Below are 57,671 nucleotides of genomic sequence, written 5' to 3'. Positions count from 1 at the left end.
AGAGTTGTTCTCCCATATCAGGGTTTTCTTTAATTTCTGCAATTTTTTCTTCTAAAATAAGTCGGTCGCCATAAACCTTTTTGCACAAAAATCGTATCTCTTCTTGATATGCTACGAGCAATAGCTCTCTTTCCATTGTATTAATAGATGGTTTTTGTTCGTGAGACGGTTTTGGTTGTTCAATTGCTGTGTGTGGAGAGGCAGGCTTTTGGACGACAGTATCGCTTTGTTTTCTGTTTTCCATACGGTGCGATTTTCTTGAAGGCGGGATGGCATATGTTCCACTGTCTTGTGATGATGAACTGCTTTGCTGCCTGACTTTCATATGTGATGGTGTTTTGGGTCTAACACTTGGTTCGTGTGTTTCAGGATTTTGGATTTTTGTGCCGTTTTGCACTCTGTCTCTCATGCGTGGGGGTGTTTGCGGAGCAGGCGTTGCATAGAGATGTTCTCCCTCTTGAGCTGTTGTTTTGTTTTGTTGCTTATCTTTTGCGCGTGGAGGTCTTTGTGGAGCTGCTTTTGTGTGCGGAGAGGAATGTTCTTGGATTTGTGAGCTGGTGATTTTTGTGCCGATTTGTGCTCTTTCTCTCATGCGTGGAGGAGGGGGCGGAGCCACTTTTGTTTGTAGGGAGGGGGACTCTTGAACTGTTGGTTTATGTTGTTGCCTCTCTTTTGCACGTGGGGGTCTTTGTGGAGCTGCTTTTGTGTGTGTGGAGGAGCTTTCTTGGTTTTTTGAGTGGGAGATTGTTGTGCCGGTTTGTGCTTTTTCTCTCATGCGTGGAGGAGGGGGCGGAGCCACTTTTGTCTGTAGGGAGGGGGACTCTTGAACTGTTTGTTTATGTTGTTGTCTCTCTTTTACACGCGGAGGTTTTGGTGGAGCTGCTTTTTTTTGTGGGGGAGGCGTCTCTTGGTTTTTGGCGTTAAGAGGCATTGTGTTGGTTTGCATTGGGCTTTTCATACGAGGGGGTGGTGGTGGAGCAACTTTTGGGTGGTGTGATAAATTTTCTGGGCGTTTTTGTACAGTTGGTTTTGGCAAACTTTGAGAAACTTGGGAAGGAGGGGTTCTGGTGGGGGATTGTTCAGCCGGTTGTTGAAATTTTTCCATCATTTCGGTGATAAAAGGGGAGGGATTTCTTTTTTTCATGCATGTTCCTTTCAAACTCTTCCAATATTGTTTTTAAATACTATTTAAAAATGTACGTTGGTTTTTATTCTGTTTTATGCTTTTTCATTTGCTTTTATGAGAGAGGATATGAAACTGAGAAGTTTCACAAGATTTGACTCTCTTAGTGCAGATCATGATCACTCTCTAAATATTGTTTGATCAATAGCTGAGATTAAGTAGTGGAGGAATGAATTTCTCCATTTCTTGGCGCAAATCACCTCTGCTATGGTTGCGCCAAGACGTTGGATTCAACGTGAAAACTTATGTCTGTTTAGCTGGCAAAAGCCATCGCTTTTGGGGCGGCAGTTTTGCGAGGACGAATATCTGTTTCTCTTTGTTGAGTAGAGGTTGTTGCTCCTTCATGCGTTACTGTTGAAAGCTCAACGCGTTGAGCAGACTGTGAGACGCTTTGTTGTTGATGCAAGATTTTCGCTCTCTCAGAAGATGCTTCATTGTGTCCTTGTTTTGTCTGCTGAGTTTTTGAAAGGCTCTCTCTTACTTGTGTTACAGCTGTTGCATAATTGTCAGCGGCGTCAATGAGGTGAGAAAGACCCGCTTCAGCATGTCTGCGTGCTTGATTTTTAAAGCCACAAAAGTTATGACCAGCGTACTTGTGAAAAGATTGAGGATTTCCGACAAGTTGCTGTGCGAGTGCTTCTATTGTTTCAGGGTTTTGGAAAAGCTCTTCTGTTTGTGATTGCAAAATGTTTTCGTTCCCAAAAACAACTTTACACCAATATTGGATTTGGGCGCGGTGTCTTTTGACTTTTGAATGTTGTTGAATTTGGGTAGAAATTTCTGTCTCTGAAAGAGTTTCTTTTTCACGATGATCTGGTTTTTGCAGAAGTTTAGCGACGGCTTCCTTCCCCATTAAGCGTTCATAGTTTTTGAGTTCTTGCTCTGGAGATTGTACGAGGCTCTCTCTTGCCTGTTTTACAGCTTCTGTATAACAATCAATAGCAATGCATAGAGCGGAAAAACTTTCTTCTGCTTGTCTACGCGTTCGATTTTTAAAGCCCAACATGTTGGTGCCGAAAAGTTTAGTGATGCTTTCAGGATGAGCTGCCATGCGCCATGAGAGCTCCTCTCCTGCAGCAGGATTTTTTTGAATTTCCTGCATTTTTTCTTGCAAAATATTTGGATTGCCATAGGCTTTTGCGGATAAATGTTGGATTTCTTCTTGATAGGTTCGAACCAATGAATGGTGTGGAAGCAATAGAATGATTTCTTCCTCTGAGAGAACTCTTGTTGCTCTTTGGGTAATTTGTGAAGTAACTGTTGAGTGTGTCGTTTCAGGTTTTTGCTGCCTTTTGGTAGAGCTGCCTCTTGTTAACGAAGCTGTTGGGTTTGTTGATGCATGTACAGTTTCTTCGCTTAAAAGAGATTGTCTTTCCTCATCTTCTTCCGGTATGGATGACAGTCTTTTGCTTTTTGAAGGTGTTTCTTTAGGAAAGGGGGCTGCGCCTGAGACTTCTGCCGCCGCTTGTTCATAGAGCTTTATAAGTTCTTGTATTGAAGAGGATGGAAAAGGATGAGGGTGTTTTTTTTTCATGCATGTTTCCTTTCAAAAATTGTTTTAGAAAACCTCTTTGGTGCATTCTTGCCTTTTATGCTTGGATCGCTTTGAGACAAAAGAAATATCGAGCTGAATGAGCTTCCAAAGATCTGCGCTATTTGCAATCAGCTTAATGGACATTTGTGTCTTTTATACAGTTTTTTTGTGAAATATTATCAATAAGTTATCAATAGTTATCGTGAATTACAGGCGCCATTTTTAGGACTATTTTTTGTAACATTCTAAAACAATTCTTGGCGCAATCGCGATGAAACGATTTGCGCCAAGAAACTCACTGAAAAAAAGATTACATGAAAAACAAAAACTATCTGTTTTTATGTTTATGCCCCTTACATGGCATAAGAAAATCCTTTTTCTCCATGTCTTTGTCGTTGAGGGCTGTGCTCTGGACTATTTTGTTCTTGTCCTCTTGCGTGATGATGACGATGATGATGGTGTCTCTCAACTTGCTGAGAATTTTCTTGACGACGTCTTTGTTCTGCCATAGGGGTTTGCGATAGTCTTGTTGTTGCGTCTTGTACAGCTTTTGTATAACCATCAATGGCATCAATGAGCGGTTTAAAACCGTCTTCAGCTGCTTTGCGTGCTTGACTTTTTATGCCAAGTGCGGAATGGCCAGCGAGCTTATGCATAGATTCAGGATTTTCAGCAAGTCGATCTGAAAGCTCTTTTCCTTTACTGGGATCTGTAAGTATTCCTTGCAAGTGTTCTTGGAAAAGCTTGTCATTGCCATAAACAATCTTACCCCAATGCATGATCTCTTCTGCATGTGCTTGGACGTGTGGATTTTTTAAAAGCATGACACTTATTTGTTCCGTTGTGAGGGAAGATGAAGATCTTCCTCTTTGTTGTGGAGAAGCAACCGTTGTATAGTCAGTTTCAGGATCTTCTGTCCTTTGATGTTTACCTCTTGAAGAAGGGGTAACGCTGCTAACTGATGCGTATAGAACATCAGTTTCGTGTCTTGGAGAAGCAACCGTTGTATAGTCGGTTTCAGGATCTTCTGTCCTTTGATGTTTACCTCTTGAAGAAGGGGTAACGCTGCTAACTGATGCGTATAGAACATCAGTTTCATGTCTTGGAGAAGCAACCGTTGTATAGTCGGTTTCAGGATCTTCACTCCTTTGAGCATGATGTCTGTCTCTTGAAGGAGGGGAAGAGGTGCTAACTGATGCGTATAGAACTTCCTCTTCTGGGGTTGGACCGCGCTGGTTTCCTCTGGTTGGTTTATTAACTTTTGCATAGAGGGCTTCTGGATTTGCAGAAGGGCTTGGATGATGTTTTTTCATACATGTTTCCTTTCAATATTTTTAGAAAACCTCTTTGGTGCATTCCCCACTTTTAGTTTTGATAACTTTTATATAAGGAAGATATCCAACCGAATGACCTCCAAAGATTTCGCGCTATTCAATATTGATATGTAATGAACATTTATGTCTTTTATACAGTTTTTTTATGAAATTTTATCAATAAGTTATGATAAATTATAGGATTCTTTTTTAGAACTATTTTTTGTAATATTTTAAAACAACTCTTGGTGCAATCACGATAAAATGATTTGCACCAAGAAACTCACTGAAAAAAAGATTACATGAAAAACAAAAACTATCTGTTTTTATGTTTATGCTCCCCTTACATGGCAAAAGCCATTCCTTTTTCTCCATGTCTTTGTTGTTGTGGGCTGTGCTCTGGACTATTTTGTTCTTGTCCTCTTGCGTGACGATGATGATGGTGGTGATGTCTGTGTTCTGTATCTCTTTCTGGACTTTCGTGTCTTTGACCTCTTTCTCTTTCATGCTCCCGTGTAAACTTTTTATGGAGCTTTTGTGTATTATGTATATGTCTCTCAAGAGCTGAGCAAAGAGGACGAAAACCATCTTCAGCTTCTCTGCGGCTTAGAGATTTTACACCAAGTATTTTGTGACCTGCAAGCTTACCAGCGCTTTCAGGATTTTCTGCAAGGCTCCATAAGACTTTTTCTGCATTTTGAGGGTCGTCAAGAATCTTAGCCAGTTGTTGATTCAAAGCATGTTCGTTACCATAAACAACTCTGCACCATTCTTGCGTTTCTCTTACACCATATTGAAAGTCTACGCTTGTTAAAAGCTTTGTTGTAACCACATCTTTTGGGGTTCTGGGAGGGGAGATTCTGCCTCCGCCAACGCCTTGATAGATGGGATTTTCTAGTTGTTCAGATTCTTGCCCGCCTTCAGCTCCCATGCCAACCGTTGCATAGACGGATTCGAGTGGTCTTTGGGGAGAGTGCCTACCATTTTCACCAACTTCAAGCTCTGCATAGAAATGTTTTGGTTCTTGGGGATGTCGTCCACCCTGTGCACCTTCACCAACTGTGTCGTAGGGTGTTTGCCAACCTTGCGCCGCCAGATCCGTTATTGAATAGGGGTTTACGAGTCCGTCGGTGCGTCGCCCATCACTTGGTCTTTCACCAAGTCTGTCATAGGGATTTCCTAGTGGCTTTTGGGGAGCATAGGCCGTTTCTGATGGTTGTTGAAGTGTATATTGAGGTGAGGTGCGCTGTTCTTTGGGTGGCTTATTAACCCTTGCGTAGAGGTCTTCTACATTAGAAGCTCCTAGGTTTTGTTGGTCAAGTGGCTTTTTGGGAGCATAAACCGTTTCTGGTGGTTGTTGAAGTGTATATTGAGGTGAGGTGCGCTGTTCTTTAGGTGGTTTATTAACCTTTGCGTAGAGGTCTTCTACATTAGAAGCTTCTAGGTTTTGTTGGTCAATTTGTTGTCTTAGTTCCTCTACATTGGTAGAAGGGCTTGGGTGACTTTTTTTCATGGCTGTTTCCTTTCAATATTTTTAGAAAACCTCTTTGGCGCATTTCCCACTTTTTGATATTTTTTAAGACAAAAGAAGAATATCAAACTGAATGGTCTCCAAAGACTTCGCGCTATTCATATTGATATGTAATGGACATTTATGTCTTTTATACAGTTTTTTTATGAAATATTATCAATAAGTTATAGTAGATTACAGGATTCATTTTTAGGACTATCTTTTGTAACATTTTAAAACAATTGGTGGGCGTAATGGAGATAAAATGATTGGTATAAAGAGTTCTGTTGGAAGGCAAAAGTTCACGCGTTTTTAGCCGGTAAGAGCCAGCGATGAGGAACGACTAACTTTCAAGCTGCGAGCTTGGCATTGTGCTTCTTGGGTGTTCTTTACAGTATTCGCAATTTCTTTTGCTTTGCTTTCCGATGTCCCAAGGAGGCAAGCTAGTCTGGTATAATCTTTTTCTTGTATGGCTTTACGATCTTCTGAGGATAGACGATTGTGTAGTTGTCGTGAAAAGGTATGGAGTTCTTGTCGCAGTGAACGAGAATGCAATAAAGCTTCCCTTTGTTGTTCTTCTGGTAAGACAAAAAGGTTTTGTAAATTTTTTCCAGGTTTTTCGACAGTGTGGTTCAGGCGATTTTGTTCTCTTTGGTGTTGCTCTAGAATTGCATCTTTTGTTTGTTGTGTTATTGCGCCATAATTTTTAAGGGCTTGGCTGAGTTGTGGAACAGCTTGTTCGGCTTGTCTGCGATTTGAACTTTTCATGCCAAGTATTTTACTCCCAGCAAATTTAGAAATTGATTGAGGGTTTTGTAGAGTTTCATCGGCAAACTGATTTCCTAAGTTTGGAGCTGCCGTTATGATATCCAATTTTGTCTTTAAGGACTGGGTTTTACCATAAACAGTCTTTGATAAATTTTCGATTTCTTTTCGGCATGCTTCAACATAAGCGTCATTTGAAATCCTTTCAAATAACTCTTCATGGGTAAGAGGGGCTAAAGTTTCTTTTGGGATCAGTGTTTCTTTTAAGCTTTGAACGTTGGTTTTTTGAAAGCAGAGGCGGGCACCGTTTTGTAATGTTTTGACGAGTTCTGGGGTGAGATCATCTTTGTGTCCGACGACGAAAGCCCCTTCTATTTCCATGACAAAACCTTCTGCTGAAAAACCTCTAAAGACGCCTTCATAGGTTACATCTTCCTTTGCTGCAACAACAACACGATCGTTAATTTCATCCAGTCCAGCGTTTCTCATTTGGGAGACGAATTCTTTTAAAACAAGGGATTTTTGCGGATGGGTGATATCTTCAAAAAGATCTTTCATCGGTTGGGAATTGCCATATTGCATGGCTTCAATACAAGCTGTTGTCATGCGTCCTTTTGTGATGAAAGAAAAGTCAATGGTATGTCCTGCGGCTTGTCCAAGTTTTTCCATAAACATTCGATTGACGCGCCCATTGCCTTTTCTAAAAGGATGTGCGTGCTCGAGCGCCATAAAAACATCAGCGGCACTTTCAGCAAATTCTTGGCGCGATAAACCTTTTAAATTGTTCTTTTCATTAAGTGTTTTTTCGAGTTGTGTGAGTTCTTTTTGAATCTGCGGTCCAATAGCAAAAGGAATTTCATAACCTTTGGGACGCATCGCCGGCATATGGGCAGAGGTGCCGTCTTCAAATGTAAAGGATGTATCACGGGTGTGGCCCGCCCATTCAAAAGTTTCGTGGAAGAGGCTCCAATGGATTAATTTTAAATAAGTGAAATCAAATTTTCGTGGGGGTGGTTCATGGCGAAAATTGACGGCTGCTTTAGTGACGTCATGGGTACTGCGTTGATACAGTTTTTTAGGGTCTTTGATGCCATATTTATTTTTGAGTGTTTTGGTTCCTTTATATAGATAATTTTGCTCTAACATGTAATCTCTCCTAAGTAGGTAGGGTGATGGTTGATGAGCGTCTTAAACGCTGCATGTGAAAAATTCCCCTTCGCGTATTCTTTTGAGATTTTGGTTGTTATGAGAGGGAGCACTTTTCCCTCCAGTGTATGGGATGTATCAATCGTTTTGTGATGCTTTTGAAAAGCTTTTCTGATGTTTCCTTTGTTTATTATCTTGTACTGTAAAATGCTGGTATTTAGGATGCTGATATGAAGCCCATGAGTGGTCAGAAAATGGATTTTCTATAAAATTGACTCTGGGTAAAATCTTCGTTTTTTGAGGTGTAAGGAAGAGGTCAAAAAGAAAAATGTTGCTTAAAATTGTTGTTTTTTCCTTTAACAAAGTTGTTTGCAAGAGCGCTTTGATGAGGAGCGTGGATATAGCGGGTGTAATCGCTCTTGGTTAGCGGATGGTGCTGGTACTTTTCATACACAGCTCTCAGATTGGTGAATCTATGGGCAAAAGCAGTCATCAAAAATTTTTCTCCATTATGTTTTTCTTATTGTTCCATATGAATATCTTGCCATACGAACATCTCTTTTGTGTATTTTTGCAACAAAATGTTTTTTATTTTTGTATTGTTGCTCTTATTATATTGCGCTGCTTTAAGATCCATAAGAGAGGAAACCCTTTCTTGGGTTGGGGAGAAAAGCCTTTTTCAGCGCTTTATCATTAAAATAGAACACTTTATGATATCGTAAAGGGGGAAAAGCTTGTATAAGAATGATTTATTCATTTTGATGTATATCTTAAATATTTTTTGGGAAAAAATCGATGTTCTTGAGTGTAGGTGTTTTGAGAGTTGTTGTCTCAAAGATCAACCGTTTTTTTTAAGTCTTGATATTGGTGATTAGCGTTGTGAAATGTTTTTGCTTGTTTGTAGGGGATAAATTATAAACAAAAAGCTTTGTAGGAATGTATTTGCAGGACGTTCTCAAGTGGAAATGTTGGTTTGGTTATAGGTGATTTGAGGGGGGTGGACTTTCTTGTAAAGACGATGGTACTGGTAAAACGATACACAAAATACAAAAAGGAAAACACACGGATTTTTTATCATGTTTTCCTTATGTGTGAAGAAGCGGTCAAAAACTTTTTGTTAACGGGTTTTTAAAAAATAGAAATGTATGTTGTTTTTGTGGTTGGTCTTTTCATAGTCAAGATCTCATAATAGGAAGTTAGTTTTTCTTTTGTGGAGCAAAGCGGTTTTTTGCAGCTGCGGCTAACATTTCTTTCCTTCTGAAATAGATGGCGCAACCACATCGCGAAGGGGAGCCTTGCATCAGAATAATTTGTTCATCTTGACGCATTTCTCGGATAACTTCGTGGGGTAAAATGAGTGCTCTTTTTAAAATATTCATATAACCACGAAAATCGACTCCATCTAAGACAAATAAAATAGGCTTTTGTAGCTTTCGTCGGTAGTAATCATGACGTTTAAAAGGAATTAACAATTATCCTGTCCAATTGCTTTGGATATGGTGTATATGCTATGTGCAAAATTGGTGGTAGGGCGCCTAAGTAGTCTGTTTTTTGCATGTATGATAAGAATATTAAAATATCTCTTTCACATAGGTGTTTAAATCAAAAAAACAAAGTTTCATATTTTTTAGTTGGCCATAGCAAGTGTATTTGAACGATTTTGTGTGCGTGTGTAGAATTGGCTATGAGTGTTCCTTGCTTTTTGAACAATGTCGGTAATTTCTCGTGCTTTCTGTTCTGATATACCAATACTTTGTGCAAGTGTTTCATAATCTTTGTTTGTGATCGCACTACATTCGTTTGATGAGAGACGATGTTCTAAACTGTTTATAAAAGTACGGAGCTCTTGGTATAATTGAGGAGATTGAGACAAGATTTCTCTTTGTTTTTCCGGTGATAAAGCAAAAATATTTTGCAAGTTTTGACTGGGATTCTCTACCGCTTTTCCAAGGCGTTCTTGTTTAATTTTATGGTCTCGAGTGACTATATTATAGGTAGCTTCTACAGTATACACATAATTCTCAATTGCAAGAGAGAGCACATCAAGATAATTTCGAGCGTGTACACGTGCCGGATTTTGTAGACCGCATATACTAAAACCTGCAAGAGGAGAAACAGAGTGCGGTGCCTGTTTAATCTGATTAGCAAACTGTCTGCCTAATTCTGGATTTTTAATAATCTCTTCTATCTGTTCGTTTAATACGTTTGCGTCACCATAAACAGTTTTTGCGTAAGCTCGGACTTGCTTTTGAGCTTTGAGAACGTAACTATCTAGCGCAACTGTTTTGGCACATTCACTTTTTGTGAGAGGCGCTAATGTTTCTTTTGGAATAAGCGTGTTTTCAAGCTCTTTGCTGTTGGGGGCGGTAAAGGTAATGATATCACCAGGTTTTAATGTTTTTAATCGTTCTGGTGTGAGATCATCTTTGCTACCAATGATGTAAGTTCCTTGCATATCGAGTATAAAACTTTCTGAATAACAACCTTTATAAGTTCCTATATAGGTTTCTCCTGCCTTTGTTGCTATAACAAGGCGATCATCCACGTTGCGTCCCGTATTGTTTACGTGGTCCATAAATTCTTTTAAAAGACGTATTTTGGGGGGATTGGAGATATCCTCAAAAAGATCTTTCAACAGTTGTGTATTGCTATATTGCATTGCTTCGCTACAGGCAGCCATCATACGTTTTTGTGTGACAAGCGAAAAGTCAAGCTGATGTCCTGCAGCTTTGGCAAGATTTTCAAAAAAGACTTGTTCTGTGTGCTCATTGCCATCTATGAATGGGTGGATTTTGTGAAGAGAATAAAATAGACTCGTTGCTTCCTTGACAAATTCTTCGCGTGTTAAGCCTTGCAAATTGTCTTTTTCGGCAAGCGTTTGATCTAATTTTTGTAAGAGTTCAGGGATTTCTTCACCGGTTGCAAAATTATTGCCCCATTCCATTCTTTTCATTTCTGGCATGGCGGCAATGCTATCGTCTGTAAATGCGAAGGGGATATGGCGCAGATGTCCAGCCCATACAAAGGTATTTTTAAACAATTGTTGGTGGATATGGCATAGATAAGTTGAATTAAAATATTCTGGCAGGGGTTCTGCACGCAGATTGATCATGGCTTTTTGCCTATCATGTGAGCATTTTTCCAGAAAACGTTTTAAATCTGTTTCTCCATATCTATTTTTGAGAATTTGGGTACCAAGATAGATATAATTATGGGGTGAGGGAATTCCTTTTGTTTTTTCTTTTGCTTTGGGCATTGTTACATTCCTTATAATGTTACATTGTCTATGAGAGTGTGTTAAACTTTTTGTTTGAAAATCCCCCACGCATATTGTTTTGAGATGTTGAGACTTGGGTGAGGAAAAAATCCCTCAAATTCGTAGGTGTTTTTGAGTGTATCAATCTTTATCTTGGCACTTTTTTCTTTTACTGAGAGAGAATGGTTCATTTGGGTTGTTTTCATGCATATTGTCTTTTAATTTTTTTGTAGAAAAATTTCCCTATGAAAGCGGTGCCTTCAAAAGTTTCCTGATAGGATTCTCAAGGCATAGATATGATTGGTATTTATTATTTGGAGATGAGGAGAGTGCTTTATAAAGAAAATTGGCATTGGTAAGCACAGGCATAATACCATCATTTAAAGACTTTTCCCCATATTTTTCTTGTTGTATCAAGCGGGAATTCCTTCTTTATAGGCTTTTATGAGATAGAATCTCTGCTTTTATCCTTTGATGTTTTTGTTTTGATGCATTGCCTCCATTAGAGGGTGTTTTTTAGTTTTTCTTTTGTGGAGCAAAGCGGTTTTTTGCAGCTGCGGCTAACATTTCTTTTCTTCTAAAATAGATCGCTCGACCACAACGTAAAGGGGGTTGTCCTTGCATCAGAATAATTTGTTCATCTTGACGCATTTCTTGAATAACTTCGTGGGGTAAAATCAGGGCTCTTTGTTGGTAATTGACGTTGTATGAACTCTTTCCTAAAGATAAACCTCTTGATTTGTTTGTTCCGGTTACTTCAACGGTCATTTGGCCACAGCGTTCTGAAATGTCTTTGGCAGTTTGGAGATCTTTAATGGCAGCATAGCTGACAAAGGAACAACTTTCAAACCATGAACGTGCTCCTGCTTCTCCAAAGTGGTTGACCAACTGGCCAGAGGATTGATAGAAGAGCATCAAGGATGTACCGTATTTACGTCCACGGTCGCGGGCTTCTTCTAAAATATTCATATAGCCTAAAAGATCAACTTCATCTAAGACAAATAAAACACGCTTTTTATAGTTACCGTCTGCTGTAACCATGGCATTGAGAAAGGCGCCAATAATCACACGTCCAATAGCAGGATAACTGTTTAAAATGCTTGCGGGGAGATTGAGAAAAACATCTGTATTGCCATTGGTAATATCTGAGGAAAAAAAATCATCTCCGCAGACAAGATCTGCATAATTGGATAAAGAAAGCCATTGGGTGTCTTTTGAGGCGGTGGTATAAACCCCTGAAAAGGTTTGCTCTGCCATTTCTGTAAAAATACCAACCATTTCACGAATAAAAGGAGAAGGTGTTGTTTCTTGAATCATGCGTAATTGATTAACAACAGCTGTTTCTGATTGAGAGAGAATACCACGCAATGTTTTTAAATTGCGCTCGCTGTCTTCATATTCATCAGAAAATACAACATGAGCAAGAAGAGCTGTTAATAGATTATGGGCTTGTGTTGAGAAATATTCCGCTGAAGAATTATCTGATTTTTTATCTGTAAGAAGCAACTTTGAAAAGCTTACAATATTTGCTTCGCGTTGTGTGCGTGGTACGCTGTCGTCTAAAAGCCAATCGATGACATTAAAGTTTTTTGTTAACAATGAGTTGGGATCGAGAACAATGACATTTCTATTTCCCATTTTTTGACGCGCAAATTTGACCATTGGGGCAACTTCTGTTGAAGGATCAAGACAAATAATAGACCCTGGATAGGTTAAACACGTGGGAACTACTGTACTTGTTGTTTTATAGCCACCAGAACCAGCAAAAAAGATCATATGAGTTGAACCAAAATCAAGATTAAAGGTTAGCAAAGGGGCTGTTCCACCCTTTCCCCATGTTGTTTTATTGCCAGGTGCAAAGGGAATGTTGCACACATTATCTTGATCGACACGGTATCTTTCACCCACAACAATTTGCCCATTGGCAGGAAAGATTTTTGCTGCCTCTCTTAAATTCATCCAAGCGGCCTCACCAAAAATACCTTTTTTTGCACGCTTGACCTTACTTTTAGGGGGAAGGGTTGTTACGAATTGAATGATGGAAAAAAAAACACCAATGATGATGCCAAAAACAACCATGGGGTCCATGAATTGAAGAGCATAGCCCCATGTTATTCCTTGTTGGCCAACATAGGGACTTAAACGTTTTATTTCACCACTAATATAGTAAAGAGCGGTTGTTCCAAAAAAGACAACGGAGACAAAAGTGATCATTTTACGCAGGTGCAGTTTTTGCGAGAGACTATACAACAATGAAACAGCAGCCGTTAGTGCTAAGACTAATAAAGGCTCAGAACGAAGTGTCCAATAAATTTGATCGCTTTTTAGTCCATTTGTTATAAACAATAAAAAATGAGGGACAAGGAATATCGTTAAAGCACCTAAAGCGATCGGTGTTAAAATGAGTACCATTTGTGTTTTGGTATATTTCATTGTATTTTACTTTCAATTCTGTCAGAATATGTTGCGAAGTGCTCTTTTCCCGTTGTGTGATATGAACTCTCATCTCTTTTTGCAAAGGTGCAGATAACGCCAAACAGTTTTCGCTTATGAGCCTTTCTCATTAAGGAGGAAGGTTTTGTCTATTCTTAGCAGGCCATAGCGAATGCTTTGGAACGGTGCATTGTGCATACTTGTGCTTGCTGGTGTACTTCTTTGGTTTGCTTAATAATTTGTGTAATTTGTTTGGCTTTATTTTCTGATACACCAATGCTTTGAGCCAATGTTTCATAATCATTATTTTGAACTGCTTTATGTTCATTTGGTGAGAGACGGGTGTTGATCTTTTTTACAAAGTTGCTGAGCTCTTTTTGACATAAAGGATTTTTTGTTAAAGCTTCTTGTTGTAATTCTTTTGGCAAGGCGAAGAGGTCTTGCAAGCTTTGACTTGGCATTTCTACCGTTTTTGCACGACGACTTTGTTCTGTTGCATGTTCTTGCGTAATTTCCTTTTCAGCATGTTTTACAGCATACGCGAAATTTGCAACGGCAGTACAGAGCATCTCAAGATGATTTTTAGCGTTTGCACGTGTCTGGTTTTGTAGTCCACATAAACTGAAACCGGCAAGATGAGAAATAGAGTGCGGTGCTCTTTCAATCTGGTTAGCGAGCTGTTGGCCTAAGCTTGGATTTTTGATGATTTCTACCATCTGTTTGTTTAATGTTTTTTCGTTACCATAAACAATTTTTGACAATTGCTGAACCTGTTTTAGGCTTGCGTGGACACAAGAATCTTCTGCAACCATTTGGGCCGTTTCATTTTCTGTCAAAGGGGCTAATCTTTCTTCTGGAATGAGAATGCTTTCAAGCTTTTTTGTTTTGGGAACGGTAAAGGTAAATCTATCACCAGGTTTTAATGTTTTGAGTTGTTCTGGCGTGAGCTGTTCTTTATTGCCGATGATGTAAGCGCCTTTCACATTGAAAGCAAAGCTATCATAACCAGCACCCCTATAGGTACCTGTGTAGGTTTCACCTTCTTTTGCAACCATAACAGGACGATCATTAACATTGCGCCCAAGTTCTTTCATGTTGCTCATGAATTCCTTTAAAAGAAGTATTTTATTGGGATTAGAGATATCTTCAAACAGATGTTGCATTGGTTCTAGATCACCATTTTCTGCTACAGCAACACTGGCGAGCATCATGCGTTCTTTTGTAACAAGTGAAAAATCAAGCTGATGCCCTGCGGCTTTGGCAAGATTTTCAAAAAAGACCCGTTGTGTACGTCCATTGCCTTCTCTAAAAGGATGAAGTTGGTTAAGGGCGTTAAATAAGCTTATTGCTTCAGCGTTAAATTTCTCACGCGTTAAGCCTTGCAAATTATCTTTTTCGGCAAGCGTTTGATCTAATTTTTGTAAACCGTCTTGGATTTCATCGCCGAGTGCAAAAGGATTTTCCCATCCTGTTCTTTTCATTTCGGGCATAGCGGCTATGGTGCCATCTTCAAATGTAAAGGGGAGATGGCGCAGATATCCAGCCCATTCAAAGGTATTTTTAAATAAGTGGTGATGTATAGAGCATAGATAGGAGCTATCAAACTTTTCTGGTACGGGGGATTCACGCAGATTAACCATTGCTTCTGCTGTATCATGTGAGCATTTCTCCAGAAAGGATTTTAAGTCTTTTATTCCATATTTATTTTTGAGTGTTGTGGTGTTTGGGTAGACATAATGATGGGGAGAAACTGTCTGTATATTTTTTGTCTTTGCTTTTGCTTTTGGCATCGCAGCTTCCTTATAATTTTACGTTGTCCATAAGAGTGTTAAATTCCTCGAGTGAAATATTCCCCTTTGCGTATTCTTCTAAAATTTTGAGTGTTGTAGGATGAAGCGCTATTCCCTCTATCGTATGGGTGCTGATGGCTGCTTCAACGGCTTCACGGCGTTTTTTTAATTCTTCCTCTGTCATCGATAAAAGATTTTCTCTATTTCTGTTTCGTTGGTTTTCATGCATTTTTTCTCTTATTTGCAATTGTTGCTTTAAAAGAGCCTTTGGCAGCCGGTGTGATCTTCTTTTAGTCACCTCCAAAGATGTTTCGTTGTTTGAAGGGATCGTAATAAATTTCTGTGACCTTAAATTTTCCTTCAATCCGTTTGCATTGGATGATGATATCAATCATTGAAATCAACAGGCCTCGAATATCATCACGCTCTAAATCACCACCGCCTTCACTTTCTTTGACCAAAAGGGTCATCTGCTCAAAGGCTGCAAGTGCTGTTGATGCGTGAACCGTCGTAATGGAACCTGGATGGCCTGAATTGACATTGCGGATATAATAAAAGGCTGTACCATCTCGAAGTTCTTGCAAAAGAATACGATCAGGACGCATCCGTAAAGATGATTCAAGTAACTCTTTGGGCCCAACGGAGGCTAAGCCTTGTCCATCTTTTGAATAGAACATTGAGACATGGTTAGGGTGTGGTATCACCAATTCTTGCGTGTCTTCAATGGTGATAATACGCTCTTCTTGAGGGATTTTGGCGATTAATGCTTTTGATAATGTTGTTTTACCCGAACCGGTTTTTCCCGCAATTAAAATATTTTTCTGGCATTCTACAGCTTGATTTAAAAAAGAGACAAAGTCTTTATTACAGTAGGCATTGGCTAATTTATGCTCGATGATTTTGAGTTCATTAAAACGAGAATGATAGTCATTCAAAGGTGTGAAAGAGACCTGTTCACAGAGCGAGAAGAGGCCTTTCTTGGCGAGTTCTTCGAGAGAAAAACTCTGCGATGATGGTTTACGAATTGTCATACTAATCGTGTCTTTTTCGACAGCCGGCGGAATGACAATTTGAATGCGCTCATTGCCTGGTAGCGTTGCAGATAATATTGGGTTTTTGTCCGATATGTTTTGCTTGGAATAGGAGGCGACAACTTTCGCAATCCCCATAAGCTCATTAAAAGAGAGCCCCGGTGCTTCTATTGTTTTCCATCCATCAAATCCTTCAGTCATGACTTGATAGGGACGATTGATAACAATTTCAAAGAGTCTATCATCTTTCAAAAAAGCACTGATGGGTTCAAGTTTTGTGAGAACAATCGCAACGGTTTCATCGCTCATGGTATGTAAGTTTGAGTTCATTCTAAAGTTACCGCCGAATTTTTGTAAAAGTTTCTTGAAACAGCTCGATTGATAATCTGTTTTTTGTTTTCGATGACTTTCAATTTATAAACGCTGGAAAAATCTAAATCGCGGGCAACAAAGATATTCACCATTTCCCCTTGGTTTTTGGATAATGTTGGAGGAATATTGGCGTAATTTTCTACGAGAATGTTTGCGATGTTTTGTCCTGAAGAGATTGTTTCAGTTTCTTCTTTTTCCTGTTTTTTTGATAAACGTTTATTGGCATAGTGTGTTGCATCTTTTATTAGTGAGACAAGAAGCGCAGACCCAATCCTCTCGAGCCAATGGTTATCAATATCTCCATCCATACCAGAACGCCCTAAAGCATCCGTTGCCGGTGAAGCTAAAGATATAATGATACCATTGGGGGTTTTTGCTCTATTCCATAGTACAAAGAGACGTGTTTGGCCTTTTTTCAATCCGGCGCGATATTCACCAACAATTTGGGTGCCTTTATCAAGAAGCACAACACGACCATTGTCTGATAAGATATCTCTGGAGATGATACAACTGGCAAAACCTTGTTGATCACTGTTGATGGCTGTTTCTAAAATACAAGGAATAGAAGTTCCCATCGCGATGATGTAGTTTCGATTGCCAAGGGTTGAAGCACGAATACCTTCAAGCACTGTGGGTTTGAGAAGATGATTAAAACGTTGTGTCGTTTCATCAGGTTTGCTTTCAAGTTGGTGAGGCAAAGCACCATTATTTGTTTGTGAATCTATTTTGCCTTGTTGTGTACTTGCATAAGCTAATACAGGAGCACGTTGTGCTGCCTCCAGCAGTGAGTCATCAGAATTTAATTGATTGATGTTTGGTGTTGGTAGCTCGACTTTTGGTAATAGAGCGTTATTTCGTTGAGGCTGTTCAAAGGGGGGAGGGGTAGGCTTTGCAGGATGAAAAAGCTCTGTTTGTTTTATAACTTTTCCTTCTTTTGAAGATTCAATTGGTTGCTTTTTGTCTGTAACAAGTGTTGAATAGGCTAAATAAAGACAGACACTGAAAAGAATAATAAGAGCAATAGCTTTCCCCACATTGTTTTGTTGACTTTTCCCTTGAGCATTTTTTATTGTATCGCGATCATTAATGCTTTTTTCATCCACGGTGTTATTCATGGCTGCTTCCTAGGTTCACTTTACGTTGTACAGATGGTGATGTCGTACCTGTTTCAGGATTAATTCCTTTTGGTACGAACCTTTTGTTAAAGATGCACAATACTTCATTCCCACGTCGTAGCGTGAATTGTGCAGCTGTTGCATGAACAATAACCTTGTTGCCTTTAATCGATTTGGGAATAAGCGCTTCTTGCCCATCAGGCGATACAATGTAAATGGCAGGGATTTCAATGTTGCCTAAAAAGGTAAAGGTTGTTGTTTTCCCATTATCATAGACAGAAGCAGGTTCAATAAGAGATGAGCCTTGAGCTTCATAAGCCCAATTGCGTGGTCCAAAATCTTCATGGATATTTAAAATATCATTGACAAAGTTTTCTTCACGTTGTTTTTCTTTTTCTGCTTCGGCTAATTTCTTACGTAAGGCTTCATCTTCTGGATAACGAAACTTTACCAAGAAATACGTCTCATTGCCGGCTGAAACATCGCCTTCACGGACTTGTAGCTCGAATTGATAAGAGCGTTGTGTTCCATCTTGGCGGCTTGTGACAATTTGTAAATTTGTCACAGGCTGAACTTCACGTGGTTTGAGAAAAACAAAGTGTCCAGCCGGTGCAACTTGCCAAGCAACCGAATTTCCAATTCCTACATAGGTTACTTCTTCATCAACGGCAAATTCTAGTTGAACCGAAGAGCGAATGGAGCCAATGATTTGTACGACGTTGTAGGGGTCATAATTGACAAATCTGATGCGGTTATCTTTACGTGCACTGACAGGCGCTGTTTCCGCAAGTGAGAGAACTGTGTGCAAGCTGACAGTGATCGTAAAAATTAAAGAGATTGTTTGTAAAAGTCTGATCATTTTATCACCTCTGGATCAGATCTATATTCCGATACTTGAAAACCAAGAGGGTTGATAAGACGATCAGACGTTGAAATGTGTGCGTTCACGTAGGAAAAATTTAAGATTGAAATCCAATGGGAAATATTTTCTTTTTCATTCAAGTCTCTGATCGTTTTATAGTAACGAACTTGGATAAGATCTTTACTTATAAAAGAGATTGATTTGATTGTGATCGTAGCAATCATGTTATGATAAATGTTTTGCGGACTTTCTGGATTATTGCCTGCGTACCATTTTGCAAAACGGTTTTGTTCTTTTGGAGAAGATAAAAGAGAGACTAAGCGAAAATTGTTTTCTGCTTCTGATGCTTGAAAACCTTCACGAGCGCGAACGTATTGGCTGGCAAAATAACGCGTTATCGCTTCATCATAGTCGTTAGGGGATTCTTTTAGGGCGCTTATAGTATCAATAATGCCTGTTGAGTTATCAACGCGGATAACAAAAGGCTCTACTGTTTTCAAAGGCGTCAAAGCTGCGACAGCTAAAGCCAGCGCAATTGTCATCAATCCAAAAAGCACTGTTAAAGCCATGGAGATTTTCATCCGCACACGCATGCTATGCATGCGATCAATGTCAAATGAGCGCGCTTCTTTTATATATTCTTCAAGGGCATCACTTTTCACGCATAACCTCCACAGTTTTATCAGATCGTGCTTCATGAATAACCGGCTTTAATAAAGCTGAATTGGCTGTTACTTTTTCACTTTCCAAAGTATTGAGAATGATGGGAGTGGTAACAGGCTTTACGCTCTTTTCTGGGTAGACAATGTTTTTATTGTCCCAATTCCACTTATCTTTATTTAAAGCGCGTGTATGTTTGCCATTACAGCGTGGTGGTTTTTTAGGGCCACTCAAAGAGGCACAACCAGTAAGAGCGATTGTTAGGACCATAACAAAAGTTATTTTTCGTTTCATTTTTTGAACTCACAAATATCTTGGAATACAATGCATGAGAGCCTTTGTTCTGAACATTTTTACAAGTTTATGTGATGCAAGATTTTGATTGGTTTTGTTGTTAGACCCAAGATGTTAGATCTTATCTGAAACAGGATCATGGCGTGTGCGCCAAAGGGCGCACACAAGGCAAAAACAAAAATGCTTATTCTTTTAAAAAGGTGCTTTATCTTAAAATCGACCACGACCGCCTCCGGATTTACCTGCTTTTGCTGCCGCTCCTGCCGCACTTCTAACAGCGTTACCGGCAGCTCCTGAGATTTGTGAAGTGGCACTTTTTACTGCATTGCCACTCGCTCTTGCACCATTGGAAAGCATTGTAAAAATCTGTCCTCCTGAAGAGACACCAGCGTTAAAGTATGGTCCGCCAGAGGCCAGCGCTGTTGCAATACCAGGAAGCGCACGGAAGATAATAACTCCTATGATCGAAATGACGATGACAGGGGGAAAAAGAACATAAATTGATTCATATGAAACTTTGAGAACCTGTAGGATAACTTGACATATAATGGTTCCAAGCATGATTACGAGAACTTGTAAAATGGTAAAATTGATCAAAGTTGTAATCCATGCATCGGAGTATTTTCGCGTTGCATTGAACAAATACAAACTAATGAATAGAGGCCCAAGACCTATAATCATGACGAGTGCAACTTGTGCAAACATTTGCACAATAAAACCACCTATACAAAAAAGAATAACCGCGAGAAGCATGATAGAACCAAGAAGACCCACAATGATCTTTTCAAAAAACCAAGCATTGTATAAGACTTCTTGATAACGCGAACTTGCCTTTAACAAAATATAATCAAAAACATTGGAGCTTGCAGGATTACTGTTAAGCGCATTCCCAATAGCATTGGATAAATCATTGAAGAAAATATCCTTGACATAAGTATTAAATGTATCCGCATTTGTTGCCATTGTTGTAACAACAACGATTTTAACAACATTATTGAGAAGACTATGCATGGAAAGCGCAACGCGACCTGTCATAACATTATAGCCATAAAGAAAGATAAAAATGATTGCGGCGAGATTTAAGGGTGCTGAAATAGCAGAAGACAGCCCACTCACCGTCGTGTCCATCACATTATCAAGGGGTTTTAAAATATACCCAGAAACGCTTTCAAAGGGAGAAAAACTAAAGTCTGACATTTGTACTTGTACTTTCAAGTTTTTCTTTTAATTTCTTTTCTTTTTCTTTTAATTGTGCCTCAAGATATTTATGCTTTTTTTGTTCCTTTTCTTCACGTAGCTCATCTTTTGTTTTCGTATCTCTTGCTTGAATCATATCAAGAGACTGAAGTTTTAAAGAACTTACTTGAAGACCGGCTTGAAGAAGAGAAAGCTTTACTTGAAGATCTTGCCGAAGAGCTTGCAATTCTTCTGGTTTTGTTTCTGGTTTTGATTTAATATTTTCAAGTTGTTGACTTATGTCTTTGATTTTTTTTGCAGTTTCAGTTGCGCTTTTATAAATGTTTTCAGCTGTTTCTGATTTTGCAGCATCTAATTTTTGTGTGTTCTCGAGTGCTTGTTTATAATATTCATCCACATCAGGTGTTGTTTGCGCTATTGCATGAGAAATAAAAGAAAAAGATAACAGTGTAACTAAGCCATATTTTTTCATTGATTTTTTCTCCTTTGATAAAATATGGGCAGCCATTTGTCAGGGGCAGCTCCATATTCGTTGATAATTTCATTCATGAGTTCAATGTTTTTTGTTGTGCCGCTTAAAACGGCGATCTCATCATTCATTCCACGTAAGTTAAGTTCTGCAACGACGGAACTTTGTCCTTGTTTGATGAGAAAACGACGGGATTCTCTGCTTAACTCTGACTGTATCAGTTCAAATTCACGCTCAGTAAGTTTGAAAGCTTCGACATAATCATTGTAATTTGCTTTTTGATTTGGAAAAAATATTTGGGTGGGGCATTGCTCAATGATTGTGTGCGCGATTGTTGAGTTCAAAGCATCTTTAGGACTTTGTGTTGCAAAGAGCATCATGCCATTTTGTTTACGAATTGTTTTTAGCCGATCTTGCGCAAAAGCTTTAAATGAATCATCTTCTAAAGCTTTCCAGAATTCATCAACGACGATAATGATGCGCCGCCCATCAATCAGATCAAGAATGCGGTGAAAGAGATACATCATTAAGGGGCGCCGAATTTCTTCATTATCTAAGAAATCGGTCATGTCATAGCCAATGAACTGCGCATTTAAATTGAGATCATCTTGGTCATTATCAAAAACCCATCCTAAATCATTGCCTCTAATCCAGCGTTGCAGCCGTATGGCAATTCCTTCTTTGGATGTGTTGTCAAAAAACAGTTGAAGGGCACCAAGAGAGCGCTGGGTTGGGGGTAAGTTTTCTAAGGAATCGATGGCTTTGGCGATATCTTGTCGCTCTTCTTCTGTTACGATTTGCCCTTCAGCGGTCACTAGCTTTAAGATCCAATTACGAAGAAAGATTTTATTTTTTTCGGTGTATTCCATGCCCTTTAAGGGAGCAATACCCGTGGGCTGCCCATTTTTTAAAGGTTTGTATTTCCCTCCTCCAGCCCGTACAAAAATCTCTGCTCCTTGATCTTTATCAAAAAAAACCATAGTTGGATTGTGTTTTTGTAATTGTGCAAGAAGAAAATTAACAATCACTGTTTTACCAGATCCTGATGGACCACAAACAAATGTGTTTCCAAGATCGCCATAATGAAAATTAAAATAGTAAGGTGAACCAGCCTGTGTTTTTAGCAATGCGACAGCAGCTCCCCAAACATTATCGTTCAGTTTGCCAACAGGGAAAGAATGGAAGGGCGATAAAGCGGCAAAATTTCTGCTGGTAATGGCGCCTGAACGCGCACGATAGCTAAAGTTTCCAGGAAGCTGTGCCCACCATGCTGCTTCCAATCCTAAATCTTCTCTGGCAATCACGGCTCCCCCATTGGTTAAATGGGAACGTGCTTTTGATAAGTTTTCAGACAATATTTTGGGATGATCAGCAAAAACAGCTAAAGAAATGTGGTGTTCTCCCAAAACAAAACGATTTGATTCTAAATCATCTAGCGCTTCATCCAGTGCATCGATTTGTGAGCTAGCACGGTCAGCTGCATTGATCATTTGATTTTGTTTGCGGCTCATAATCGCACTGGCGGCTGCCTTACTTTTAAAGACAAAGGATTGTGTTAAGATGAATTCAAATGGCACCGTAAGCAGACCATCAGTCATACCTGGGCGTGTTTTAGAAGGATACTCTTTCCATCCAAACATGCCCACAAAGCGTTCATTGCTTTCATGGCGAATTTCGATAATTTCTTTCCCAAAAATAACACGATCCGAGTAAATTGTTGAAGCAATAGTTCCAAATGTGAGAGGAATACGCTCACGTCTTCCCCCCACTAGCTGGTGGAGAAATTCACTTTGTTCGGCAAATAAAAGTCCTTCATGTTCATAGATGGATAGCAGACGGACTTCATATTCTTCCAAACCTTGCATAAGATCTTGACTTAACTCTTCGAGTTTACGAATAGCTTCCTCATCGGGCTCAGATTGTGTTTTCTTGGCTTTGCTCAAGCGCTGAAAAAATGAAACCAGCTTTTCTGTTTTATCCGCGGCCGGATTCCAAAGCAGTGAAATAAATAGATCATTTCTATACAGTTCTTGCGAAACCATTTTCTTTTTATATTTTTCATCTAATGTTGTTGCAAAAGATGAAAGAAAATGACCTTCTGGGTATATCGTTTCACGGCGGCGGATGATGTGAGAATATAAAGCAAGCCGTTCGTCTGCGATGTTTTTTAAAAGGGTGTTTAATTGGTTGTGTAAAGAATTTAATTGATCAATATCCGCAGTGTCAAAATTTATACCCTCAACAGCCATCACAACCATTAAACATCGTGAATTTAAAGCAACGACATGTTGGTTGATGTAGCGTATATAGGGAATATATTCTTCAGGCAAAGTTTCCCGTTTCATTATTGACATCTGTTTCACCAATTTCGTTCCTTCAGCTTAGTTCCTTATAGGTGCGGATAAGGCGTAAAGGGGAGGTAGAACCTCCTCCCCATCGGTTGAGGTTTTTTTGTTTTCCTCGGGTATTGAGCCATGCAAACAATACGCGAAATTGATTGTGATCGTACTTTGTCACTTCTCGCAAAATAAAGTGCATCCCAATCCCAAGACCAAACATGGTAAAATCACTGGTCAAAATGAAAAGAATGGATGTCGCCATGACATTGAGCGCCATCGCTTCCATTGTAACACCAGCAAACATGGCTGGGCGCGTACAGGCAAGGAAAAGAGTATCTTCATTCATTTATGTTGTGCCCGCTAATTTACCGACGAGAGTGGGGGCACCAAAAACAATAGCAATCCCCAGAACACAGTAAGCTGCTTTGCGTAAATCAATAAAGCCGTACATCCAACCAATCCCCACAGCAGCAACACATATAATAGCAATGAGTCTTGCCGTTGGACCCGTCATCATTGCGACAATGTTGCCTAAAACACCATCGAGCTTCCCGAAACCACCTCCACCAGCAGTAGAAGCAGCATAAGAAGGATCTGATACAAGCAATGCGGTAAAAAGCAGCATGGTCACGATAAAAATGATGTTTTGGAATCTATTATCTGTCATTTTACCTCTCTTTAACAAATAATATTTGTTCATATGTCGACATTCCATTGCCTCTAACAAACTGGAGAGTGCTGTCATTTGATGACAGTTTAATTCTTCTCGTTTGTTTGTTTTAAAAGCCTTGATCGTGGATCTGTTCACTCTCAAGCTCTTCTTCGTAAAGAGACAGAAGTCTTTTCAAATTGAGATTGTGTTACATGAAAATGGCAATTTTAAGTTGTGTATATTGGTAAAAATAACAATATTAAAATAATGAAAGAAAGAATATCATTCTTTACAAAATGTAGTTAATCTGCAACACTTATATTTGGATTTTTTCTTTAAAAACAAGGGGATTGCTGATCAATAATCTGACATGATAGGAAAAAAACGAATTTTTTGAGCGAGCGTGTTAAGAGATGCTATTTAAATTGATTGTTATTATTTACATTATGGGGGCTACGGTGTGGGGATTAAGCCAATATAAAGATAAAATGGATTTCAGCATTCTTAAAACATTTGAGATGCAAGATATCCAAGATATTGTCGATCTCTATCGAGAAGAAAAAAAGTTGGGTAAATCTATCACCAAACAGCAATTAGAAAAAAATGAACCAGCTCTCGATTTGCAGAAGAGTGTTTCATTAAATGATGTTGCAAATAATGCTGTTGTTTTTCATGGTAAGGCTTCTGTTACAAGTGGGGTTACATTTAAATTACTGACGCCTGCTGCACAATCTTGGCGCTCACATATCTCCCGTGATATTCATCTTTATGGTGTGGACACATGTGCACCCCGTCAAAAAGCAAGATTAAATGATCAAGAATGGCCCTGTGGTGCGGTTACAACGGCTTGGCTTGTCACCAAAACACTTGGGCAGGATTTATCCTGTAAACAGGCTTTGATGCACAATGGTGTTTATTATGCGCAATGTTTTGTTCAAGGGGTTGATTTAGCTGAGGAAGGTCTTAAAGAAGGTATGTTGGTACTCTCAAAAGAGGGGAAAAATCCTATTCCAGCCCAGTATCATCATGCGGAAGAAAAAGCACGTGGCAACAAGATTGGTCTTTGGTCGAGTGATTTCACTGAACCTTTAAAATGGCGGCGAGATAATGGATCCTATAACCCCTTTGCTAGTCCATGATTGGTTTTAACGAACATATTTACTTAAATTTTTATAGAGAAAACTTTATCAATAAAATTGTACCAAATCGTAGAGCAAATTTGAATAAACGGTGAGATTATTTTCGTTTAGGAAGTAAATGGATGGTAATTCCCTTTTCAAGGCAGGGTTGCTTTCAAAATCGCTTCTCTATTTTTACTTATGTGTTTTATAAAAGCAGGAAAATGTCATTGTTGGTGGCAAAGCATTTTTGAGTATTTGTGTTTGAAGGAGAAAGTGAGGCGATAAAAAACGCTCAAGAAACGGATTTCTAGAGCGGTGTTGATAAAAGTAAAAAATAAACAGACCCAAAAATGGTGTAACGTTTGATATAATGGATAAAATCTTTCACAATGCCTTAAAAGAATTCATAGCAAAAGTTTTTTCATCAGAATTTTGTCTTCAGGATTAAATCACGTTTTTTACTTCTTTAAAAGTGATCAATCTGTTGCATTCCTTGAAAAGCTTTCATAATTATCTGCTTTTAAATTCAGACTTCCAAATGATGGATGGATTTCAAATAGACTCTACACGAAGAAATCTTCGTAAAATGATTTGCATTGCTGATTGTTTTCTATATATCACAAAACGTTTCTATTTAGGCCTCGATGGAGGAACAATAATCAACATACAAATAGGTAAAAAGAGCTCATACTTTTTTGTTATGGCTGCATAGTCCATTGATCGTGAGATTTAAGTATTATAATGCTCATAGGCTTTCTATAGGGTTAGGGGCGATGCCTATTGCAATGTAACTATTTGAAATCAGTCGGACAAAAGCATTAATGCGTCTTCTGATTTCATCATTTGTATTCAGTTTAGGCTCTTTCCCTTCTCATTGTATTTTATGACAAACTCATACGATGGCTATTGTGAGCTCTTCTTGCGTTATTTTACTCAGAGTATTCACTTTGAAAGCAAGCAAGTGATAGTGAGGCTGTATTCTCATACAGTGTGAAAATTCAACCCTCATTTGGGGGGATGATATTAACAGATAAGGTATTTAAAGAGGAGTAAAATGAAAAAAATTATTTATTATGCATGACTCTATTATTCGTCTTGGGGTGTGAAAAAACCTATAGCGTAGAAGATTTTAAAAAAGATGCAAAATTAAGAGAAGAATGGGGAACGAAGTGTTTTCTTTCAGGACAAGCTGTTAAGGAATCTAAAAATTGTCAAAATGTCTTACAAGCAGATACTGAAATGTTTTTCTCGCCAAAGCTTGATGCTCTAGACCGTGGTCATGTATTTTAATAAATACATATTACTCAACAGTAAAGTGTGATATAAAAATTCTAAAATAAAGAAGTTACGGCTCAACGAATGCTCGCTTCTTCAATTGTTATAGCGGAATTTTTTTATCATTTTTCATCTTTCAGATGAGCTCCCCAAATCATATTCGCAATCTTATTGTTTGTTTCAACTTTATCAGATTGAGGATTATAATCATGAGAGAATTGGATAGCATTGTCTTATAGAAATATCTCTCAAGGTATCCAAACCTATTTTGCGACGCTGTTCGTAAAGGGTATAAGGGTAAATCCATTGAGCACCTCCATCTTTACACTTCATAACGGAGTAAGCCTTGCACCATCACACAGTTTGTCAGCTTGTGGGTGTTGCTTACAGCTCTTGGTAATTGAGACGGTTCGTTTGAGGCATTTTTAATTCTTACTTAATAGTTTTTATCCATACGCCTCTTCCCACTTGTAACCTGCAAGAGATATAGTTTTGGTTGATTCAACATGGAACAAGTCTGAAATGAAAGAATCTTACGATATTCTGGATTCTCATTCAACATGTAAAATAATAAATTATCTTTATAAATCAATGTGTTGCCTTATGATAGAGTTGGTGTAGCATTGAGATTTTAGAGGGAAAATATGCCTTTAAGACTTTATAACAGATACTAAGTTTTTAATAGCAGGTATATTAAATGTACATCATTTAAAATAAATAGAGCGTCCATAGCGAAAAGGGGGCCACTCTTTAAATACAGATAAATACTTATTCTGTTGTACTGTAAAACGCTATTGTTTGCGGGTGTGGTGATATAAGACATAAAACTTTATACATGGGGTGTTTTGATAAGAGAGTGTGATGAATATTCAAGGGAGGGTTTGTTTATATAATTTTGTGAAAGGAACCATATGAAATGGGAAGCTGAGAAGGAGCTATTTTTGAAAAGGCGGATCGTTTATCAACCGGTTTGAGGAGGGGGGCATCCTTTTGGGGTGTGGGGAGAAAGACAAGAATAGGGTGTGTAGCACTTTATAGCTATGCTTTTAAAGCGTTTTAATTTTGATCACAAATTAAGTTTAAAATCGCTTTCTGCTTGACAGATGTGAGGACTCTAAAACTTTTTAAAAGCAAATATTCCTCTTTGCTCGAGGCGATTTCATCATAATGGTACGGGGTGTTGTCTTTTTTGATGATATCAGTGTAAAAAAAGGCAAGTGGAACATTCAAAATATCGGAAATTTCCTTTAAACGTCCTGCGCTCACGCGATTTAAGCCTTTTTCATATTTCTGGATTTGTTGGAAAGTGACACCTAAATGATGTCCTAATGTTTTTTGAGACATTTTTAGCACTTTTCGCCTAAAGCGAATTTTTTTGCCTACAAAAAGATCAATATTAAGATTTTGAGCTTGCATTTTCCCCCTCCAAGTGCGAGCGCCCTCGCATTGGTATTCCGGGAGCTTGAAAACACTGAACCCTAGTCAGCATTTTGCTTTTAGTGCTTGGAGCACCTGGACATAGCAAAATCTCCCGGAATTCCGGGATACCCACATAGTGGGTTTATTTTTACGCTAGGGTTTCGGGTTTTCAAGACCCCTTTTGATCGTTGCGTATGCGATCAAAACATTTTTCGATTCATAAAGTAATTTTAGGAGATTGGCAATAAAAATAGTTTTTCTTGAGACGGATAGATTTTTTAAAATAGGAGGTTGTTTGCCTTTCAAAGTTTTAAGGTTTGCTTACTCAACTCATGACATCAGATATGCATTTTACGAAGGTAAATCTTGGTTTTTAAGCTCAAGTCACCGCTTACGGTGCTGTCCTTAACCAATAATCAAAATGACTTGTTTTGATGCGTCTGAGATATCATGATGATAGGGGAAAGCTTTTATGAGTAAAGAGCCCTCATGCAAAATAAACTCAAAACATTATAGATCTTATTGTTGTATATTCACATGTTTGTTTTAGAAGATATTTCTCAATGTTAGCGCCTATTTTACAATGGTGCTTCGTAAAGTATATAGCGTAAAAGCCTCTATGAATGGGATAAAAGCTATATTGCTATCTTTACTGAAAAAAAGATGCTCGGACGGCACATACTCTCTGCCAGTTCAAAATATTACGACAGTTTTTGCCTTTGAAAGGGAGCCTAAGAGCTATTTTTTCTTTCTTCACGTGTTTTTATCTGTACGCTCTCCGTTTATAATGTGTAAGTCAATAGGTTTTGATTGATTCAATATAAACGGATTTGAAATGAGAAAATATATTGGGCTTTCTCATGATGCATGTTTTTAAGAGGGGGATATGTTTATTTTCTCAGTGAAGAATTTGAGTATTTTAGATAAAAAACTCTATCAACGTCGTTGTTGTTAGAATTAAAATTTTTATGAGAAAAATAGCATTGGGGAATGATAAGCTTTTGCTATCAAGCATTTTAGAATTTTGCACAACTTAATGATAACTTAGTTATTTTATCATTTCTTATGATCTCTATAGACGATAAAAAGTTGGGATATGGTTTGAGAAAGCAGATGACACAAGTATTATCTTTCGGTAAGTAGTTTTGAAGTAAAAGACAGCTTTAAATGACAAATAGAGATAGGTGCTCCATGAATGAACTTACCCATATTGAGACTATTATAGCGCATTATGATGCTGTTTTTTGTGATGTGTGGGGTGTTGTGCATAACGGTGTACATGCATTTGAACCAGCGTTGAAGGCGTTGTATAAAATCCGACAAATGGGAAAAACTGTCATTTTATTAACTAATTCTCCTCGGCTACGGGAAGATGTTGCTGCTCAATTACAAAGCATGAATGTTCATAGCGACTATTATGATGCCATTATCACTTCAGGGGATGTAACGCGCGATCTCATTCAGACTGCTCCACGTAAAGTTTTTTTCATTGGTTCACAACGTGATTTGGTGCTGTTTGAAGGGTTAGAGTGTGAATTTGTTGAAGAATGGGAGGCTTCTGTTGTCGTCTGTAGCGGTTTTCTTGAAGATTTTGACGAAGAACCCTCTGCTTATGAGGAGATGTTTCGTCGCATGCGGTCGCGGAATTTACCTTTTATTTGTGCGAACCCAGATGTGATTGTCCATTATGGAAATAAAGAATTTTGGTGCGCTGGTGCATTGGCTCGTCTTTATCAACAATTAGGGGGGGAAGTGCGCATTGCTGGAAAACCTCACGCGCCTATTTATGAATGTGCCTTTGAAAAACTTCAAAAAATACGGGGAACAGTAGAAAAAAGTCAAGTTTTAGCTATTGGTGATGGTCTTTTAACGGATATTAAGGGGGCGGCTCACTTTGGTCTTGATGCCCTTTATATTATGGGGGGGATTCATCATTATGATTATACGCAAAAGGGTGTGGTTGATAAGCAAGCTTTGCATTCTTTTCTTGAACATCATGGTTATAAACCACAAGCAATCATGTGGGCACTTCAGTAATGACTAATTTTTTGCGTCTTCAGGGAATTCATATGTTTCCCTCGGCTTGGCGGGGAGCAGTGTTGGCACTTGGAAATTTTGATGGTGTTCATTGTGGGCATCAGGTGGTGTTGCAAAAAGCACTTGATTTCGCGCGTATAAAAAAGAAACCATCTGTTGTTTTAACTTTTGAACCCCATCCAAGAAGTTTTTTTCAACATTCAGCTCCTGTCTATCGTTTGACAGAGGCAGCTGAAAAAGCTGAAATTTTTAAAACCCTTGGTTTTGACGGCGTGATTGAACAGCCCTTTGATGCACAGTTTGCCGCTCTTTCAGCGGACGAATTTATTAAGTCGTTTTTAAAGGAAGTTTTTGATGTTTCAGTTGTGGTGACAGGCGAAAATTTTCAATTTGGTCATCAGAAAAGTGGAAATGTACATCTTCTTTGCCAAAGAGGAGAGAAATATGGATTTGAGGTTGTGCAAGTTTCTTGCGTTGCTCGTCCTCAAGAGTCACAATCTTTGATCATTTCCTCGAGTTTTATTCGGCAACTTCTCTCACAAGGGGAAGTGGACAAAGCAGCCCATTTGTTAGGGTATCACTATCGGATACGCTCCAATATTATTCAAGGTGAAAAACTTGGACGTCTTTTGGGATTTCCTACCGCTAATCAAATGTTGCCTCCCCAAGTTCGTTTGGCTCATGGTGTTTATGCGGTACGTTTGCGTCGTGCGAACGGTGTTTTGTATGATGGTGTTGCAAGCTTTGGTTGTCGTCCAACGGTTGTTAAGGATGGGGCGCCCCTTTTGGAAACCTATTTGTTTGACTTTAACGACGACCTTTATGGGGAAAGCTGTACCGTTTCTTTTTTCCAGTTTTTGCGAGGACAAGAAAAATTTGATGGACTTGAACCTTTGATTGTGCAAATGCATCGTGATGAAAAAAAAGCAAAAGAAGTTTTAAAGACAGTACAACCATTATCAACGTTGGATAGGCTGCTTACTTTTAAAAATATGTCCTAAACTGATCTGAAAAAGAGAGAAGAGCTGTAAAAATAGCACTTAAAGTGATTATAATCACAAAGATATATTCCAAAACATCGTGGAATATATGTTTTTTCCGTTGTTGAGAGGGAGAATCGAATATCTGAAGATCTGATTTTGGCATCATTTTTTTCAAAGTTAACGTTATGGTTTTTGTTGTCATTCAAAACTTTACTGCTTGTTTCTTTCTGATCCGTTAAAACTCGTCATAAAAGATGCAGTAAAGAATAAGCAACCAGCCTATTTAGCAATAATAGACGTGAAGAAGGAGAAAGGCTGTTTTTAAAATTTCTTGCGATTTTAAGCTTATAGTTTGATAAAATTTAATTGATGACTTTTTTTATTTTAAAAGGTTATTGTTTCTTCTTTCTAATTTGGCTTATTATGTCATTTATGCCGTATCATCGTTTATGATGAGAGTTGGTTCGTGTAACCTTACGCATGTGATATTTTGTATTATGTAATGAATATTTTTACAAAAGTTTTGTTTGTCGAGTCTTGTGAAGAAGATCAGTGGTTAGCAGCAGTTTTCGTGCTGACCAATCACGTAAACGAGAATGAAGCTGCTGGAAAATGCTTTAAGTCTCCTTTCTCTTGTATATTGTGATGGGGAATGCATATTAAGGAGACTGCGATTGATTGCAGATAAAAAGAAATCATTGCGAGAAAGCAGGTGTATTGTTTCAAAATTTCTAATGCTTTTGATGGATAAAGGCACAATTTTGTTGTCGTAACACGTCAATCTTTCAGATTTTCAAGTTAAAAACTATCCATATATTTCCTTTGTCTTTCACAAATGTAACGCCTATAATGCAAAGGAAAGACAGTCTTGTAAGGATATGAAAACACAAAGCCAATAATGTTTTGTTGTTTTTTGATAGAAATATTGGATAAAAGTTGGGACATCTTTCCAATCTATGTTCGCTCTATTCGTGACTGTATCGTATTGTTTTTCTCATAAAACTTTTGCTTTAGTGTTCCTCAACGCGAGCAGTATGTTTGAGACGAAGATTAAAGCGCTTTAATGCTCTCTCTGCTGTTACAGCTTTTGTATACTAGATGAGGAGAGCCCTATTGCATTATCCATTTGCGTAATCTCTGAAACCGGTTTACAGCCTTATTGGGGAAAAATATGAAGTTATAAAGGAGAAAATCAGTCCAGATGACAGTCTTTTTTACATTCGGGTTTGCCACTTTCAAAAGGGTCCAGAGCAATATCTCTTAAATCATGAAAATAACAGTTTCAGGTTGTTCTTGTTCTTTGAATAGGATATCACGCCCTACAGGTAAAATAAAATGCTGGAATATCCTTGTGTTGCTAATTTATGCACTTCTTTTAAAGAAATATCTTTCAACGCTTCCCATATTCATTTTCATGATGACATTCATGAATGGTATCTTGAAAGCTTCGTTGAGGGCTATCATCTTTATGCCTAATAAAAGAGCAATCCGACACCATCCGTTATATTGACAAGCCTTTAGTGTTGTACAGTCTAGGCTATTTGAGAGCGCTTATGAGAGTTTTTTCTTAACTCGTTTTATTTCACACGAACACTTCCTGCTTGTGACATGCAAGAAACACGCTTTTGATTGCTTCACTATAAATAGGCTTGAGAGAATCTTACGGTATTAGGATTTATCATTCAACGTGCAAAATAATTAATTGTTATAAATCAATATGTTGTAGTTAACCATAGATTATGGCTTACGACTTTTTTTATAAAATACTCTGCACGCCTTTTATTCGGAATATAGGGTTTTCTTAGTGGTTTTACTGTCATTTTAGGTGTCTGTGGCGTACGAATGAGTTCGTATTGGTAAAGGAAGAGAAAAAGAAGGTGGAGCAGTGATAAAAAGTGAGGTGAAAATAATTTTCTTTGATCATCATATGAATTTTCATGCATTTTTATGGCTTCGGGTGTGCATGCTTGTTGTATATTGAGGAGCAAAGCTTGCTCATAGAGTTTTATGAAATGTGAAGCCTGAGTGGAAAGGTGCAAGACAAAGATTATTGACTGATTATTTTTTTACAGATCGATGTATATTTAAGAATCTTCGTCTTTTAAGGCGAGGCGGAAGTGTGCAACCCCTCTGTTTAAAGACGCGCTAAACGATAAAGATGCAGCGAGCGTGATCCGTGATGACAATAGGCAAGAAGAGGCAGAGAGGCTGTTTTTAAAATTGTTTGCATGGCTTCAACAGCTGACTTTTCTATAGTTGGAGGAGAAATGGGAATGTGATAGGCTTTTATGCCATATTCATTTGCGACCGTTTTAATGCTAGAAAAGTCAGGTTGATGGAGCTCTTCGTGATCGGGGCGGTTACAGATAATTGTTTTAAAACCAGCTTGTGCCAATGTTTTGATATTTTCTATGCTAAGTTGGGCGCTGATAAAAATATCAGGTTCAATTTGTTGTAAATTCATTTTTATTTATTCTCAATTGCACGATCTTCACGATACCCTCTGGTCTAATATATAGAAAGAACATAATGAAGGTAAGTTTTTCAGTGGCATCTTAACAAAAATATTCTTTTTGTCGAGAAGATCTATTTGGGAAAAATGAGCTGTAAGATGCAAAATATCTCATTCCGCAACATGTTCGTTATGCGATCTTATAAAAGACGGATGTTTGGTCTTTATGGATAATCTATAGTGTTTACTCAGCATAGACATTTCATTGTGTTGTTTGTTTACGCGCTTGCTAGAGGTACCCTTATTTCTCTTAAGCCCATTTTACTCTGTCGAGCGTCAAAGAGTATAAAATTCATGGATCACCACCCTTTTTACGCTTATGAAGAAGGAAGTCGGTACCATTGTTATATTTGCCAACCTCCAATATTGTAATAGTTCTTGGTACTTGGAGATTCTGCATAAGAAGCATTTTAAATCCTTTCTTGTACAGTTTTTACCCACACGCCAGCCCTGATTGTACGTACAAGAGATATGATTTTGATTAATTTAATATAAGAGGCATGAAATGAGAGAATCTTCCTGATTTCGGCTCTCTCATTCAACGTGCAAAACAATGAATTCTCCTTATAGTTTGTTGTATATTCAGAGTGGAGCTTGTTTGTAGAGTTGCATTAAGTGGATTGCATGAAGGGAGAATCCCAAAAGGCCGGTGCAAAATAAGAAGCTGGATCATTTACAGCGCATTGTTTACAGATCGACATGGAATTAAGAAACTTCGTTTTAGGGTGGGGGGGAAGAAGAGCATGCCTCTTTTAAATTTATTTTGTTATTTTCAAGAATATCATCTTCATAATGTTTTGCTCATGTTAAAGAATATTATAAAAAATTGCGGGCTATTGTTATTTATCCTGAAAATGGGAGAAATGGTTATTTTGCACGTATTGGATGCTTGTTTCTTTTATTACTTTCAGTATAATCGTAAAAACGATAATACTGAAAGGCGTAATGGATGATCATTGGACTTTTGAATCAAAAGGGAGGTGTCGGAAAAACGACGTTGAGTGTTAATCTTGCTGCCAGTTTTGCACGTACTGGTACACGGGTATTGCTTATTGATGTTGACCCACAGGGAAGCGCATTGGATTGGGCTGCTGTACGTGAAGATGCTCCTTTGTTTTCAGTTATTGGTTTACCGCGTGCAACGGTTCACAAAGAGATTACACAGATTGGTCATGGTTATGATCATATTATTATCGATGGTCCTCCGCGTGTGACGGATCTTGCTCGTAGTGCTCTTATGGCTTCGGATTTGGTGCTTATCCCTGTTTTGCCTAGTCCCTATGATATTTGGGCAGCGGATGGAATTGTAAAGCTGATTGATGAAGCACGCGTTTATAAAGAGAATCTCAAATCTGCTTTTGTTATTAATCGTAAAATCGTCAATACAGCGATAGGGCGCGATGTGAACGAAGCTCTTGGCATATACCCTGTGCATGTTCTTTCTTCTAGTGTTGCGCAGCGCGTGATTTTTGCAGAAGCAGCAGCACAGGGGAAGGCCGTTTATGAAGTTGATAAGCAAGGACCCGCAGCGGCAGAGATTGAAGCGGTTGCAGCGGAAATCAAGGAGTTAGCACGATGAGTAAAAAAATTAAAATTGGCACAAAACCAACCAATAAATCAATTCCTTTAACAGCGGATGCATGGATAGGAAGCCACAAAGGGAGCATGAGTGGAGGTATGAAGCGCCTCACGATTGATATACCAGAAAGTTTGCATCGGTTGATTAAGGTCAGTTGTGCAAGTCGTGGAACTAAAATAGCTGATGAGGTCCGCGAATTGCTTTCACAAAAATACGGAAAAGTGTAAAAAATGATACGATAATTTCATTGGTTTGAGTTCTTTTTCTAGAGATGATATCGATTGTTTTTATACGAAGTTAATAATAAAAGTGCTCTTCTTTTTTCACGATGGTTGCTTCATTCAAGTTGTTTTTCATAAGGTTCTGTATCATCGCATGAAAGAGCTATGAGTTTGCGAAAAATTCTCCGTTTCAAACTTTTCCCTATAAATGTGATAATCATCATACTACTTGTGATCTTATCCGCTAGATGAGTAGATAAGTTTATTCTTCCATAAAAATTATCTTGATAATGATTTTAAACATCAGGTTATTTTTGTTTATTGTACTTAATACATGCGTCAATAATGTAATTAAGAGTAGCGTTGATTATTTTTTTCTGTTATGCAGTAATCCGTTTTATTAAATTATATTCATGTTTATAAAGGGGGGGATAAAAATAAGTAAAATTTACTGATATTGACGCGCTATAATTTTTCCTAATAAACAAAAGAATTCATTGAGCATATTATAGACAATATTTCTTACATTTATATGATTTTATAGTCTTAAATAGTTAATGCCAGCTGTAATGGTACGCAAGGCAATAGGCTTTTTTCTTCAATTGGAATGTATAAGATTGCTTTTTTAGCATTTCTATTGGCTTTTAAAAAGTGCAGGGGACTTAAAGCTTTCTTTCTTTTCCGGTGGTTTAGAAATGATAAGAGCGCAATTAGTTGACTAAAAGCTGTATTCTTTCGTTTGCAGGGAATTTGCAATGGGTATAGGCATGACGAATTTGGGGTAAGAAATCGTGCTGCTTCTCGTTACCAAGAGGTTCTTGAAGGAAAAAAAATGATTAAAAAGCTTTTTGAGAATGTCAAGATATCAGAATTTTTGCTGAAGTTTTAACACTTCAAATACAAAGAGCTGCCGTGCAGATAATGTTACAAATGCAAGTCTGATAAATGAAAGCGGCTCTCATGATTTAACATGTTTGCGTTGAAAATGTGCGTATTTGCAAAGGAAAATTAGACGCAAGGTCACAATATAGGAGGGGATGTGAACCCAAAGATATTGTTAATAAAATATAAAACAAAGAGAGGGGTTAAATCATGAACAAGATCATTATAACAGCGCTGCTGCTTTGCGTGGGACTTGTCGTTTCTGGTTGTGAAAAAACTTATAGCGTAGCAGAGTTTAAGAAAGATAAAAAATTGATGCAAGAATGGGGAAAGAAATGCGATAAAATGGGCCCCTCTGCTTTTGAAACCAAGAATTGTCAAAATGTCATGCAAGCCGATATGGAACTTTTTCAAGAGCATTATAGAAATCTTGCAAAGGAACTTCGTGAAAGTAGCAAAAAGGGGAATGAAACTGAAAAAAAGCAGGATAACAATTAAATCATAAAAAATATATTGATAGCGGTATTTTTCTTTGTACGCGATTTATCATCATAGGTTGGGAAAAATCGCGTACAGAAGTAGATTTTTAAATTTTTGAAAATGCACAATGAACCGAATGTACAATTTTAATCGGGTGCTAAATTGTGTCCTAAACTTTGTAAATTTGAAAAAAGGGGAATTTTATTGATGAATAAAGCCATTATAACAGCGCTGCTGCTTTGCGTGGGACTTGTCGTTTCTGGTTGTGAAAAAACTTATAGCGTAGCGGAATTTAAGAAAGATCCCAAATTACTCAATCAGTGGTTAGAGAAATGTTTTATTGCAGGAAGTTTTGATTCAAAAAATTGTAAAAACGCAGAACAAGCTGAATTAGAGACACGTAAAAAATGGGGAATTTTTGGCTCTGGAAAGGACGACCAAGAAAAAACTGAAGATAAAAAGGAAGGGAATTAAATTATGAATAAAGTCATTATTACAGCATTGCTGCTTTGTACTGGACTTGCTGTTACTGGTTGTGAAAAAACTTATAGTGTAAAAGAATTTAAAACAAATGAAAAATTATACGAGGAATGGGCAAAGAAATGTGAGAACGATGATTCACCGCTCAAATCCTCTCAAAATTGTAAAAACCTTCGACAAGCATATGTAGAACTTTTTTTAAGGCCCTAAATTGTGTCCTAAACTTTGTAAATTTGAAAAAAGGGGAATTTTATTGATGAATAAAGCCATTATTACAGCATTGCTGGTTTGTACTGGACTTGTCGTTGCTGGTTGTGAAAAAACTTATAGCGTAGCGGAATTTAAGAAGGATCCCAAATTACTCGAGCAATGGGCAATGAAATGCATGATATCAGAGGATTTAGATTCTCAAAATTGTAAAAATGCAGATAAAGCGTATCGTGAAGTTCATGCCCGAGATTGGCCTGGTTCAAGCTTTGTACATGATGACGAGAAAAAAACTGAAGAGAAAAAGGAAGGGAATTAAATCATGAATAAAGTTATTATTACAGCATTGCTGCTTTGTACTGGACTTGTCGTTGCTGGTTGCGAAAAAAACTACAGCGTAGCGGAATTTAAGAAAGATAAAATATTACTTGAAGAGTGGGCAAAAAAATGTGAAAAGCTGGATCAATCTTCTATGGAGAAATCTAAAAATTGCCAACATGCCAGACAAGCATATATGGAACTTATGTTTGGCATTAATTAAAAACATACAGTTCAATAAATAAGGAATTGTTTAGTTCTTGATTCTATTGCGTTTTTAGGCTCTCTCTAACTTTTAGAGAGTCTTTTTATGGCTTCAAGAATTAGTTGTTTACGATCAGTACTCTTTGTGTAAACGTATGCTATACTGTCATTTGTTCAGCCCAAAAGTGCTTTCAATTGTAGATAGTATTGCCTCCCAATGAGTTGTTACGTGTTACTGCTAATTTTTTAATGTTTTGGTTATATGTATTTAAAATATGAGATTAAATCTATCTTTGGGGTGTTTTTTTGCCTTTATCACAAATAAATGTTTCATCACACTAAGATCGTCTTTAAGTGTTGCGGCTAATTTCGGAAAAATTAGGAGGAAACATTTGTTTGGAAATTACTTTCTCTGTTTTAATAAAGAGAAAAACATTCAGAATAGAATTATTATCGTTTCATACTCAAATGTTTTTCTCAAACTATTTTTAAAAAATTTCTTTTGATTTGAGAATATTATAACATTAGTTAAGTTGTGAGACAGTTTTGCTAGGACGGTTTTGCTGGATGTGTGAGGAATTGAGCGCTCTCCACATCTTTTCATTTTTCTCCTCTCTTTTCTGAGTTTACAAGGGTTTTCCTTGTTATTTTTTTATCTTAATTGTGTTGTGATATTATCATGTTGAGCGGTGGAGCGCATATAAAACTTTACGTATGAGGTGTTTTTTGTTCTCGAGTGTGTGATGAATGTTTTTCTGAATAACACTTTGATTTATAAAAATAATTTAATTATTTTATGTTGAATAAGGATCTCGAATAACGTAAGCTTCTCTTATTCCAAATCTGTTCTCGGTTGAATTAATTAAAACCATCTTCTTGCATGGTACAAGCGGGGAGAGCCGTGTGGATAAAAACTGTTGAAGAAAGACGTAAAAATGCCTCTTATGAATTATCTCAAGTGCTAAAGGTTTGTTGGCAACATTTGGGGCTGAAAAAGTGTGTGATGCTGCTGGTTTATTCTTTCATAAGGGTAAAGATGGTGTTCAATAGATTTATCATAAGCTTCATGAAATATTATTCTTTAGAGTTGTGATATGCCCTGAAGGGGGGAACTTACTCAATAAGGAGACAAATTATTTACAGATCGGATCTGATAGAAAATTTCGTTTTTTAAGCTGGGAGTGAAGTTGAGATTCAAGATAGCGTGAAAAGACGGACACTGATGGTTAAAAATGCATATAAAAAGCAGAGTTTATACTCAAATAGTTGCAAGCCATGTTTGAAATTAGGTGTGTGGTTTATCTGTAGAATTAAAATTCTGCTTTGCTCTTATGTGAAATTAAGATGCTCATTTGCACAGATTATAAAAAGCCAAGAGAGTATGCTTAGTATATTTCTATTACGAGAACTAAAATAACAACAAAAGTATTGATGGTGATAATCAAGGTTGAATAAAGCATAGCGGCTTTTACGAGATCAGCCATAAAAACCTCTTTCTGTTCTTTTTGAGGTGATTTTATGAATAACAATATGTTACAATCTGTAATATATGCTGATACAACATATTCGGCAAGCTTAAAATCGTTCCTTTTTTTATAAAAGCTTAAGGAGTTGGAGTATTGTGAATCCTAAAAAAGAAAGCTTTAAAAAGACTATTGATTGATTTTGTAAGTTTTGTGTTGCTGGAAACTTTTTTATCCTGTTATGCTATAAAGCACTGTCATTTATAACGGTAATATAAGACATATAAGTTTTCTTGGAACGTTTAAGTATTTTTTAGTGTACGATGAATATTCGTAGGTTTATTTGTTGAGCTTTTCGTTTAAGTGAATCAGATGAGGGGAAAGTTAGGAGAAGATCGTTTGACAAAAATTCGGACTGCGTACAGAGCCGATTGAGTTAAGATCTTAGTCCTTTAAGGTGAGCGGCGGAAGATAAAAATGTTTTCTGATCGTTTATCTCATAGCAAGATTGGTTAATGCTGCTCTAATGGGGCATGTTTTGCACAAAAGTAAAGAACGCTCCAAACGAAATATACTTATGTTGTATATTAGTATATTTGTATTGCATATTTATGTACTTGTTTTAAAGAAATATCTCTTAACGCACACGAAAGACATTTTACGATGACATTCGTAAATGTTATAACGGTAAATGTGAATAGTATAACAGTAAAGCTCTCGTGAAATAATATAAACTTTGAATAATATAAAAATCTATAAAATGCTATCATCTTTATACTTATGAAAGAGCAAGTCACAATCATCGTAGGCTTGCTTCCAATGTTTATTATAGTTCTTGGCATTTGCTAAGGTTCATGAGAAGTCTTTTTCTTTCAGCGTATTTTATCAACATATCAGAGCGTTGTTTGTGATGTGCAAGCAAGTGATTTTAATTTATTCAACATGGAATATATTTGAAATGTGATGATTATGAAAGAGAAGAGCTGCATTTAAAAGGTTGAAAACGAGAGAAAGATCGTAAACAAAAATTGTACCTTGATTATAAAATGATTGTTTCTCTGTTTTTATACCAGTAGCGCATGTAAAGTCGCGATATTAAGAGCAAACTGTGTTATGGAATGAAATAATCTGTAAGAAGATGCTGTGAAAATTCTGAAAATATCAATGGGGGGAGCGTTAAGCATTATGCATTGGATAATATTTTGATTTATAGATGATAATCTATCGTTATTCAACTTGAATTAGATCCCTTAATACTGGAAAATTTTTCATTCCAAATCTGTTTCGTGGTGAATTAACCAAAACAATGTCTTTTGCAGTTACAAGCAGGGAGCTCCCATGCGCAGAGAAATTGTACAAGAAAGGCCATGCTTTATGAACCGTCTCAAGTGCCAAGGGTATCAGAACATAGGGGGTTAGAAAAATATGTGATGGTGCTGGCTTGCTTCTTTTATTAAGCGTAAAGATGGAAAGTGCTCAATGGATTTTATACATGTCATGGAAGATTTATCATTATACCATTGATGGGCCGCGGTGCGAAATAGGCTTGGGTGTACTTAAGAGATATTTCTTTAAAACAAGCGCGTGAATATGCGATTGAAGACGTATCGAACTGATTGGCTAAGAAACTCTTGAAAAGGTTCAAAAAATCTTATATAGTCATTCATTGCAAAGAAAAGCGAATGATAATTTAAAAAAGGAAGATTGATGGCTGTTTAGCTATTTGAAGGTGTCTTTTTTTATATTGCTGTATGGCTGATCTGTTCAAAAGAACATTCTTTTTGTGTTTTATGCGAAATACTGCATGTGTGCAGAAAGAGCATGGGAGAGGGGGTGTCCTTTTGATTGGGTGCAAACTGATCTTGTCGGGCGCCATCTTATGGGGTGCTGGAAGGTATACAAGTTTAAGTGCAGAGAGAGCCATAAGGTTATGGAGGGTAAAGTGCTTCTATCAGTAAAATGCTGAAATTTTTAATGGGCTTACGTCTTTATATGCTGCAAGATAGGCTGCGGTTTTTTGTCGGCAGATATTTTTTGTGGCTGAAGTTGTCGTGAAAGCATTGTTATTTTCTGTTGAAGATGAGCTCGTGATAAAATCGGCAAAGATAAAATCGGCAAGGCGAAATAGACAGAGCAAATATGGAAATTTCGATATTGCTGTAAGGTTTAAGTCTATAGCGTTTTTATGGATTAGTATAGCCGCAATGATGGTTTTGGAGCAAAGCAAGAAAAATATTTGAGAGAACGCGTTGAAAGTTGAAGTGGTATACGCTTTGAAGGATTGTCGTGCTGTTGTTTGAGCAATGTTTGCACCACGAGCTTGGTTGAGTGTATCAGCATTGAAGAGAACCTGTTTAGTCTCCCTCATTTGTAAAGTAAGATTGAACAATAGTGTTGAAGGGGAAGTAAAAATGTCTGTAGTGCAATATGGTGATGATAGTTTTGCGGCAAAAGCAAAAGTTCTTGATAACAACCTTATTGATCGTGATTGGGCGATGACAAAATTTGTTGCTGCTGTTAAAGGATTAGCTCAAGTTGTTGATTATGAAAGCAATATGCTAGAGAGCAGTGGTGTTCCAGATTACGAAGAAATAAATTTGCGTAAAATACGTGGTTTGCGTGATCTTAATAAATCCATGAGTGATGTGAAGCGCTATATGAATCAAGATATTGAGCATGAGGTTGAAAGTTTGTTGTCTGATTTACAAGAAAAATTACAGCGTAATAGTGAATTACTTCAAACACATTTAAATGCAGTTAATGATCTTTCTAGAGCTATACAGCTATCTGGACGTGCAAAAGAAATAGAGGAATAAATTCAAATCTGATTAATACGGGCTGTTCTAAGTCATGACAATGATTAGGTAGGGCAGTTGATTTGGATAAATAGTGCGTTTAGTGAGTAGACTTGTTTTAAGCGCATTTTGGTATTTAAATTATTATCCTGATGTACTGTAAAACGCTGTTCTTAAAACAATGTCTTTTAAGGTGTCGTGATGTGAACCGCATGCGGTGAGAAGCTGGCTAGAAGAGAATTCAGAGAAGGCGGATTATTTACAGAGAATTGTTTGCAGACTGAGTTAATAGGGAGCTTCATTTTTTAGTTTAGGGAGAGGCGCGATCAAGAGAATATTTAGACCAGCCTGTGATGCCTTAAAAACAGCTTCCTTGGGGGTGTGGTAATGTAAGGTTTATACATTGAGTCTTTTGCTTGCATTTAGCAGATCTGGCGGCGACTTACTCTTCCGTGCCTTAAGGCAAAGTACTATCAGCGCTGGAGTGTTTCACGGCCGAGTTCGGGATGGGATCTGGTGCGTTCACTCCGCCATAACCACCAAGTCAGCAAAAAGCATGAATGATGAAGAGTATGTGATGAATATTGCCTATAAGCTTCATGGAATATTGTCCTTTAAAGTGTGGTGATATGACGCGGTTCGTTGTTTAAATCTATAGGCTTGAGATAAAAATTAAAGCGGTTTATTATTTCCTTCTGCTGTTTTTAGTTTTTGTATGTCAGATTGGAGAGAGCATCCAGATCTGAGTGGATATAGTGCGTATATCTTTGTTGGCGTAATATTTGAAATGGGGAGGCAATCTCATTGGGAAAGAATAAAGAGGTAGAAATCAGCTTCCCTCTGTTCCGCCGTTCTTTAATTTAGCTTTATGTCTTTCAAAAGTATCTAAAGCACTATCTGTTAAATAATGAAGATTCCGCATTGTTTCACGCTTTTTTTTATTGTGTTTTTTACTGCGGGCATGTCCTTCATGCACGACAAAATACTCAAAATAGAATGGATTTGTTATTCCTAATTCACGGCCTTGTTTTAAAGAGATATCTAAGCTCTCAAGTCTATTTCGTGATGGTGTTTGTGGGGCGGCGCAACGACATCTTTGATGCAACGGTGCTTGTGAATGGTATAATAAGAAAGTTCCCGTGGAAATAATATAAAATCTATAGGGCGCGACCATCTTTATGCTTAATAAAAGAGCAAGTTGATATTGTTATATTTTTCAACACTGTCATATTCTTTGTTTGATCCCAATGTTGCTACAGCCCTTGGCACTTGAGATAGTTCATTAGAGGCATTTTTAATCCTTTCTTAATAGTTTTTTATCCCTATGGCTCTTCTCCCTTGTCACTTGTAAGAGATATGGTTTTTGTTGATTCAACATGGAACAGGTCTAAAATGAAAGAATCTGACGATATTCTGGATTCTCATTTAACATGGAAAACAATTAATTGTCTTTATAAATCAATATCTTGTCTTATAATGGAGCTGCTGTAGCATTGAGATTTTAGAGGAAAAACATGCCTTTAAGAATTTATACCAGATACTAAGTCTTTATAGCAGGTATATAAAATGCACATCATCTAAAATAAATAAGAGTGTCCACAGCGAAGAAGGGGCTGACTTTTTTAAATCGGCATGAATGCTTATTCTGTTGTGCTGTAAAAACATCATCGCTTGAGGTGTGGTGATAATATAAGACATAAAATTTTATGCATGGGGTATTTTGATGAGAGAATGTTATGGTGTTTAGTTTTTTATTCAATATGCAAAAGAAATATTATAAGTCAAAATCTTCTTTGATGTGATAATGATTTTTGAGAATTTAAAAAAATATATAAATTTAAATAAAAAAGGCAGCACTTTGTGCTGCCTTTTTTATTTAAGTTAAAATTAACTTCTGCTTTAGAAACGATAACGTATCCCGCCAGACAAATTGGTGCCAGATACACCGGCTTTTTGCAGTTTTTGCCGATAGCTGATATCGGCGTTTAGTACGATATTTTGAGAAAGATATGCATTCACCCCCATGCCTCCCTCAACTGAAGAGCCGGTAGGATCAACATGAAAGGTATCAGCAATTTTTATTGTTTTACCATCGCCAAAAGTTCTGATAACATTCATTTTACCATAGAAGGAAACAGCCTTGTTTTCTTCAACAGCCATTATCGTTTTTGTTAAACGTCCACCAAAACGGATCAACCATTGATGTGGATTGCCCATGTCTACTTTTAAGCCATTGGTATCTGAGAAAATATCAAACATGAGATTTTGATAAATGAATTGAGCTTGTGGTTCAAAGACAAGCCCTTTTGTATCGGTTGCTAATTTCTGACCAATGGTTGCAGATATATTAAGCATCTCGGTACCATCCAATTTTGCGGCATTCCCAACAAGAGCTGTGGTAATATTTCCTTTTAAGGTTCCGTAAGAAAGAAGAGCGTTGACATATATACCATTGCTATGCTGGATGCCGCTATAAGCGGTAAGTGACCATTTATCAAGCGTTGTCTTTTCAGAATCTTGCATCTCTTTTGGCGTAAAGGCAAGCTTTCCGTACGTTCCTAAAAGACCAAAATATGCGCTTATGTCTTTGCTTTCTAAGGCGGCTAATATGCCCCCTAATTGTAAGGCAGTATAGTTTACATCAGCACCATAACCATAGTGCAGTGGATCGCGGTTGGAAGATAGGGTGACCTTCTCGCCGTAGGAAGAGAAAAAGATACCATTCTTTATATTGTCTTTTGCCCCAAATACTGTTGTTCGCATATTGTCTAACAACGTGTTTTGATTGTTTACATCAGTAAATCCAGCAGAAAATAAAGTATTAGATATGGTTAAATAGTTTGCTACCTGTGGTAAAAGGGCTCGAACTTTTTTGTCTTTATCAATGTAGGCATTCTGTAAGCGGAAATCCCAGAAATCACTATTCTTCTTGCCAAAAAGATTTTGGCTCTCATGAGATGTTCCAGGCTTATAGCCTGTGAGTATATATTTATAAGGTTGTTTCCCTATTGTCATATAGTTTCCTGCTAACGTGAAGGAATTTTCGTTTGCTTGTCCGGAAACTTGAATGATTGAAATCCCATGTGTCCCTAAAGGAAGTGAAGCCATCGTCTCTTCCCAAACAGCAGAGCTATCGGTTTGGAGATTGATGTGAACAACAGTACTTCCTGAGACATCACCATTAATCACAATGCGATCAGTTTGTTGTTCCGTGATAGGAGAATGTTTATCCCATTGAGTGTTTACATAAATCTCTGCAAGACCCGCTGTACTATAAATCGCTGCTGTGTGAGTTGTTTCGTCTTCTTGCGAAAGATTAGGTCCTATAAACAGAGTTTGATAATGTCCCTCAATGGGCTTGTCAAACATAATGGCACTGTTTGTAAGGTGCAATTCAGAAAGATTAGAGTATGATTTTTCATCAACACCAAACTGTCTATAGTCATTTAAAATATTATCATTATTTGTGGCATTTTTATTAGCCTTTACAAGCCATTTAGTCCTCTCTTTTAGATCAAAAACTGTTCTATTATCTTTAGAAGTTCTTACCCGACCTTCTAAAGAAGAGTGGTCTGCAACTAATGTAATGGTGTTTGTGGAGGCACTTTCGTTCTTGATATTTTTTAATAAAATATCGGCATGAACTTCTGAATTTTTAAGGTTGACTTCCCCGTTTACGCCTGTTCCATAAAGGTTGATACCGCTACCATGTTCAACGAAAAGCTTTGTATTCTCTAGGGTTACTTTATCAGCAATATTGGCTACATCTTGTTCTTGAACGGCATTGGTGTTCCTTTCAGCATTGCGTGTATATCGTTTTCTAGGGGTATTATACGGATTGTTGCGGAAAATAATACCGTCTGCTTCATAATTTCCCGTGACATGGACGCTTGAATCCTTAAGTTTGATTGTGCCCTCCATGTTTACCAAACCAGCTGTTTCTGCTGTTACAGTAATGCCTGTAGCATCAATTTCTCCAGCATCTGATACGCTTAGTGCAACAAAACGCGCATCAACTGTTCCCCCTATCATGTTGACTTTTGAATTATTTCCCTCTGCATGTACAGCAAAACCATTGTCTTGAATTTTTTTGTTATGTAGCGTTATGGTCTTACCGTTTTTAGCTTCAACTCCAGCGCTTATATCCTCAATTTGTGTAGACTTTTCAGGTTGTTTTATTGGTGATATTGGTTTTTCAATCTCTGATTTTTCAGATATTTTTTGTGCAGATGAAGATTGCACTGGCGCTGGTTTTGCAGATTTTGGTGGTACCAGTAATGTTGTTTTTTCAGTTTCTACTCTTAAAGATATTGGCTGTGCGAGTTCTGGTTCATTAGATGTTGGTATTTGCTCTGTTGTTGGTTTTGTAGGTTCCGTTCTTGTAAGTTCAGACTTTGTAAGTGCTGGTTGTAAATTCGGTGAAGGTTGTGTAGGTTCTGGCTGTGAAGACACAGCAGAATTCGATAGTGTTTTTTCGCTGGAAGAGTCTGCAGAAGAGGAGGGCGCCCCTGAACGTCTTCTAGATTTTGCTTCCATTCCTGTTGTTGAAGATTGTATAATAGGAGTGTTTTGTGTTGTAGGGTTAGATTGTACACCTTCTGTAACTTTAGTCTTTGGTGTTTGTGTACTTCCTTGACTAAGATCAGAGTTTTGTTTTGAAGAAGAAATTATATTTCCAGCTGAATTTCCTTCAAGTTGTGTTTTGGGAGGTAGAGTGCTTGTAGAAGTAGGCGTTGTAAGTTTACTTCCTGTAGAAATAGGGCTTACGCTCGTTCTTGTGGAGCTAGGTGCTGTAGGGGGAAGGAGGCCATTAGGGGTTGAAGATGGATATGATGGCATAATTCGCCCGATTCCATCATATAGATCTTTATACGGATCAAAAACTCCGGATAGATTTATTTGTGACTTGACACGAGCAGGTTGTAGAGAAGAAGAATCTATCGTTGTTGATGGATTTGTACTATGAATAGCATAAGACATACTGGTGGAAGAACAAAACAGAACTCCGGAAACTGTGTATAGTAAGAAGCTTTTTTTCATATGGATGTATTCCTAAAATATTTCCCCCTCTCTCATAAAAAGTAAAACTTTGACCTCATTATGTCTCTTTTGTAAGAGACAAAACGAAACATAATGAGATCTCTTCATATTTCAAGATAAGGAATACAAGTATTTTTAAAAGTGATAGCGCATTCCAGCGGAAATATTTATTGCAGAGATGCCAGCTTTTTTGAATTTATGTTGATAGCTGAGATCACTATGAAGCTGAATATTTTGTGATAAGTGTGTGTGAATACCAAAACCACCTTCGATTAAAGATCCCATAGCTGCAAGCTGAAAATTTTTACTAAAAGTTTTGATCATGTTCAGTTTGCCGTAGAAAGAAACAGCATGTCCTTTGTTTTGCGTTAAACGTCCGCCAATACGGAGCAGCCATTGATAAGGATTACTTATGTCTATTTTAGAGTTATCGTCATCTGAGAAAGAGCTCCTATCTGATAAAGAACCAAGCATGAGACGTTGATAAACAAGTTGTGCTTGCGGTTCTAGGATTACACCTTCCAAACTGGTTGACAGTTTTTGACCAACAGTTGCAGCGGCTCCTAATGTTTTACTATTCTTCACTTTTGAGGTATGTTTGATGAGAGCTGTAGCGTGATTTTCTTTGAAAACTCCATAAGAGAGAAATGCACTTGCATAGATGCCACTGTCATGCTGAATATTTCCATATGCGGTGAGTGACCATTTATCAAACATATTTTTTTGAAAGCTCTCCTTGTTTTTAGGAGTAAAAGATAATTTCCCATATGTTCCGAAAAGACCAAAGTTGCTGCTGATATTTTGATCTTTTAGCGCTATTAGTGTTGCTCCTGCTTGCAATGCAGCATAGTGAATATCTGCTTGAACACCATCTTGTTCTGCTTGAACCTTAGAAGAAAAGGTGCTTTTATTGCCATAAGAGGATAAGAAAACGCCTCTCTCTGGATGATCTTTGGGTTCAAACATTGTTATTTGCATATTGTCTAACAAGATATTTTGATTGTTGACATCACTAAACCCAACAGCAAACATCGCAATAGGCATGGTTAAAGAGCTTTCTCCTTGTGGTGTAAGAGTTGTACTTTTTTCTGTTCCATCAAGAGAAGTAGAAGCTGCGGTTGCTTTATCATCATCTGTAAGTTTAGAGGTGCTCTCTGTCGCAGCGCTAGCAGTATTCTCAACCTTTGGGAGCAAATTCATATGCGCTTTTGCTGATGTATTAAGAGTTGTTTTTGATTCCGAGGAAGTGGTGTTTGTTTGGGGATCAATATCAGATTGCGAATTTTCATTTATTTTAGGCTGTCTCATTCCATGATCTGTTCTTGTGAATGAATTGTCCTTGTGTTGGGCAACAACATGAGCGGGTGGTAATTTATCACTAGCGCGTCTTTGTTTTGTACTGGAGTCAATAAGAGGTTGTTTATTCTTTTCAGATGCAGGAGGGGATGTTTTTTCTTTTCTCTCCACGTTGGTTATTCCATTATTGTTCAAAGTCTCTAATACTGCTTTGCGTAAAGTATTGGAAAGTTCCTTGTTTTGTCCTTGTAAAGCACTATCCACTTGTGCTGCTTTATGTAATATTTCTGCTTTATTTTGCAGTTCAGACCAATTACGATTGTCTTGGCTCACCCATTCTTGGCGTGCAGCATTAACACGCTGTTGGTTATCGGCATCAAGTGCTTGGTTGAAGTGCGAATGATCTTCCATCATGGCGCCAGAGGCTATCTTTTCAAGATTTTTTTCTGCTTGTGTTGGTGTGTTTATTAAATCAATAGCACGGTGATATTGTTCAGGTAATTTCATAATCCCTTCAATGGCATGGCGTTCCTGGGGGCTTAGAGCAGAGGCGGTGCTGGTAGATGTGAAGTTAAAAGAAGAAAAAAATAAAGCACAAGCGGCTGTACATAACAAAAGATTCTTATGCATAAAGATGTTCCTTAAGATATTTTCTTTGTTTTGCTAAAAATGAACCACTTTTTGACACATTACGGTTTTTTGTAATGTAGTTAAGCAGCACTGTTTTCATCTCAGCGCTGCTTATGCGTCAAAATAGAGAGCTAAGATTTCTAAAAGCGATAACGCATTCCTCCGGAAAAATTAATTCCAGAGAACCCAGCTTTTTGAAGTTTATGTTGGTAATTAACGTCAGCATGAAGTGCGATATTTTTAGAAAGCTGCGCGTTAATGCCAAGCCCACCTTCAAGGGAAGAACCCATAGAATCGAGATGGAAAGATTCCATAACATGGATAGCACGCTTCTCACCAAAAGCTTTGATGACATTCAATTTACCATAAAAAGAAAGAACACGATCTTTTTCAATAGGAAGTATTGTTTTTGTTAAACGCCCTCCAATACGGACCAACCATTGATGAGGGGTCTTTATATTAACTTGGAAGCCATCAATATCTGAAAGAGTGCCAAAGGCAATATGTTGATAAATAAGTTGTGCTTGTGGTTCAAAGGACACCCCTTCAACACCAGTTGCTAGTTTTTGTCCAACGGTAGCTGATATATTTAATGTATCCGTATTGTTTAATTCTGTGGTGTTGCCGATAAGGGCTGTTGTAATATGTCCGTTTAAAATGCCGTAGGAGAAAAGTGCATTAATATAGAGACCATTGTCATGGTGGAGATTCCCATATGCCGTAAAGGACCATTTATCTAGTATGCTTTTGTCAGAACCTTCCATATCCTTTGGCGTAAAAGCGAGCTTTCCATATGTGCCTAAAAGACCAAGATTCGCGGTTATATTTTGATTTTCTAACGTTGTTAATGTCATGCCTGTTTGTATAGCAGCATAGTGAACATTAGCACCATAACCATATTCCAATGGACTACGGCTGGAAGATAACGTCATCTTGTTGCCATAAGTCGATAAAAATATCCCTTTTTGTTTATGACCTTCTAATCCAAAAACTGTTGAGTGCATATTATCTAACAGTGTATTTTGATTGTTTATATCAGCCAAGCCAGAGGAGAATACTGCATTATGCATAACCAAATAGCTTGCCATTTGAGGAACAAGAGCTTTGATTTTTCCTTCATCATCAAGAGTCGCATTTTGTAGACGGAAATCCCAAAACTCTTCACTTTCTTGCAAGAGACTTTGCTGTTTGTCAGCTCTCCCACGGTTGGATGTTGGTCCATAGCCATTTAATACATATTTATAGGGCAATCCATCCATTGTAGTGTAGCCATTTGCCAGCATGAAGGCGGCTTCCTCTGCTTTTCCAGACACCTGAACAAGTGAGAGACCACGCGCATTCAAAGGAATTGAAACTTCATCATCATCGAATGGTTCTGCACGCTTTGAAAGATTGTTGAAATAGATCGTTGTGGTGCCTGAGACATTACCATGAACGAGAACACGGTCAGTTTTTTGTTGTTCTTTTATAAGACCATTACTCCATTCGGTATTAAAGTAAATCCTTGCGTTGCCCAATGCATTGTAAACCGTTGTTGCATCGAAGCTTCTGTTTTGCTCTGCTTTTGCAGCTTCAGCTGTTGGCTGTTTTCCCACATGCAAGGTTTGATACTGATTGTCTGCTAGTTTATGCGGCGCATTAAATATAATAGAGCTATTATTAAGGTTCAATACTGAGACAATAGACTGTGCACGTTGTTTAATATCAGTGAGCAAGTATCCTTTAGAGCTGTCAAATTCTTTGTCTACTTCAAATTGACTAATCTTTAGGGACCACTTGCTGTTATTGTTGAGAGTAAAAATCGTTGTATTTTGAGGTAAAGTCTTTGCTCGTCCTTCTATAATCGAATTGTCAGCGCTTAATATAAAAGTGCGAGGATCGATATCTTTTGAGTTTTCTGGGATTTTATTTTTTAATAATATATCAGAACGAATTTCTGAACTTTTAAGTTCTACCTCAGCAACAGATTTTGCATAATCTGGTCCTAGAATACCAATACCATTTTCAACAAGAAGTTTTGTGTTGGTAAGAATTGCTTTATTGATAACTTTTTCGCCCTCTTTTACTTGGGAACTTGGGATGTAATCAAAAAGGATACCACGACTTTTGTGATGTCCGGAAACATTTATGATTGAATCTTCAATATGGATGATGCCGTTTGAAATTTCTAAACCACGAGAATTTGATTTTCCTACAGTTTTTTTAGCATGAATACGTCCACCTGTTGTTGCGGTAAATAAATTTGAGTCTGAACGCATTGTTGAATTTGTAATGGTGATAAAGGCTTTGTCATCAGCAACCACTGTTGTATATGCGCTGCGGATAAAAACGTTATTAAAGGTTTTTTCTTCTCCTGCTTTATCCGCACGAGCCATAACCATTGTAGGAGCTGATGTATTTGCATAAGTTGAACCGAAATGAGAAAAAATCAAAGTTCCAGCAATTGTACATAACAAAAAATTTTTCTTATAAATATATTTCTTACACATAGATATGCCTTTAGTATTTGGTATGCTTTGATGCTTACTTCATTCCCCTGATGGCGCAAGTACCCAGACAGTTTCTATATCATTATGTTTTTATTGTAAACAACAAAACGAAATATTGCGTTTTGTTCTTTATCGTTTAAAAAATGATTTTAGAAGAGTTTTTAAAATAGAAATTGCAGTGAGCAACTATGAATTGCAGAAAAGCTAGATTGATCAGTATTCCGTTTAAAAGTGTTAAGAAACAAAATATTTTGCAAGGATGTTTGTTGCTTAAGGCTGTTGTTATGAAAACTCTACAAAGTTTTTGGAGAAGCTGTTGTTGTGCGCTTACAAAAAGCTTTTAATTGATTTTCTTACACAGAGAATTATTTATTACGTGTTTTAAAATACAAAAATTTTATTAAAAGCATTTGATTTTTATAAATCAAAAAGGCAGCTCTCTTGAGAATTCAGTATTCATTTAGAGATAACAGATTTTGTTACATTTGGTTTGAGTGAGATTAATTGGCTCAAGAAAGGTGGTAGAAAGAATAGTTGTTAACGGTTCTTTCCGATAGATTGTAAAAAGGCAGTACATTTGCACTGCCTTTTATTAAAATGAATAGAATATAAATTGTTTTTTGCGTTTTCTTAAAACTGATAGCGTATTCCGCCTGAAAAGCTTGCTCCGGATATACCAGTTTTTTGAAGCTTATATTGATAGTTAACATCAGCATAAAGTGCGATATTTTGTGATAATTGTGCATTTACACCAAGTCCACCTTCAACAGACGCTCCTATAGAATCAAGGTGGAATGGTTCACCAATCTGTATCGTACCATTGTTAGAAAAAGCTTTAACAACGTTTAGTTTACCATAGAAAGAAAGAATACCGCCGTTTTCAATAGAAGGCTTCGTTTGCGTTAAGCGTCCACCGACACGCACTAAGTATTGATAAGGATTTCCCATATCCACATCAAAGCCATCGACATCTGAGAGTGTGCCAAGCATGAGGCGTTGATAAACAAGTTGTGCTTGTGGTTCAAAGACCAATCCTTTCCTACTGGTTTCGAACTTTTGTCCAATGGTTGCTGATGCACTGAATGTATCAGCATTTTTCAACTCTGCAGTCTTTCCTATGAGAGCTGTGGTGATATCTCCCTTGAGCATTCCATAGGAGAAGAGTGCATGGATGTATATCCCATTATTATGGCGCAGCCCACTATATGCAGTAATTGACCATTTATTGAGTGTACTCTTGTCAGCACCTTCCATGTCTTTAGGGGTGAAAGCTAATTTCCCATATGTTCCTAAAAGACCAAAATTAGTGGTCATGTTTTGGTCTTCTAGAGTTGCTAATGTAATGCCTGCCTGTAAAGCTGCATAGTGAATATCGGCACCATAGCCATATTGTAATGGCGTACGGTGAGAGGATAATGTCATCTTATTTCCATAAGTCGAGAAGAAGACTCCTTTGTTTTTATGATCTTTTGTCTCAAAGGTGTTTTCCTGCATCGAGTTGAGTAAAGTGTTTTGATTGTTTATATCAGCCAGTCCAGCTGAGAATAGTGCGTTAGGCATGGACAAATAGCTTGCCACTTGAGGAACGAGAGCTCTGATCTTTCCTTCATTATCGAGAGTCGCATTTTGCAAGCGAAAATCCCAGAAATTCTGATTTTTTTCCAAGATGTTTTGTGCGTTGTTTGCTTGTCCAAGGGATGATGAACCGGTATTTTGCGCTTCTTTCTCTTTTGGTGAAACACCTTCAATCATTGTTCCTGATGCTGATATCGTGTAGATTGTGTAGTCTTTGAGGGTATTTTCTTTTGATTCTTGTGATATTCCGCTAAAATGACTTTGTGTGCTATCGGCTGTCCCATTGCTGGATGTTGGACCATAGGCTTTGAGTATATATTTATAGGGCAATCCCCCCATTGTGGTGTAGCCGTGTGCAAGTTTGAAGGAACCTTCATTTGCATTTCCAGAAACTTGAATGAGTGAAAGACCACGCATATTTGAGGAAACAGAATCTTCAGCTTTTAATATCTCACCTTTCGCAAGGTTCTTGATATGGACTGTTGTGCTGCCTGATACATCACCATGTATAAGGAGGCGGTCAGCTTTTTGCTGTTCTTTTACTAGACCATCACTCCATTCAATATTAAAATAAATTTTTGCATCGCCTGTGGCATTGTAAACTGTATTATAAGTGCTTTCTATATCGGGGATTGTACTTCCCTCAGGTCTACGAACCTCAGCTGTTCGCCCTACATACAAGGTATGATAATGATCTTTTTCCCGCCCTTGTGGTGTCTTAAATATGATAGAACTATTATTAAGATTCAGTACTGAAACGGTAGAAAGGGCTCGTTGTTTAATATCACTGAGCTCATAGTTAAACACATTAAAGTCAGTATCGACTTCCTCTTGAGAGGTCTTTAAGTACCATTTGCTCTTGTTATTCAGAGTCAAAACCGTTGTATTGACTTTTAAAGTTCTTGCTCGTCCCTCTATTGTTGAATTATCAGCGGTTAATGCTAAAGTTACAGGAAGAGTATCGTTGTCATAATATTTACGTTTCGTTTTATTTCTCAATAATACGTCAGATCGAATTTCTGAGTCTTTAAGTTGAACTTCAGCAACGGCTCTTGAGCAGTAGGGACCAAGAATACCGGTACCGTTTTTCACAAGAAGTTTTGTATTGCTAAGAACAACCTTATTGACAACTTTTTCTCCACTTTTCAGTGAAGAATCTTTTGTTTCATAAAAAACGATACCACCGGCACCTCCTCGTTGGACGGTTATGGTTGAATCTTCAACGTTGATTATACCATTCTTTGTTTCTAAACCTTTGTACACTGTATTTGCTTTAATTTCTTTAGCATGAATGCGTCCACCTGCTGATACAGAAAGTGCAGACATTTCCGTGTGTATTGTTGATTTTACAATTGTGATAGCTGCTTTATCATGCGCTAATATTCCAGGTCCTTTATCGCGGACAAGAACATTATTTAAAGTCTTTTCTTCTCCCTTATTTAATTCAATCTTTCCCAAAATTCCAGGAGTTTCAGGAGCTGATGTATTTGCATAAGTTGAACCGAAATGAGAAAAAATCAAAGTTCCAGCAATTGTACATAACAAAAAATTTTTCTTATAAATATATTTCTTACACATAGATATGCCTTTAGTATTTGGTATGCTTTGATGCTTACTTCATTCCCCTGATGGCGCAAGTACCCAGACAGTTTCTATATCATTATGTTTTTATTGTAAATAACAAAACGAATTATATTGATGGTGTTCTCTATGATTTGAAGTTTTGCTTCAGAAAAACTTTTTTCATGATCATAAAAAGTCGAGAAAAGTGGATTTCATAAAACCTAGCTTGGTTAAGCTTATGCTAAAAGCACTATGAAGTATGATATTTAAAAATTGTCTATTAAAGATAATCGCTATAAAAGCTCTATAGCGTTGAGATGTATTATTTGATGCATTCACCAAAACGATCAGCAAATTTTTTCTGCTATAAGAAGAAGAGATGAGGGGGCTATTCACAGGTTTTCTTTAAAGATAAGGGTACCAAAGTCCATTTTTCTAAGGAAGCACAGCCCATTTCGCGACGGTGTTCATGAATGCTATAACGCTAAAGCCATAGAATCCCATCATATTTACGCTTACGAAGGAGCAAGCCGATACCTTTACGCTTAATAAAAGAGCAAGCCCGTCACACATTTTGCTAGCCCAATATTTGTGATAAGCCCTTGGCACTTGAGACAGTTCATGAGAGGAATTCTCAGGCTTTTCTTATATAACTTTTCTCCACACGCCAGCCCTGCTTGTAATGTGTAAGTGAATGATTTTGATTAGTTCAACATGGAACAGATTTTAAATGAGAGAAATTTACGATATTCAAGATTTTAATTCAATAAGAATAACGCTAAATTATCATTATAAATCAATATTTTGAATATTTCATTTAAAACATCTTTTATTGATACAAAAAGAACTTTATTGAGTTATTTCATTTTATAAATGAAAAAACTAGCTTTCTTGAGCGTTTTGTATGTGAAAGATAAAGCGCTTGTTGTTAGATTTTCTTTTCATGCATTAATTTTCTCAAAACTGTTTGTTTAGAAGAACCAGCAATGGAAGTGTAAAGAAATCTTTATAGATAGCGACAACACATCGTAAAGAAAGAAATTATTTTATTGCTATAATAGATTGTAAATAACAAAAAAATACAGTCCGTTTTTTTGTTAATAGTAAACGGATTAATATGCTTATTTTTTATAATTTTATATTAAAATTGGTAGCGTATTCTATCAGAAAAACTTGTCTCGGCTACACGTCTTTTAAAAAATTTTTGATAGTTTACATCAATATAGAGAGTTAAATTGTGAGATAATTGTGTATTGTGCTAAACGCACCTTTAACGGCAGAATCTATCGGATTAAGGTGAAAATGAATACCAATCTGTTTAGTATCATTAATATCAAAGTTTTTTAAGGAAGTTCACTTTCTCATACAAGGATGGGGTACGGTCTTCTACGGTCCTAACAATAGTTTTTGTTAGATACCTACTTATCCGGACTAACTGGGGAGGCTGTCTGATTTAATTTTAAGATTATCAATATGTTAAAAGTCGTTAAAAATCAAATCATTAGCATACAAATCATGTTTGTGGTTCAAACGGTTAGTTCTCTGACTATTTTTTGCAAATTTTTGACAAATGATTGTTGAGGCAATTAACATTTTTACAGCATAACTTTAATAGTATTTTTATAGAAGTTTTAGAGATATTTGCTGTCCAGATATCATAAGGGAAGAGTGTAGCCATATGAAAACACTGTTATGCTCTTATATTATAAGCTATGATTGATTATTTATCCGATATGTTTTTTTTCATTTTCTATATCCTTTGGAATGAATGAGAGTGGCTGTAGGTTTCCTATCTGTTTTAAATGTGCAGTGGTTAACTTTTCATTTTTCTAATATCATCTTTGCTTGGATAGCTCCATGGTGCATATTAGCACCATATCTACCTTCAAAGAGGAGCATAATTGAACGGTAAAGTTGTTGTACTTCCATAAGTGAAAAAGCAAGAAATCTTCTATTTTTTAAGATTTATTCTTAATGCTATTATCTTTATATTATCTAAAAATACACTTTGCTTAGCTTTATGGGCAAATTCGATGATGAATAGCTGCGCAATCCGTGTGAAGAGGAGGAAAAGTGTATTTAAGTAGAAAAGAAAACACTTCAGGAAAAAATCGATTTCATGTACGAAAAGGCAGCATACTTTGTGACATATTCTAGATAAAAATACCTTATCTTTTATCTTGATAAAATGGTATAATATGCTGATTTATAATGATAATTTAGCGTTGATTTCATTGAGTTAGAGTTCTGAATAACGTAAGATTCTCTCATTTGAAACCTGTTTGTCTTAAATCAAGAAAAACCATTCTCTTGCACACCACAAGCGGGGCTGGCGTGTGGGTAAAAAATGTATAAGAAAGGACTAAAAATGGCTCTTATGAATCGTCTCAAGAGCCAAGGGCTTTAGCAACACCCACGAGCTGGAAAATATAATGATGGTGCCGGCTTGCTCCTTCACAAACGTAAAGATGGGGGTGCTCAATGGCTTTATCGTTATACCATTCATGGGCGCTGTCGCTAAATGGACTTGGGTGCTTTGAGAGATGTCTCTTTAAAACAAGCTCGTGAATTGGCACCCCTCCCAATAGCACTCTGTTCTTCGTGATGGTCATGATCCCATTAAAGAACGTGAGAAACGAAAACGTGAGGCAATGCGTAATTTCCATTATTTAAAAGACATTGCCTTAGATGCTTTTGAAAGTTGTAAAGCTGAATTAAAAAATGATGGTAAAGATGGAAACTGTTTTCACCTTTAAAACTCCATATTCTCCCTAAATTAGGCTGTTTGCCTATTTCAGAGATTACACAAACAGAAATAGGCAATACCCTCGCTCCCATCTGTCATACAAAAGCTGGAGCTGCTAATACAGCACTGATGCGTCTCAAACTTTGTTTTAAACAGCTGCGGCGTTGGGCGTGGATGTTGATTTTACAGGCAGTAGAAAAAGCAAGGGCTCTCTTAAGGAGGGATAGTGTAGTGTTATTAGAACTTATAAAGCGAAAAGGCAGCATATTGTTGCTGCCTTTTTTGTTGATGCATAGAAAAGAAATACGCTGTTTTGACAGTTTTGTTTTAAAACTGATAGCGTATGCCACCTGAAAAACTTGCACCACTTATACCAGTTTTCTGAAGCTTTTGTTGATAACTTACATCACCATGAAGGGAGAAATTGTGAGACAG

Annotated in this window: 39 protein-coding genes, 1 rRNA gene and 2 pseudogenes (1 of these 42 running past the window's edge); 14 read left to right on the top strand and 28 right to left on the bottom strand. The window is 37.4% G+C overall.

The features are described 5' to 3' along the window. The 20 genes and pseudogenes from ACFINM_RS07035 to ACFINM_RS06940 form a co-directional block, all read right to left on the bottom strand. Positions 1-1,144, bottom strand: partial view of a BID domain-containing T4SS effector gene (locus ACFINM_RS07035; RefSeq protein WP_375640970.1) — the 5' portion only. The gene continues 821 nt to the left of window position 1, outside the view; the window shows 1,144 of its 1,965 coding nt (coding positions 1-1,144); it begins with the start codon at positions 1,142-1,144; its stop codon lies off the left edge, out of view. A gap of 292 nt (positions 1,145-1,436) precedes the next feature. After that, complete coding sequence (locus tag ACFINM_RS07030) at positions 1,437-2,717, bottom strand: BID domain-containing T4SS effector (RefSeq protein WP_375640969.1); 1,281 nt, start codon at positions 2,715-2,717, stop codon at positions 1,437-1,439. A gap of 353 nt (positions 2,718-3,070) precedes the next feature. Next, entirely contained in the window at positions 3,071-4,030 is a 960-nt protein-coding gene (locus ACFINM_RS07025) for a BID domain-containing T4SS effector (RefSeq protein ID WP_375640968.1), read from the bottom strand. Positions 4,031-4,373: 343 nt separating this feature from the next. Continuing rightward, on the bottom strand, positions 4,374-5,543 hold the full coding sequence (locus ACFINM_RS07020) for a BID domain-containing T4SS effector (protein ID WP_375640967.1): 1,170 nt from the start codon (positions 5,541-5,543) through the stop codon (positions 4,374-4,376). Positions 5,544-5,852: 309 nt separating this feature from the next. Further along, a complete protein-coding gene (locus ACFINM_RS07015) occupies positions 5,853-7,451 on the bottom strand; it encodes a BID domain-containing T4SS effector (protein WP_375640966.1) in 1,599 nt (532 codons plus the stop codon). Positions 7,452-8,647: 1,196 nt separating this feature from the next. Then, a pseudogene (locus ACFINM_RS07010) lies at positions 8,648-8,830 on the bottom strand (type IV secretory system conjugative DNA transfer family protein); the annotation flags it as partial. 248 nt (positions 8,831-9,078) lie between these two features. Further along, the gene (locus ACFINM_RS07005; RefSeq protein ID WP_375640965.1) at positions 9,079-10,707 is read right to left on the bottom strand and encodes a BID domain-containing T4SS effector; all 1,629 of its coding nucleotides are present in this window, start codon (positions 10,705-10,707) and stop codon (positions 9,079-9,081) included. A gap of 516 nt (positions 10,708-11,223) precedes the next feature. After that, on the bottom strand, positions 11,224-13,140 hold the full coding sequence (traG, locus tag ACFINM_RS07000; protein ID WP_375630151.1) for a Ti-type conjugative transfer system protein TraG: 1,917 nt from the start codon (positions 13,138-13,140) through the stop codon (positions 11,224-11,226). Positions 13,141-13,295: 155 nt separating this feature from the next. After that, positions 13,296-14,930, bottom strand: coding sequence for a BID domain-containing T4SS effector (locus ACFINM_RS06995; protein WP_375630152.1), 1,635 nt, complete (start codon positions 14,928-14,930; stop codon positions 13,296-13,298). Positions 14,931-14,940: 10 nt separating this feature from the next. Then, a complete protein-coding gene (locus ACFINM_RS06990) occupies positions 14,941-15,159 on the bottom strand; it encodes an antitoxin VbhA family protein (RefSeq protein WP_375621556.1) in 219 nt (72 codons plus the stop codon). 61 nt (positions 15,160-15,220) lie between these two features. After that, entirely contained in the window at positions 15,221-16,291 is a 1,071-nt protein-coding gene (virB11, locus tag ACFINM_RS06985; protein ID WP_375610602.1) for a P-type DNA transfer ATPase VirB11, read from the bottom strand. Next, a complete protein-coding gene (gene virB10 / locus ACFINM_RS06980) occupies positions 16,288-17,448 on the bottom strand; it encodes a type IV secretion system protein VirB10 (RefSeq protein ID WP_375612191.1) in 1,161 nt (386 codons plus the stop codon). Before virB10 ends, virB11 begins: the two co-directional genes overlap by 4 nt. Then, entirely contained in the window at positions 17,441-18,307 is an 867-nt protein-coding gene (gene virB9, locus ACFINM_RS06975; RefSeq protein WP_375621532.1) for a P-type conjugative transfer protein VirB9, read from the bottom strand. The genes virB10 and virB9 overlap by 8 nt, the downstream gene beginning before the upstream one ends. After that, positions 18,304-19,008: a virB8 family protein gene (locus tag ACFINM_RS06970; protein ID WP_375621533.1), complete on the bottom strand. Its 705-nt coding sequence runs from the start codon at positions 19,006-19,008 to the stop codon at positions 18,304-18,306. The genes virB9 and ACFINM_RS06970 overlap by 4 nt, the downstream gene beginning before the upstream one ends. Beyond that, a complete protein-coding gene (locus tag ACFINM_RS06965) occupies positions 18,962-19,264 on the bottom strand; it encodes a type IV secretion system protein VirB7 (RefSeq protein WP_375610598.1) in 303 nt (100 codons plus the stop codon). Before ACFINM_RS06965 ends, ACFINM_RS06970 begins: the two co-directional genes overlap by 47 nt. Positions 19,265-19,474: 210 nt before the next feature. Next, positions 19,475-20,461, bottom strand: a complete 987-nt coding sequence (locus ACFINM_RS06960) for a type IV secretion system protein (protein WP_375610597.1) — start codon at positions 20,459-20,461, stop codon at positions 19,475-19,477. Next, entirely contained in the window at positions 20,448-20,933 is a 486-nt protein-coding gene (locus ACFINM_RS06955; RefSeq protein WP_375621534.1) for a type IV secretion system protein VirB5, read from the bottom strand. Before ACFINM_RS06955 ends, ACFINM_RS06960 begins: the two co-directional genes overlap by 14 nt. Further along, entirely contained in the window at positions 20,930-23,284 is a 2,355-nt protein-coding gene (locus ACFINM_RS06950) for a VirB4 family type IV secretion/conjugal transfer ATPase (RefSeq protein ID WP_375612194.1), read from the bottom strand. The genes ACFINM_RS06955 and ACFINM_RS06950 overlap by 4 nt, the downstream gene beginning before the upstream one ends. Positions 23,285-23,306: 22 nt before the next feature. Further along, the gene (locus tag ACFINM_RS06945) at positions 23,307-23,615 is read right to left on the bottom strand and encodes a type IV secretion system protein VirB3 (protein ID WP_212112790.1); all 309 of its coding nucleotides are present in this window, start codon (positions 23,613-23,615) and stop codon (positions 23,307-23,309) included. After that, on the bottom strand, positions 23,616-23,936 hold the full coding sequence (locus ACFINM_RS06940) for a TrbC/VirB2 family protein (RefSeq protein ID WP_375610628.1): 321 nt from the start codon (positions 23,934-23,936) through the stop codon (positions 23,616-23,618). 398 nt (positions 23,937-24,334) lie between these two features. Between ACFINM_RS06940 and ACFINM_RS06935 the strand changes: the two genes are divergently transcribed. Then, positions 24,335-25,060, top strand: a complete 726-nt coding sequence (locus tag ACFINM_RS06935; RefSeq protein WP_375621536.1) for a hypothetical protein — start codon at positions 24,335-24,337, stop codon at positions 25,058-25,060. Between the two features lie 1,059 nt (positions 25,061-26,119). Continuing rightward, a complete protein-coding gene (locus ACFINM_RS06930; RefSeq protein WP_375640964.1) occupies positions 26,120-26,332 on the top strand; it encodes an EexN family lipoprotein in 213 nt (70 codons plus the stop codon). 1,041 nt (positions 26,333-27,373) lie between these two features. Here ACFINM_RS06930 and ACFINM_RS06925 read toward each other — a convergent pair. After that, positions 27,374-27,733, bottom strand: coding sequence for a helix-turn-helix domain-containing protein (locus ACFINM_RS06925; protein ID WP_375613566.1), 360 nt, complete (start codon positions 27,731-27,733; stop codon positions 27,374-27,376). 1,194 nt (positions 27,734-28,927) lie between these two features. On the opposite strand from ACFINM_RS06925, the gene ACFINM_RS06920 reads away from it, so the two are divergent. Both ACFINM_RS06920 and ACFINM_RS06915 read left to right on the top strand, forming a co-directional pair. Continuing rightward, positions 28,928-29,773: a TIGR01459 family HAD-type hydrolase gene (locus ACFINM_RS06920; RefSeq protein ID WP_375612197.1), complete on the top strand. Its 846-nt coding sequence runs from the start codon at positions 28,928-28,930 to the stop codon at positions 29,771-29,773. Then, positions 29,773-30,774, top strand: coding sequence for a bifunctional riboflavin kinase/FAD synthetase (locus ACFINM_RS06915; protein ID WP_375640963.1), 1,002 nt, complete (start codon positions 29,773-29,775; stop codon positions 30,772-30,774). The genes ACFINM_RS06920 and ACFINM_RS06915 overlap by 1 nt, the downstream gene beginning before the upstream one ends. Positions 30,775-32,890: 2,116 nt before the next feature. Here the strand turns inward: ACFINM_RS06915 and ACFINM_RS06910 are convergent. Further along, a complete protein-coding gene (locus ACFINM_RS06910) occupies positions 32,891-33,220 on the bottom strand; it encodes a TIGR01244 family sulfur transferase (protein WP_375610590.1) in 330 nt (109 codons plus the stop codon). Between the two features lie 997 nt (positions 33,221-34,217). Between ACFINM_RS06910 and parA the strand changes: the two genes are divergently transcribed. The 9 genes from parA (at position 34,218) to ACFINM_RS06865 (ending at position 41,918) form a co-directional block, all read left to right on the top strand. Further along, complete coding sequence (gene parA / locus ACFINM_RS06905) at positions 34,218-34,847, top strand: ParA family partition ATPase (protein ID WP_375613562.1); 630 nt, start codon at positions 34,218-34,220, stop codon at positions 34,845-34,847. Further along, the gene (locus ACFINM_RS06900) at positions 34,844-35,074 is read left to right on the top strand and encodes a plasmid partition protein ParG (protein ID WP_375613561.1); all 231 of its coding nucleotides are present in this window, start codon (positions 34,844-34,846) and stop codon (positions 35,072-35,074) included. Before parA ends, ACFINM_RS06900 begins: the two co-directional genes overlap by 4 nt. A gap of 1,086 nt (positions 35,075-36,160) precedes the next feature. Then, positions 36,161-36,448 (top strand): EexN family lipoprotein, encoded by a 288-nt coding sequence (locus ACFINM_RS06895; protein ID WP_375621541.1) that lies wholly within the window; start codon positions 36,161-36,163, stop codon positions 36,446-36,448. A gap of 189 nt (positions 36,449-36,637) precedes the next feature. Then, on the top strand, positions 36,638-36,904 hold the full coding sequence (locus tag ACFINM_RS06890; protein WP_375640962.1) for an EexN family lipoprotein: 267 nt from the start codon (positions 36,638-36,640) through the stop codon (positions 36,902-36,904). Positions 36,905-36,907: 3 nt separating this feature from the next. Beyond that, positions 36,908-37,120, top strand: a complete 213-nt coding sequence (locus tag ACFINM_RS06885; RefSeq protein ID WP_375621543.1) for an EexN family lipoprotein — start codon at positions 36,908-36,910, stop codon at positions 37,118-37,120. A 46-nt stretch (positions 37,121-37,166) separates the two neighbouring features. Beyond that, the gene (locus tag ACFINM_RS06880) at positions 37,167-37,436 is read left to right on the top strand and encodes an EexN family lipoprotein (RefSeq protein ID WP_375621544.1); all 270 of its coding nucleotides are present in this window, start codon (positions 37,167-37,169) and stop codon (positions 37,434-37,436) included. A gap of 3 nt (positions 37,437-37,439) precedes the next feature. Beyond that, a complete protein-coding gene (locus ACFINM_RS06875; protein WP_375621545.1) occupies positions 37,440-37,658 on the top strand; it encodes an EexN family lipoprotein in 219 nt (72 codons plus the stop codon). Between the two features lie 3,480 nt (positions 37,659-41,138). Continuing rightward, positions 41,139-41,342: a hypothetical protein gene (locus ACFINM_RS06870; RefSeq protein ID WP_375640961.1), complete on the top strand. Its 204-nt coding sequence runs from the start codon at positions 41,139-41,141 to the stop codon at positions 41,340-41,342. Positions 41,343-41,513: 171 nt separating this feature from the next. Then, positions 41,514-41,918 carry a flagellar protein FlgN gene (locus ACFINM_RS06865; protein WP_273790974.1) on the top strand — a complete coding sequence of 135 codons (405 nt, stop codon included), beginning with the start codon at positions 41,514-41,516 and terminating at the stop codon, positions 41,916-41,918. A 408-nt stretch (positions 41,919-42,326) separates the two neighbouring features. On the opposite strand, the gene rrf is transcribed toward ACFINM_RS06865, so the two are convergent. The 6 genes from rrf to ACFINM_RS06835 form a co-directional block, all read right to left on the bottom strand. Further along, positions 42,327-42,441, bottom strand: a 5S ribosomal RNA gene (rrf, locus tag ACFINM_RS06860). A gap of 285 nt (positions 42,442-42,726) precedes the next feature. Further along, complete coding sequence (locus ACFINM_RS06855) at positions 42,727-43,071, bottom strand: hypothetical protein (RefSeq protein ID WP_375630160.1); 345 nt, start codon at positions 43,069-43,071, stop codon at positions 42,727-42,729. Between the two features lie 725 nt (positions 43,072-43,796). Next, positions 43,797-46,937, bottom strand: a complete 3,141-nt coding sequence (locus tag ACFINM_RS06850; protein ID WP_375640960.1) for an autotransporter outer membrane beta-barrel domain-containing protein — start codon at positions 46,935-46,937, stop codon at positions 43,797-43,799. Positions 46,938-47,072: 135 nt separating this feature from the next. Further along, on the bottom strand, positions 47,073-48,863 hold the full coding sequence (locus tag ACFINM_RS06845) for an autotransporter outer membrane beta-barrel domain-containing protein (RefSeq protein WP_375640959.1): 1,791 nt from the start codon (positions 48,861-48,863) through the stop codon (positions 47,073-47,075). A 140-nt stretch (positions 48,864-49,003) separates the two neighbouring features. Then, a complete protein-coding gene (locus ACFINM_RS06840) occupies positions 49,004-51,352 on the bottom strand; it encodes an autotransporter outer membrane beta-barrel domain-containing protein (protein ID WP_375640958.1) in 2,349 nt (782 codons plus the stop codon). Between the two features lie 630 nt (positions 51,353-51,982). Continuing rightward, complete coding sequence (locus tag ACFINM_RS06835) at positions 51,983-54,505, bottom strand: autotransporter outer membrane beta-barrel domain-containing protein (RefSeq protein WP_375640957.1); 2,523 nt, start codon at positions 54,503-54,505, stop codon at positions 51,983-51,985. Between the two features lie 2,353 nt (positions 54,506-56,858). On the opposite strand from ACFINM_RS06835, the pseudogene ACFINM_RS06830 reads away from it, so the two are divergent. Further along, positions 56,859-57,452, top strand: a pseudogene (locus ACFINM_RS06830) (integrase arm-type DNA-binding domain-containing protein); the annotation flags it as partial. Positions 57,453-57,671: the final 219 nt, after the last annotated feature.

Source organism: Bartonella sp. AA168HLJHH, from assembly GCF_042197365.1.
Taxonomy (GTDB): domain Bacteria; phylum Pseudomonadota; class Alphaproteobacteria; order Rhizobiales; family Rhizobiaceae; genus Bartonella.
This window is presented reverse-complemented; position numbering and strand designations above follow the sequence as displayed.

Excerpts from the sequence above, each read along its gene's own strand:
- ACFINM_RS07030 (WP_375640969.1), bottom strand. The coding sequence starts at position 2,717 with ATGAAAAAAAAACACCCTCATCCTTTTCCATCCTCTTCAATACAAGAA.
- ACFINM_RS07025 (WP_375640968.1), bottom strand. The coding sequence starts at position 4,030 with ATGAAAAAACATCATCCAAGCCCTTCTGCAAATCCAGAAGCCCTCTAT.
- ACFINM_RS07020 (WP_375640967.1), bottom strand. The coding sequence starts at position 5,543 with ATGAAAAAAAGTCACCCAAGCCCTTCTACCAATGTAGAGGAACTAAGA.
- ACFINM_RS07015 (WP_375640966.1), bottom strand. The coding sequence starts at position 7,451 with ATGTTAGAGCAAAATTATCTATATAAAGGAACCAAAACACTCAAAAAT.
- ACFINM_RS07005 (WP_375640965.1), bottom strand. The coding sequence starts at position 10,707 with ATGCCCAAAGCAAAAGAAAAAACAAAAGGAATTCCCTCACCCCATAAT.
- traG (WP_375630151.1), bottom strand. The coding sequence starts at position 13,140 with ATGAAATATACCAAAACACAAATGGTACTCATTTTAACACCGATCGCT.
- ACFINM_RS06995 (WP_375630152.1), bottom strand. The coding sequence starts at position 14,930 with ATGCCAAAAGCAAAAGCAAAGACAAAAAATATACAGACAGTTTCTCCC.
- ACFINM_RS06990 (WP_375621556.1), bottom strand. The coding sequence starts at position 15,159 with ATGCATGAAAACCAACGAAACAGAAATAGAGAAAATCTTTTATCGATG.
- virB11 (WP_375610602.1), bottom strand. The coding sequence starts at position 16,291 with ATGAACTCAAACTTACATACCATGAGCGATGAAACCGTTGCGATTGTT.
- virB10 (WP_375612191.1), bottom strand. The coding sequence starts at position 17,448 with ATGAATAACACCGTGGATGAAAAAAGCATTAATGATCGCGATACAATA.
- virB9 (WP_375621532.1), bottom strand. The coding sequence starts at position 18,307 with ATGATCAGACTTTTACAAACAATCTCTTTAATTTTTACGATCACTGTC.
- ACFINM_RS06970 (WP_375621533.1), bottom strand. The coding sequence starts at position 19,008 with ATGAAGCACGATCTGATAAAACTGTGGAGGTTATGCGTGAAAAGTGAT.
- ACFINM_RS06965 (WP_375610598.1), bottom strand. The coding sequence starts at position 19,264 with ATGAAACGAAAAATAACTTTTGTTATGGTCCTAACAATCGCTCTTACT.
- ACFINM_RS06960 (WP_375610597.1), bottom strand. The coding sequence starts at position 20,461 with ATGTCAGACTTTAGTTTTTCTCCCTTTGAAAGCGTTTCTGGGTATATT.
- ACFINM_RS06955 (WP_375621534.1), bottom strand. The coding sequence starts at position 20,933 with ATGAAAAAATATGGCTTAGTTACACTGTTATCTTTTTCTTTTATTTCT.
- ACFINM_RS06950 (WP_375612194.1), bottom strand. The coding sequence starts at position 23,284 with ATGTCAATAATGAAACGGGAAACTTTGCCTGAAGAATATATTCCCTAT.
- ACFINM_RS06945 (WP_212112790.1), bottom strand. The coding sequence starts at position 23,615 with ATGAATGAAGATACTCTTTTCCTTGCCTGTACGCGCCCAGCCATGTTT.
- ACFINM_RS06940 (WP_375610628.1), bottom strand. The coding sequence starts at position 23,936 with ATGACAGATAATAGATTCCAAAACATCATTTTTATCGTGACCATGCTG.
- ACFINM_RS06935 (WP_375621536.1), top strand. The coding sequence starts at position 24,335 with ATGCTATTTAAATTGATTGTTATTATTTACATTATGGGGGCTACGGTG.
- ACFINM_RS06930 (WP_375640964.1), top strand. The coding sequence starts at position 26,120 with ATGACTCTATTATTCGTCTTGGGGTGTGAAAAAACCTATAGCGTAGAA.
- ACFINM_RS06925 (WP_375613566.1), bottom strand. The coding sequence starts at position 27,733 with ATGCAAGCTCAAAATCTTAATATTGATCTTTTTGTAGGCAAAAAAATT.
- ACFINM_RS06920 (WP_375612197.1), top strand. The coding sequence starts at position 28,928 with ATGAATGAACTTACCCATATTGAGACTATTATAGCGCATTATGATGCT.
- ACFINM_RS06915 (WP_375640963.1), top strand. The coding sequence starts at position 29,773 with ATGACTAATTTTTTGCGTCTTCAGGGAATTCATATGTTTCCCTCGGCT.
- ACFINM_RS06910 (WP_375610590.1), bottom strand. The coding sequence starts at position 33,220 with ATGAATTTACAACAAATTGAACCTGATATTTTTATCAGCGCCCAACTT.
- parA (WP_375613562.1), top strand. The coding sequence starts at position 34,218 with ATGATCATTGGACTTTTGAATCAAAAGGGAGGTGTCGGAAAAACGACG.
- ACFINM_RS06900 (WP_375613561.1), top strand. The coding sequence starts at position 34,844 with ATGAGTAAAAAAATTAAAATTGGCACAAAACCAACCAATAAATCAATT.
- ACFINM_RS06895 (WP_375621541.1), top strand. The coding sequence starts at position 36,161 with ATGAACAAGATCATTATAACAGCGCTGCTGCTTTGCGTGGGACTTGTC.
- ACFINM_RS06890 (WP_375640962.1), top strand. The coding sequence starts at position 36,638 with ATGAATAAAGCCATTATAACAGCGCTGCTGCTTTGCGTGGGACTTGTC.
- ACFINM_RS06885 (WP_375621543.1), top strand. The coding sequence starts at position 36,908 with ATGAATAAAGTCATTATTACAGCATTGCTGCTTTGTACTGGACTTGCT.
- ACFINM_RS06880 (WP_375621544.1), top strand. The coding sequence starts at position 37,167 with ATGAATAAAGCCATTATTACAGCATTGCTGGTTTGTACTGGACTTGTC.
- ACFINM_RS06875 (WP_375621545.1), top strand. The coding sequence starts at position 37,440 with ATGAATAAAGTTATTATTACAGCATTGCTGCTTTGTACTGGACTTGTC.
- ACFINM_RS06865 (WP_273790974.1), top strand. The coding sequence starts at position 41,514 with ATGTCTGTAGTGCAATATGGTGATGATAGTTTTGCGGCAAAAGCAAAA.
- ACFINM_RS06855 (WP_375630160.1), bottom strand. The coding sequence starts at position 43,071 with ATGGTCGCGCCCTATAGATTTTATATTATTTCCACGGGAACTTTCTTA.
- ACFINM_RS06850 (WP_375640960.1), bottom strand. The coding sequence starts at position 46,937 with ATGAAAAAAAGCTTCTTACTATACACAGTTTCCGGAGTTCTGTTTTGT.
- ACFINM_RS06845 (WP_375640959.1), bottom strand. The coding sequence starts at position 48,863 with ATGCATAAGAATCTTTTGTTATGTACAGCCGCTTGTGCTTTATTTTTT.
- ACFINM_RS06840 (WP_375640958.1), bottom strand. The coding sequence starts at position 51,352 with ATGTGTAAGAAATATATTTATAAGAAAAATTTTTTGTTATGTACAATT.
- ACFINM_RS06835 (WP_375640957.1), bottom strand. The coding sequence starts at position 54,505 with ATGTGTAAGAAATATATTTATAAGAAAAATTTTTTGTTATGTACAATT.